The 43,870-nt window shown below is 68.0% G+C and carries 41 protein-coding genes and 1 tRNA gene; 21 read left to right on the top strand and 21 right to left on the bottom strand.

Translation table 11 applies throughout. The features are described from left to right. Nucleotides 1-2,334: SbcC/MukB-like Walker B domain-containing protein (locus ACZYZ3_RS17360; protein ID WP_463965043.1), on the top strand; the 2,334-nt coding region annotated here is incomplete at its 5' end. Nucleotides 2,335-2,469: 135 nt separating this feature from the next. Continuing rightward, complete coding sequence (locus tag ACZYZ3_RS17355; protein WP_463965042.1) at nt 2,470-3,897, top strand: MFS transporter; 1,428 nt, start codon at nt 2,470-2,472, stop codon at nt 3,895-3,897. 192 nt (nt 3,898-4,089) lie between these two features. Here the strand turns inward: ACZYZ3_RS17355 and hpaE are convergent, their stop codons facing one another. Both hpaE and ACZYZ3_RS17345 read right to left on the bottom strand, forming a co-directional pair. After that, nucleotides 4,090-5,595, bottom strand: coding sequence for a 5-carboxymethyl-2-hydroxymuconate semialdehyde dehydrogenase (gene hpaE, locus ACZYZ3_RS17350; RefSeq protein WP_463965041.1), 1,506 nt, complete (start codon nt 5,593-5,595; stop codon nt 4,090-4,092). Between the two features lie 116 nt (nt 5,596-5,711). Continuing rightward, the gene (locus tag ACZYZ3_RS17345; RefSeq protein ID WP_463965040.1) at nt 5,712-6,428 is read right to left on the bottom strand and encodes an IclR family transcriptional regulator; all 717 of its coding nucleotides are present in this window, start codon (nt 6,426-6,428) and stop codon (nt 5,712-5,714) included. 173 nt (nt 6,429-6,601) lie between these two features. Here ACZYZ3_RS17345 and ACZYZ3_RS17340 point away from each other — a divergent pair, with 173 nt between their 5' ends. From ACZYZ3_RS17340 to ACZYZ3_RS17330, 3 genes are all read left to right on the top strand, one after another. Then, nucleotides 6,602-7,138, top strand: a complete 537-nt coding sequence (locus ACZYZ3_RS17340) for a flavin reductase family protein (RefSeq protein ID WP_463965039.1) — start codon at nt 6,602-6,604, stop codon at nt 7,136-7,138. A gap of 36 nt (nt 7,139-7,174) precedes the next feature. Continuing rightward, nucleotides 7,175-8,629, top strand: a complete 1,455-nt coding sequence (hpaB, locus tag ACZYZ3_RS17335) for a 4-hydroxyphenylacetate 3-monooxygenase, oxygenase component (protein WP_463965038.1) — start codon at nt 7,175-7,177, stop codon at nt 8,627-8,629. A 192-nt stretch (nt 8,630-8,821) separates the two neighbouring features. Continuing rightward, a complete protein-coding gene (locus tag ACZYZ3_RS17330) occupies nt 8,822-10,177 on the top strand; it encodes an MFS transporter (RefSeq protein ID WP_463965037.1) in 1,356 nt (451 codons plus the stop codon). Nucleotides 10,178-10,303: 126 nt separating this feature from the next. On the opposite strand, the gene ACZYZ3_RS17325 is transcribed toward ACZYZ3_RS17330, so the two are convergent. Next, nucleotides 10,304-10,843 carry a phosphoribosyltransferase family protein gene (locus ACZYZ3_RS17325; protein WP_463965036.1) on the bottom strand — a complete coding sequence of 180 codons (540 nt, stop codon included), beginning with the start codon at nt 10,841-10,843 and terminating at the stop codon, nt 10,304-10,306. Nucleotides 10,844-11,198: 355 nt separating this feature from the next. On the opposite strand from ACZYZ3_RS17325, the gene ACZYZ3_RS17320 reads away from it, so the two are divergent. Then, nucleotides 11,199-11,717: a hypothetical protein gene (locus tag ACZYZ3_RS17320; RefSeq protein ID WP_463965035.1), complete on the top strand. Its 519-nt coding sequence runs from the start codon at nt 11,199-11,201 to the stop codon at nt 11,715-11,717. A 105-nt stretch (nt 11,718-11,822) separates the two neighbouring features. Here ACZYZ3_RS17320 and ACZYZ3_RS17315 read toward each other — a convergent pair whose 3' ends face one another. The 5 genes from ACZYZ3_RS17315 to ACZYZ3_RS17295 form a co-directional block, all read right to left on the bottom strand. Next, a complete protein-coding gene (locus ACZYZ3_RS17315) occupies nt 11,823-12,650 on the bottom strand; it encodes an alpha/beta fold hydrolase (RefSeq protein WP_463965034.1) in 828 nt (275 codons plus the stop codon). Between the two features lie 4 nt (nt 12,651-12,654). Continuing rightward, on the bottom strand, nt 12,655-12,984 hold the full coding sequence (locus ACZYZ3_RS17310; RefSeq protein WP_056426240.1) for a biotin/lipoyl-containing protein: 330 nt from the start codon (nt 12,982-12,984) through the stop codon (nt 12,655-12,657). After that, nucleotides 12,977-13,960: an alpha-ketoacid dehydrogenase subunit beta gene (locus ACZYZ3_RS17305; RefSeq protein WP_463965049.1), complete on the bottom strand. Its 984-nt coding sequence runs from the start codon at nt 13,958-13,960 to the stop codon at nt 12,977-12,979. The genes ACZYZ3_RS17310 and ACZYZ3_RS17305 overlap by 8 nt, the downstream gene beginning before the upstream one ends. 115 nt (nt 13,961-14,075) lie before the next feature. After that, nucleotides 14,076-15,146: a thiamine pyrophosphate-dependent enzyme gene (locus tag ACZYZ3_RS17300; RefSeq protein WP_463965033.1), complete on the bottom strand. Its 1,071-nt coding sequence runs from the start codon at nt 15,144-15,146 to the stop codon at nt 14,076-14,078. Nucleotides 15,147-15,277: 131 nt separating this feature from the next. Beyond that, nucleotides 15,278-16,690: an amino acid permease gene (locus ACZYZ3_RS17295; RefSeq protein ID WP_463965032.1), complete on the bottom strand. Its 1,413-nt coding sequence runs from the start codon at nt 16,688-16,690 to the stop codon at nt 15,278-15,280. 176 nt (nt 16,691-16,866) lie between these two features. Between ACZYZ3_RS17295 and ACZYZ3_RS17290 the strand changes: the two genes are divergently transcribed. From ACZYZ3_RS17290 to ACZYZ3_RS17265, 6 genes are all read left to right on the top strand, one after another. Continuing rightward, a complete protein-coding gene (locus ACZYZ3_RS17290) occupies nt 16,867-17,340 on the top strand; it encodes an Lrp/AsnC family transcriptional regulator (RefSeq protein WP_463965031.1) in 474 nt (157 codons plus the stop codon). Nucleotides 17,341-17,672: 332 nt separating this feature from the next. Then, nucleotides 17,673-18,383 (top strand): NUDIX hydrolase, encoded by a 711-nt coding sequence (locus ACZYZ3_RS17285; protein ID WP_463965048.1) that lies wholly within the window; start codon nt 17,673-17,675, stop codon nt 18,381-18,383. Then, on the top strand, nt 18,380-19,693 hold the full coding sequence (nadA, locus tag ACZYZ3_RS17280) for a quinolinate synthase NadA (RefSeq protein ID WP_463965030.1): 1,314 nt from the start codon (nt 18,380-18,382) through the stop codon (nt 19,691-19,693). The genes ACZYZ3_RS17285 and nadA overlap by 4 nt, the downstream gene beginning before the upstream one ends. Continuing rightward, nucleotides 19,690-21,543, top strand: a complete 1,854-nt coding sequence (gene nadB / locus ACZYZ3_RS17275) for an L-aspartate oxidase (protein ID WP_463965029.1) — start codon at nt 19,690-19,692, stop codon at nt 21,541-21,543. The genes nadA and nadB overlap by 4 nt, the downstream gene beginning before the upstream one ends. Then, a complete protein-coding gene (nadC, locus tag ACZYZ3_RS17270) occupies nt 21,540-22,541 on the top strand; it encodes a carboxylating nicotinate-nucleotide diphosphorylase (RefSeq protein WP_463965028.1) in 1,002 nt (333 codons plus the stop codon). The genes nadB and nadC overlap by 4 nt, the downstream gene beginning before the upstream one ends. Next, nucleotides 22,538-23,695 carry a cysteine desulfurase family protein gene (locus tag ACZYZ3_RS17265; RefSeq protein WP_463965027.1) on the top strand — a complete coding sequence of 386 codons (1,158 nt, stop codon included), beginning with the start codon at nt 22,538-22,540 and terminating at the stop codon, nt 23,693-23,695. The genes nadC and ACZYZ3_RS17265 overlap by 4 nt, the downstream gene beginning before the upstream one ends. A gap of 113 nt (nt 23,696-23,808) precedes the next feature. On the opposite strand, the gene ACZYZ3_RS17260 is transcribed toward ACZYZ3_RS17265, so the two are convergent. Together ACZYZ3_RS17260 and ACZYZ3_RS17255 are read right to left on the bottom strand one after the other, a co-directional pair. Then, nucleotides 23,809-24,192, bottom strand: a complete 384-nt coding sequence (locus ACZYZ3_RS17260) for a GtrA family protein (RefSeq protein ID WP_463965047.1) — start codon at nt 24,190-24,192, stop codon at nt 23,809-23,811. 114 nt (nt 24,193-24,306) lie between these two features. After that, nucleotides 24,307-24,981: a DUF1684 domain-containing protein gene (locus tag ACZYZ3_RS17255; RefSeq protein WP_463965026.1), complete on the bottom strand. Its 675-nt coding sequence runs from the start codon at nt 24,979-24,981 to the stop codon at nt 24,307-24,309. Nucleotides 24,982-25,236: 255 nt separating this feature from the next. On the opposite strand from ACZYZ3_RS17255, the gene ACZYZ3_RS17250 reads away from it, so the two are divergent. Then, on the top strand, nt 25,237-26,067 hold the full coding sequence (locus tag ACZYZ3_RS17250; RefSeq protein ID WP_463965025.1) for a hypothetical protein: 831 nt from the start codon (nt 25,237-25,239) through the stop codon (nt 26,065-26,067). A 74-nt stretch (nt 26,068-26,141) separates the two neighbouring features. After that, nucleotides 26,142-26,948 carry a transglutaminase-like domain-containing protein gene (locus ACZYZ3_RS17245; RefSeq protein WP_463965024.1) on the top strand — a complete coding sequence of 269 codons (807 nt, stop codon included), beginning with the start codon at nt 26,142-26,144 and terminating at the stop codon, nt 26,946-26,948. On the opposite strand, the gene ACZYZ3_RS17240 is transcribed toward ACZYZ3_RS17245, so the two are convergent. Next, nucleotides 26,935-27,117: a hypothetical protein gene (locus ACZYZ3_RS17240; RefSeq protein WP_463965023.1), complete on the bottom strand. Its 183-nt coding sequence runs from the start codon at nt 27,115-27,117 to the stop codon at nt 26,935-26,937. The two genes, ACZYZ3_RS17245 and ACZYZ3_RS17240, sit on opposite strands and share 14 nt — an antisense overlap. Before the next feature lie 12 nt (nt 27,118-27,129). Between ACZYZ3_RS17240 and ACZYZ3_RS17235 the strand changes: the two genes are divergently transcribed. Together ACZYZ3_RS17235 and ACZYZ3_RS17230 are read left to right on the top strand one after the other, a co-directional pair. Continuing rightward, nucleotides 27,130-27,531, top strand: coding sequence for an MFS transporter (locus tag ACZYZ3_RS17235; protein ID WP_463965022.1), 402 nt, complete (start codon nt 27,130-27,132; stop codon nt 27,529-27,531). A 46-nt stretch (nt 27,532-27,577) separates the two neighbouring features. Then, the gene (locus ACZYZ3_RS17230) at nt 27,578-27,934 is read left to right on the top strand and encodes a cyclophilin-like fold protein (protein ID WP_463965021.1); all 357 of its coding nucleotides are present in this window, start codon (nt 27,578-27,580) and stop codon (nt 27,932-27,934) included. 29 nt (nt 27,935-27,963) lie between these two features. Here ACZYZ3_RS17230 and ACZYZ3_RS17225 read toward each other — a convergent pair whose 3' ends face one another. From ACZYZ3_RS17225 to bcp, 9 genes are all read right to left on the bottom strand, one after another. Then, the gene (locus ACZYZ3_RS17225; RefSeq protein WP_463965020.1) at nt 27,964-28,425 is read right to left on the bottom strand and encodes a MarR family winged helix-turn-helix transcriptional regulator; all 462 of its coding nucleotides are present in this window, start codon (nt 28,423-28,425) and stop codon (nt 27,964-27,966) included. Next, entirely contained in the window at nt 28,425-29,555 is a 1,131-nt protein-coding gene (locus ACZYZ3_RS17220) for an LLM class flavin-dependent oxidoreductase (protein WP_463965046.1), read from the bottom strand. The genes ACZYZ3_RS17225 and ACZYZ3_RS17220 overlap by 1 nt, the downstream gene beginning before the upstream one ends. A gap of 458 nt (nt 29,556-30,013) precedes the next feature. Beyond that, complete coding sequence (locus tag ACZYZ3_RS17215; RefSeq protein ID WP_463965019.1) at nt 30,014-33,271, bottom strand: efflux RND transporter permease subunit; 3,258 nt, start codon at nt 33,269-33,271, stop codon at nt 30,014-30,016. A 70-nt stretch (nt 33,272-33,341) separates the two neighbouring features. After that, on the bottom strand, nt 33,342-34,847 hold the full coding sequence (locus tag ACZYZ3_RS17210; protein WP_463965018.1) for a malate:quinone oxidoreductase: 1,506 nt from the start codon (nt 34,845-34,847) through the stop codon (nt 33,342-33,344). Between the two features lie 79 nt (nt 34,848-34,926). Then, entirely contained in the window at nt 34,927-36,555 is a 1,629-nt protein-coding gene (locus ACZYZ3_RS17205; protein ID WP_463965045.1) for an ABC transporter substrate-binding protein, read from the bottom strand. A gap of 372 nt (nt 36,556-36,927) precedes the next feature. Beyond that, on the bottom strand, nt 36,928-37,602 hold the full coding sequence (locus ACZYZ3_RS17200; RefSeq protein WP_463965017.1) for a fasciclin domain-containing protein: 675 nt from the start codon (nt 37,600-37,602) through the stop codon (nt 36,928-36,930). A gap of 230 nt (nt 37,603-37,832) precedes the next feature. Beyond that, nucleotides 37,833-37,914, bottom strand: a tRNA-Leu gene (locus tag ACZYZ3_RS17195). Nucleotides 37,915-38,045: 131 nt separating this feature from the next. Further along, nucleotides 38,046-38,378 (bottom strand): GAP family protein, encoded by a 333-nt coding sequence (locus ACZYZ3_RS17190; RefSeq protein ID WP_463965016.1) that lies wholly within the window; start codon nt 38,376-38,378, stop codon nt 38,046-38,048. 332 nt (nt 38,379-38,710) lie between these two features. Beyond that, nucleotides 38,711-39,184, bottom strand: a complete 474-nt coding sequence (bcp, locus tag ACZYZ3_RS17185) for a thioredoxin-dependent thiol peroxidase (RefSeq protein WP_463965015.1) — start codon at nt 39,182-39,184, stop codon at nt 38,711-38,713. Between the two features lie 116 nt (nt 39,185-39,300). Here bcp and ACZYZ3_RS17180 point away from each other — a divergent pair, with 116 nt between their 5' ends. The 5 genes from ACZYZ3_RS17180 to ACZYZ3_RS17160 all read left to right on the top strand — a co-directional run bounded on the left by ACZYZ3_RS17180 (nt 39,301) and on the right by ACZYZ3_RS17160 (nt 42,493). Then, the gene (locus ACZYZ3_RS17180; protein WP_463965044.1) at nt 39,301-39,774 is read left to right on the top strand and encodes a MarR family winged helix-turn-helix transcriptional regulator; all 474 of its coding nucleotides are present in this window, start codon (nt 39,301-39,303) and stop codon (nt 39,772-39,774) included. 398 nt (nt 39,775-40,172) lie between these two features. Next, on the top strand, nt 40,173-40,313 hold the full coding sequence (locus ACZYZ3_RS17175) for a hypothetical protein (protein WP_463965014.1): 141 nt from the start codon (nt 40,173-40,175) through the stop codon (nt 40,311-40,313). Between the two features lie 612 nt (nt 40,314-40,925). After that, nucleotides 40,926-41,432, top strand: coding sequence for a DUF805 domain-containing protein (locus ACZYZ3_RS17170; protein ID WP_463965013.1), 507 nt, complete (start codon nt 40,926-40,928; stop codon nt 41,430-41,432). Between the two features lie 189 nt (nt 41,433-41,621). After that, a complete protein-coding gene (locus ACZYZ3_RS17165) occupies nt 41,622-42,263 on the top strand; it encodes a hypothetical protein (RefSeq protein WP_463965012.1) in 642 nt (213 codons plus the stop codon). Next, on the top strand, nt 42,263-42,493 hold the full coding sequence (locus tag ACZYZ3_RS17160; RefSeq protein WP_463965011.1) for a helix-turn-helix domain-containing protein: 231 nt from the start codon (nt 42,263-42,265) through the stop codon (nt 42,491-42,493). Before ACZYZ3_RS17165 ends, ACZYZ3_RS17160 begins: the two co-directional genes overlap by 1 nt. A 71-nt stretch (nt 42,494-42,564) precedes the next feature. Here ACZYZ3_RS17160 and ACZYZ3_RS17155 read toward each other — a convergent pair whose 3' ends face one another. Next, nucleotides 42,565-43,110, bottom strand: a complete 546-nt coding sequence (locus ACZYZ3_RS17155; RefSeq protein ID WP_463965010.1) for a hypothetical protein — start codon at nt 43,108-43,110, stop codon at nt 42,565-42,567. Between the last annotated feature and the right edge of the window lie 760 nt (nt 43,111-43,870).

Here is a 43,870-nt window from a genome sequence, read left to right as displayed (position 1 = left end):
GCCGGCCGCCTGTCCGCCCGGGACACCGCGGCAGCGCGTGCCGCCCGCCAGGCCAAGCTGGCCGCGGCCGAACGCCGGCGCGCCGAGGCTGAGGCCGCCGCGCCCGCAGCCGCTGCCAAGAGCGGACAGTTGAGGCTGCACCGCCAGGCCGAAGTCCTCAGCGGCCAACTGCACGCGGTGGACAGCGCCCGCACGGCCGAGACCCTGGCCGCGGCTGGGATGGCCGCTGCCGCCGAAGACCTGCGCACCGCGGCCCTCACCGACCCTGAACTCGCCGCGCTGCGCAACGGCACCCCGGGTGGCATCGCCGACCTGGAGTCCGGTGACAGCCCTGGCATCGCGGGCAGCGCCGGAAGCTCCACCTGCGGCAGCTCCAGCGAGGACGGCTCCACCTACGATGGGGACGACTTGCGGTCTGCGCTGCGCGGACTGCGCTCACTGCGCGCGGTCCTGGAGGAGCGGCTGCCCGACGAAGCCAGACTCACCGGACTTCTCAACCGCACCACCCAGTTGCGCCTGAGTCTGGCGCAGCTGGAAGCGGGCCGGACCTCCGGGGCTGCTGCCCTGGCCGCCCGGCGCCGGGAATCCGAGGCACTGACCGCCGGGTTGCGTCCGCTCGAAGAACTCGCCGCCGAGGTGCAGCTGCGGACGAAAGAGGCCGCCGCCGCGGAGGAGCTGCTGGTCCTGGTGCGGCGCTACGCCGCGGCCGGGAACGAGTGTGGCGCCGTCGCCGAACGCCACGGCCGCGCCCGGGAGGACTACCAGGACCGCCGCCAGCGCTGGCTCGATCTCCGCGAGGAACGGCTGGCCAACGCTGCCGCGGAACTCGCGTCCCAGCTGAAGCCGGGCGTCCCCTGTGCTGTGTGCGGCAGCCCCGAACACCCGGCACCTGCCCCGGCCGCGGCCTCCGCCCTGACCGTGGCCGAGGCCGAGGAGACCGCTCAGCAGGCCTGCGAGGCGGCGGAAGCCGCGCTGGGGGCGCTCGGCCGCGACCTCTCCGAGGCCCAGCAGTCCGTCGCCGTGCTGGCGGCCCAGGGAGGCAACACCGAACCCGAGGACGCCACCCTGGAGGCCAGCCTGGCAAAGGAACGTGCCGCCGAGGCGCGCCGCGCGGCGTCGGAGCTTGCCGCCAGCCGCGTGCGGCACGCCGAACTGAACGAGGAGATCACCGCCGCAGAGCAGGACCAGGCGGCCGCGGCGGCAGGCATCGCGCAGACCGAATCCACCCTCACGGAAGTCCGGGACCAGGCCGAGGCCCTCGAACTGGCGCTCGACAAACTCCGGGCGGGCCACCCTGTCCTGGCTAAGCGCATCGCGGCGCTGGATGGCAGCGCCGCCGTGCTGGAACGCGCCGATGCGGCGCGGACCCGGCTGGAACAGGCCACGGCCCGTTCCGCTGAAGCCCGGTTGCAGCTGGAGCTGGCGCTTCCGGGCACCGGCTTCGAGTCCGCGGACGCGGCCCGGGCGGTGCTGCTCCCGGCCTCGGACGCCGAGGCACTGGAAGCCGCCGTCCGTGCCGGCCAGGACGAAGCGGCCCGGATCGAGGAACTCTTCGCCAGTGAGGAACTTGTGCTGGCCTCGCGCGAGCTGGAAATAGAGGGACCACTCGTCGAGGGGCTTGTGGAACAGCTCCGCGCAGACGCCGCTGCGGCGGACCGCTCAGCCCGGGACGCGGACCTCGCAGCCGGCCTGGCGGAAAAATCCGTACAGGCCCTGGGCACCATCGCCGCCGACTACGCGCAGCTTGCCGAGTCCGGACGGGAACCGCGCGGACGGGCGCAGCTGCTGACCGCCGTCGCCGACACGGCCCGCGGCACGGGAGACAACAACTACCGCATGAGCCTGAACAGTTATGTGCTCGCCGCGAGGCTCGAACAGGTGGCAGTGGCGGCCTCGGAACGGCTGATCGGGATGAGCGACGGCCGCTACACCCTGCAGCACACGGACGCCAAGGCCGCCCGCGGTGCGAAGTCCGGCCTCGGCCTGGAGGTGGTGGACGAGTGGACCGGGCAGCGGCGCGACACCGCAACACTGTCCGGCGGCGAGTCCTTTATGGCCTCGCTCGCGCTGGCCCTCGGACTCGCGGATGTGGTGCAGCAGGAATCCGGCGGTGTGGACATCGAGACGCTGTTCGTGGACGAGGGCTTCGGCAGCCTCGACGAACAGGCCCTCGAGCAGGTCATGGACGCCCTGGAGGGGCTCCGGGACGGCGGGCGCGTCGTCGGTCTGGTGAGCCATGTTGGGGAAATGAAACAGCGCATCAGCACCCAGCTCCAGGTGGTCAAGGGACGCAACGGTTCCACCCTGCATATATCCGCCGACGCGCCGGTCTGATCCGTGCGTCCGGGCCCGGCCGCAACGGCCGCCTGGCCTGCGCAATCAGGCACACCAGCGGATACAATTGCTGAGTTACCGGGTCGCGCGCATCGGGAGGAGGGACGATGCGCACCCTTGAACGAACCCGGAATCATGACTCTTTCAACGCCCTCCGAGGCGCCCGCTTCCGCGGCGCCCCACCGTCCTGACAATGGCGCTGCCCTTCCAGGGTCCGCCCCCGCGCCGCCGGAACCGCGCGCACCCGGGCGGTACGCCCGGCTGCCGCTGCTGGCCGGCCGAAGCTTCATCCCCATTGGCCTCTTTGCCCGCCTGCCGCTCGCAATGCTCACCGTCGGAGCCCTCACCCTGGTCACCGCCGTCACCGGCTCCTACGCAGTCGGCGGCATGTCCGCCGGCGCCGTCGGCATCGGCTCGGCGCTCGGCGCCCCCATCCTCGGCGCGCTGGCGGACCGCCGGGGCCAACGCCCCGTGCTGGTGTTCGCCGCCGTCTCTAACACCGTCGCCGTCATCGCACTGATCCTCGCCGCCTACCGGATCCCCGGCGGGCAGGACCTCGCGGCCGCCGTTCCGGTCCTGGTGGCCGCCTTCGTGGCCGGTGTCAGCTGCCCGCAGGTGGGACCGCTTGCCCGGGTCCGCTGGATGGCCCTGACCTCCCGCAAAGGGCGCAATGCCGACCACGCGGACCCGGGCAAGGCGCGCGGCGGGCGCAATGCCGACCATGCGGACCTGGACACGGCGCTGTCCTACGAAAGCACCGCCGACGAACTGACCTTCGTCCTGGGCCCGGCGCTGGTGGGAATCCTGGCCAGCCTGGTCGCGCCGTGGCTGCCGCTCGCCCTCGCCGCGGCCCTGACCATTACGCTCGTACCGGCCTTCGCCGTGCACCCCACACATCAGGCGGTGGTCCGGACGCCCGCACGGACAGCGGTCGGGGCCGCCCGGGAGAAACAGCGCCGGGCGTCCCAGCCGGCCGGCCAGCGCGCGGGCGCCGTCGCCGCCGTCGCCCTTCCCGTGCTGGCCATGGTCTGCATGGGCACGTTCTTCGGCTCCACCCAGACGTCGCTGAGTTCTTTTTCGGCCAGCTTCGCGACCTCAGAACTGGCCGGCCTGCTCTACGCGGTGATGGGCCTGAGCTCCGCCGCGGCGGCCCTGTCGGTCCCGTATTGGCCGCAACGGCTCACCGCCAACGCCCGCTGGCTGGCCTGCGCGGCGCTGATGGCCGGACTGGCGCTGCTGCTGTTGCTGCCCTCGACGGCGCTTCCCATGATCCTTGTGCTCCTGGCCCTGGGCCTCCCGGTGGGACCGCTGATGGTCACCGTCTTCGCGATCGGCGGACTCGTCGCCCCGGCGGGAAAACTCGGCACGGTCATGACCGCGCTGGCCAGCGGCATCGTGGCTGGCACCGCGATCGGCTCGTCCATCGCGGGGCAGTTGACGCAGCACCAGGGCTACTCCACGGCATTCCTCGTGCCGGTGTGCGCCGCCACAGCCCTGTTCCTGCTGGGAGCGGCGCACACCGTCGTCCTCCACCGCCGGAGCAGGACGGCGGCGGGCGGCTGACCCCCGGCGGGCCCGCGGATGCCCTGTCACTTGGAGTTGCTATGAGCGCCTGAGAAGGACCGAAAGTGATAGGGCAACCGGGGCTCGAGCTGAGTGCCGAGCTTGACGCCGCGCTCCTCTCCGGGTCGACGTCGGAGAAGAGCCCGTAGGGAAGCCCAGCGGGACCTCCACCCGGACGGCATCGCTGATGCGCTACTGCGCCGCCGCGGTACCGAACTTCGGGGTGTGCACGGCGCCGAGGGTGATGTGGACGGCCTGCTGGTCGGTGTAGAAGTCGATGGAGCGGTAGCCGCCCTCGTGGCCCAGACCGGAGGATTTGACCCCGCCGAAGGGGGTGCGGAGGTCCCGGACGTTGTGGCTGTTGAGCCAGACCATGCCGGCCTCGAGGTTCTGCGAGAAGTTGTGCGCCCGGGTCAGGTCGTTGGTCCAGACATAGCCGGCCAGCCCGTACCGGGTGTTGTTCGCCAGGGCCAGCGCCTCGGCGTCGTCCGCGAACGGGGTGATCGCGACGACGGGACCGAAGATCTCCTCCTGGAAGATCCGCGCATCCGGGGCGACGTCGGCGAAGACGGTCGGCGCGATGTAGTTGCCCGTTGGGAGCCCCTCGGGCCGGCCGCCGCCGGCCAGCAGCCGGCCCTCGGTCTTGCCGATCTCCACGTAGCGGGCCACCTTGGCATAGTGTTCCGGGTGGACCAGGGCGCCGACTTCGGTCTTCGGGTCGTGCGGGTCACCGACCACGATGTTCTTCGCGCGGGCGGCGTACTTCTCGCAGAATTCCTCGTAGATGTCCAGATGGACGAGGATGCGGGAGCCGGCGGTGCAGCGCTCGCCGTTGAGCGAGAAGACGCCGAACAGGGTGGAGTCGATCGCGGCGTCGAGGTCGGCGTCGGCGAACACGACGCACGGTGACTTGCCGCCGAGCTCCATGGACAGGCCCTTGAGGTTCTCCGCGGCGTTGCGGAAGATCGTCTTGCCGGTGGTGGTCTCCCCGGTGAAGGAGATCAGCGGCACGTCCGGGTGTTTGACCAGGGCGTCGCCGGCTTCCTCGCCGAGGCCGTTGACCAGGTTGAACACCCCGTCGGGGAGTCCGGCGTCCTTGAAGATCTGCGCCCAGAGCGAGGCGGAGAGCGGCGTGAATTCGGCCGGTTTGAGGACCACGGTGTTGCCGGTGGCCAGCGCGGGCGCCAGCTTCCAGGACTCCAGCATGAATGGGGTGTTCCACGGGGTGATGAGGCCGGCGACGCCAATCGGCTTGCGGTTCACGTAGTTGATCTGCGCGCCGGGGACCTTCATGGCGTCGTCGAACTGCGCCACGATCAGGTCCGCGAAGAACCGGAAGTTCTCCGCGGCGCGGAGGGCCTGTCCCTTGGCCTGGGTGATCGGCAGGCCGGTGTCGAAGGTCTCCAGCTGGGCCAGCCGGGTCTCCTGGGCCTCGACGGCGTCGGCGATCCGGTTCAGGACGCGGGCGCGTTCGCGCGGTTTCATCTTCGGCCACGGGCCGGTGGTGAAGGCCTTACGGGCAGCGGCGACGGCGAGGTCGATGTCCTCTTTCTGGCCGGCGGCGGCGGTGGCGTAATTGGTGTTGGACACAGGGTCGAGGACATCGAAGGTCCTGCCGCTGACGGAATCAACGAATTCGCCGTCGATGTAGTGGCGGATCCGCGTCGGTAGGTCGTCTGGAATGTAGTGCTCGGCCATCACATCTCCTCATTGAGTATTAAATCGTATACGATACAAACTGCCCGAGACAGGGCTGCTTGTCAAGCATTCCCGGACCGGGCAGCCCCGGCCGGAGGGGGAGTGCCCCGCGATTGTCAGCCCAGCTGGCTCTCGATGCGACGGGCGCTGGCGGCCAGGGCCGCGGCGACCTCACCGGGGTCCTGCGCAGCGCGGATGTACACGACGGCGAGAGCCGCCGGACGCCCGCCCGGAACCCGGACCGGTACGGCCAGCGAGGAAACGCCGGAGATGACCTCGTCGTGGCTGGCGGCATAACCCCGGCGGCGCGCCTCGGCCGCTTCGGCCCGGTAGGGAATGCCGGGGGCGGCCGCGGCCCATTCCTCTTCGGACAACGCCGACTGGATCGCGATCCCGGGGGCGCCGGCGCTGATCGGATGCCGGGAGCCTGGATGCTGGACCACGGTGGCACCGGTGTGGCGTGGATCCACGGTGACCAGCGTGACGCATTCCGCGTGGTCCCAGACGGCAACGAAGGCGCTCATCATCAGCGTGTTGGCTAGCTGGGTGAGCTCCGGCAGTGCCGCCGTCTGCAGGTTCCGCGAAACGCCGCGGGCCAGGACGGCCAGGCCGGGGCCGGGCTGGACCCGGCCGCCGTCGTCGCGCACCAGCAGGGAGTGGTCTTCAAGGGTGCGGAGGATGCGGTAGGCCACGGAGCGGTGCACTCCCATGGCGTCGGCCAGTTCGGCGATGGTGAGCGGGTGCTGGGCGTCGGCCAGGATTTCGAGGGCGCGGATGCCGCGCGACAACGTCTGGGACGGGGAGGCCTGGGCGCTGCCGGCGGTCGGGGTCATTTGTCCATCCTAGGTGCGGGCGGCGGGGAGGCCCTGGATGCGCCATCCGGCCCTTGTGCTCCGCCTCACAGTGCGTTAGCGTTCTATATGGGAACTATCCGTTCGATTATAGAACTTTTATCGATGAGGCGCACCCCCAGCGACCAGCCGTCACGCACCGCAAGGGATCACTGATGATTGCCAAGCCCCGCACCGGGCCTGTCCCGGTTGATCCGGGCCGCACGCCCGGCGCGCGGGCCCACCACTTCCGCGGCAGCCTGGGCCGGTTCGCCACCGGAGTGGCGATTGTGACCTTTGACGGCGCCACGAAGCGTCATGGCATCACCGTCAATTCCTTCACGTCCGTGTCCATGGAGCCGCCGCTGGTGCTCGTGAGCATCGCCCGCACAGCGAAGGCCCACGACGAGCTCGCCGGCCGGCCGTTCACGGTCAACATCCTGGGCGCGGAGCAGCGGCACCTCGCGATGCACTTTGCCGGCCGTCCCGGACCAGAGCCGCTCTGGGTGGAGGGCGGAACGGCGCCGCGGCTCTCCCATGTGCTTGCCTATTTCGTGTGCCAGCCCTGGGCGGCGTACGACGGCGGCGACCACACGCTATACCTCGGTGAGGTCGTGGACTTCAACTACCGCAACGGCGATGCGCTGGCCTACGCGAACAGTACGTTCACCACCATCCCCGAGAGCCAGCTGGGCATGGAAGACCTGCTCTGATTTCGATTCAGCTCGACGCCGACTGGAGGAACAACCATGGGTATCCGTACCGGACAGCAGTACCTGGACAAACTCAACGCCATGACGCCCCACGTGGTGATCGACGGCGAGGTGGTCAGCGACAAGGTCGCCGAGCACCCCGCGTTCCGCAACGTGGCGCGCTCCTTTGCCAGGCTCTTCGACATGCAGCACGACCCGGCATACCAGGATGCGCTGACCTACACCTCGCCCACCAGTGGCGACCGCGTCAACGCCTCCTTCCTGGTGCCGAGGACCGTTGAGGACCTTGAGCGCCGCCGCCGTGCCATTTCGACCTGGGCCGAGTCCTCCAATGGCTTCCTGGGCCGCTCGGGCGACTACATGAACTCCTCGCTTACCGCCCTCAGCACGGCGGGGAAGTGGTTTTCGCAGGCCGATCCCAAGTTCGGCGAGAACGTCCGCAACTACTACGAGTGGGCCCGGGAAAACGACGTCCTCGCCACGCACACGCTGATCCCGCCGCAGGCCAACCGCTCCGTCTCCGGCTCCGAGCAGCTCGGCGGCCAACTCTCGGCCCGGATTGTCGAGGAGCGCGAGGACGGCATCGTCATCCAGGGCGCCCGGATGCTGGCCACCATCGCCCCGATCGCGGACGAGCTGCTTGTCTTCCCCTCCACGGTGCTCCGCGGCACGCCGGAGGACGCCCCGTACTCCTACGCCTTCGCCATCCCCAACGACACGCCGGGCCTGCGCTACCTCTGCCGCACGTCGCTGTACAACGGCGGCAGCATCCACGACGAGCCGCTCGCGTCCCGCTATGAGGAAATGGACGCCGTGGCGGTCTTCGACCACGTCTTCGTCCCCAACGAGCGCATCTTCATGCTTGGCAACCCGCAGCTGTGCAACGGCTTCTACTCCGAAACCGGCGCCGGCGCCCTCATGACCCACCAGGTGGTCACCCGTACCATCGCCAAGAGCGAGTTCTTCCTGGGCCTGGCCTCCGAACTCGCCGACTCGATCGGCATCGAGGGCTTCCAGCACATCCAGGAGGACATCGCGGAACTGATTGTCGACGTCGAAATCGGCCGGGCGCTGGTCCGGGCCTCCGAGGCGGATGCGGCGCTCAACGATGCCGGCGTCATGCTGCCAAAGTGGTCCACGCTGAACGCCGCCCGCAACTGGTACCCGAAGGTCGCCCAGCGCTTCCCGCAGATCATCCGCAAATTCTCCGCGTCCGGCCTGATGGCGCTCCCCGGCGAGGCGGACGTCAACAGCGACGCCCGGGCCGACATTGAGATGTACCTGCAGGGCAAGTCACTGACCGGCCCGGAGCGGGTGCGGCTGTTCAAGCTCGCCTTCGACGCCTCGGTCTCCGGCTTTTCCGGCCGGCAGTCGCTCTACGAGTACTTCTTCTTCGGGGATCCGGTCCGGATGGCCGGCGCCATGGTGAACAGCTACGACCGCGGGCCCGTCCGGGCCCGGGTGCGGGAGTTCCTGAACCGCACAGACTGACCCCGCAGAAAGGCTTTCCCGTCACTTTTCGGCGGCGGAAAAGCTTTTTTCCAGGGATGTGTGCCCTGTCACACATTTCATAGTAGTATTCTGAATACTAACTGACCGTTCGATCAGTAAATGCTAGAGGCATTCAGTTATTCGCACCGCACCCACCCGGGCAGAACCTCTGCCCCCAGCAACGGAGTTCCAATGACCGCAACTTCACGTGTCGATTCTGAGGCGGGCCCCAGCAGCAAGCATGAGGAACGCAAGGTCCTCGCGGGCACCCTGGTCGGGACCACCATCGAGTGGTACGACTTCTTCATCTTCGCCCAACTGACAGCCACACTGCTCTCGCCGCTGTTCCTGGCGCCCCTGAACGCCTCCAACCCGGGCCTGGCGCAGATCCTGTCCTTTGCCCTTATCGGCATCAGCTTCCTGTTCCGCCCGCTCGGCGCCATCGTCGCCGGCCACCTGGGTGACCGCCTCGGCCGCAAGGCCATGCTGGTCTTCACCCTGATCATGATGGGTGCCGCCACGGCGCTGATCGGCATGCTGCCGACCTACGCCCAGATCGGCGTCTGGGCTCCGATCCTGCTGATCCTGCTCCGCATTATCCAGGGCTTCTCCGCCGGCGGGGAATGGGGCGGCGCCGCCCTGATGGCCGTCGAGCACGCTCCCAAGAGCAAGCGCGGTCTGTTCGGGGCGTACCCGCAGATCGGTGTTCCGGTCGGCATGATCCTCGCCACCGGCCTGCTGTACTTCCTCAACACGTCCATGTCCAAGGAAGACTTCGCCTCCTGGGGCTGGCGTGTGCCGTTCCTGCTGTCCATCGTGCTGATCATCGTCGGCTACCTGATCCGCCGCGCCGTGGCCGAGAGCCCCGTCTTCAAGGAGATGCAGGACCGCAAGGAAGAGAGCAAGGCTCCGCTCGGAGAGCTCATCCGCAAGCACAAGAAGGCCGTTCTCTACTCGACGATGATCTTCATCGGCAACAACGCTGCCGGCTACCTGCTGATCGCCTTCTTCATCTCCTACGCCACCAAGTCCCTGAAGATGCCCGTCGCGCAGATCCTGCTGGCCACCACGCTGGCGTCGTTCGGCTGGCTGATCTTCACCCTGGTCGGCGGCTGGCTGTCGGACAAGATCGGCCGTGTCAAGACCTTCCTGATCGGCTACGGCATCGTCTTCACCTGGATGATCCCGATGTTCGCCCTGATCGACACCAAGAACATCGTGCTTTACGGCGTCGCGCTGTTCGTCCTGACCATCGGCCTGGGCCTGTCCTACGGCCCGATGTCCGCGATGTACGCCGAGATGTTCCCGGCGAACGTGCGCTACTCGGGCATTTCGATTGGCTACGCCTTCGGCGCCATCCTGGGCGGTGCGTTCGCGGCCACCATCGCGGAGGCCCTGCTGCAGGGCACCGGGTGGACCGGTTCCATCGGCATCTACATCATGATCCTCTGCGTCATCTCCGCCGCCGGCGTCCTGCTGGCCGGGGAAACCAAGGGCCGCCCGCTCGGCGTCAGCCACGGCGCAACGGATGAAGCGGCAAGGCACTAGCAACAAGCAAGCAAGACAGGACGGGCACGGGCCGCAAGGTCTGTGCCCTCCTTTTTAACCAACGCGGGGTCACATCGCGCCCATAAAGCGGCCCCGCATGGGCCGTATCTGACCCCGCGTTGCTGTTCAGGCCGGCCGGGCACCCAGCAGCCGGACGACGTCCGCGTCCCGCACCTGCCGGAAGGTGCGGTAATAGCTGCCGACGGCGCGGAACTGGCCGGGAATGAAGAGGCTTACGACGGCGTCGGTGATCTGCTGCAGGGACGCCTGTGCCTCCAGCGAGGCAACCGGAACCCCGACGACGACGGTTGCCACACCGGCCGCCCGCACCGCCTCGACGGCCGCCCGCATCGTCGCTCCCGTGGCCATCCCGTCGTCGGCCACGATCACGGTTCTGCCTGCCAGCGGCAGCCGCGGCCCCGGATACGCTCCTGCGCGGCGCTCCAGTTCCGCCTGCTCGATCCTCACCACCTCATCGAGGGCCGACTGTGGGATGCCCAGCTCAAGCAGCTCGTCTACAAAAGGCCGGTTCAGGACCCGCACCACCCGGCCGCCGACCGCGGCCAGCGCACCGAAGGCGGTTTCCCCGTGCCCCGGGAATCCCCAGCTTCCGGACCGGAAGCACGTCCCAGTCCAGCCGGAGCGCTGCGGCGGCCTCGGCGGCAACCGGGACACCGCCGCGGGAGAGGCCCAGCACCACGGTGCCCGGGCGTCCGCGGAACTGGGGGAGGGCGGCGGCCAGGAGCCTGCCTGCCTGCCCGCGGTCAGTAAAGCGCATGCCCATGGAGACCTTTTCCGGTTACACACCCCGCTGCCGCCAGCCTACGTCCGGCGGGGTAGCTGCGCGAGGCCGGTGCCGGGATTCGTCCTCGGGCAATTCCATCCATCCAGGGAATGGAAAAACGGCTGTAGCATGTCCGGGGTGCGGTCGGCCGCCCCGGCGGAAGAATCTCCGCGATGACCCTGCCCGGAACCGGGAGGCCCGCACGGAGACCGCACGCACGATCTTTGGGAGCCGAAATTGAACGTCATTAAGCTGCTCGCCCGGCTGCCTGCAGTCGTTGCCGTCACCTGCCTGGCGGCCGCACTGGCGGCCTGTGCCCCACCTGCCGCCGAACCGCTGAGCCCCAACATGGATCTTGACACCGCGAAACAGTCCACCCGCAGCCAGCAGGACGAACTGCTGTCGGTGGTCCCGCCGGCAGCCGTGTCGACGACGAGACAGACCGCCACGTCCCGCGCCCTCTTTGAGTGCGAGACCGGCGGCTACTACTGGCCGGGGACGATGAATGTTGTCCTCAGCGCGAACGCCGAGGGCCCGGCCTTGCTGGAGCAGATCAAGGCCGAATGGTCGGCCAAGAGCGGCTGGACCGTCAGGGACAAGACGAGCGTCAACGGCGACCCGGAACTGGTGATCGTGAGTGAGGAAGGCTACCGGCACTCGATCGAGTTTAACCCGGAGCGGCACGCGCTCCACGTTTTGTCCTCCTCCGCATGCTTCCAGATGGCCGGGACTCCCGAACCGGGCGTCGACTACTAGACCCCGGACCCAGGTCCCCGAAACCAACGCGGGGTCACTTCACGCCCATCCGCCTCGTTCGGATGGGCCGGAAGTGACCCCGCGTTGGTGTGAGGCTGGGGGAGATCAGACGCCCAGGAAGCTGATGGCCCCCTGCTTGAACGCACGGCTAGTGATGGCGTTGGTGTGGTTCCGGCCCGGCAGGACCAGCTGCTCGACCAGGGCGCCCGCCTTGGCGCCCAGCGCCGCGAGTTCCGGCATTGACGCGGCACGGTCGTCCTTTTCCCCGGCCACCAGCAGCATCGGCACATGCGGCACGGCCTCGGCGGGGTCGAACGGCTCGCTTTTGACGGCTTCCACGAGGGACAGCAGCGAGAAGATGTTGTTGCTCGGCAGCATCTGGGCCAGCTTCAGCAGTCCGGCGGTGGACGCGTCGGCGATCGGAGTGCCGTCGGCCAGGTAGCGCTGCGCGGCAACGAGGTCGAAGTCGGCCAGCGGATCGGAGACGTTGGGTCCGCCCAGGACCAGCCGGTGCACCAGCTCGTGCTGGGTGGCGCCGAACTCCCAGGCGAGCCGGGAGCCGAGCGAGTAGCCGATCAGGTCCAGCCCGCTGGACGGGTCGCCCTCGCGCAGGGGCCGGACTCCGGCGTCGAACGCGATCTGCAGCAGATCGGCGCGGATCCTGCTGGGCGTATAGGAGTCCATGTCCTCGGGGGCGCCGCTGCGGCCGTGGCCGGGCAGATCCACCGTGATGACGCGGCGGCCGGCCTCCAGCAGCGCCGCGAGCCAGCCGGTGTCCTCCCAGTTGAGCTTGGAGGAGGAGGAGAAGCCGTGCAGCAGCAGCACCGGGCGGAGCCCGGCGTCGGTTCCGGGCTCGTGCACTCCGACGTACAGCTGGGGGTCGGTACCCTCGACGGTGTGGGAATGCTGTTCGCCGGTGTGTCTGCCGCTCATGGTGTCAGTCCTCATCAAGTACGGCGCTCAGGCGGACCCGGCGCTTCGGTGCCTCTTCCTTCGGGACCGTGCCCACAATGCCGGCGGTGTTGTCCGGCACCTCAAACACAATCAGGGGCTCGCCGACATTGATCTTGTCGCCGGGCCCGCCGTGGATACGCACCACTTTACCTGCCTGCGGACTGGGCAATTCAACGGCTGATTTGGTGGTTTCGACCTCGACGAGGGGCTGGTTGCGCTCGACCTGGTCGCCCGGGGCCACCAGCCATTCCAGCACGGTTGCCTCGATCAAGCCCTCGCCGAGGTCCGGGAGCGGGAAGGAAATTTCAGCCACGTTTGTACTCCAATACTCGCTGGATCCCGAAGAGGATCCGGTCAATGTTCGGGATGTATTCGTCCTCCAGGTCTCCCGAAGGGTACGGGACATCGAAGCCGGTGACCCGTTCCACCGGGGCCCTGAGCGTGTCGAAGCAGCTCTGGGTGATCAGCTGGGCCACCTCGGCGCCCAGGCCTGAGGTGAGCGGCGCTTCATGGACGACGACGGCGCGGCGCGTCTTGCGTACGGAGGCGGCCAGTGCCGCGGCGTCGATCGGCTTGAGCCAGCGCAGGTCCAGGACCTCGATGTCGATCCCGTCCTCGGCGGCGAGCTCGGCCACCTGGAGGCAGCGGGCCACCATGGCGCCCCACGCGACGAGGGTCAGGTGCCGGCCTTCGCGCATGACCTTCGCCCCGGTGGGGGAGCCGCCGGCGGCATCGTGGCTGGCGACGTCCACCTCGCCCTTCTGCCAGTACCGCGACTTCGGCTCCATGAAGATCACCGGGTCCGGCCGCGTCGCGGCGTACTTGAGCAGGTGGTATGCCTCGTGCGGGTTCGACGGCGAAACCACCTTGAGGCCGGGGACGTGCGCGAAGAGCGACTCTAGGCTTTCGCCGTGGTGTTCGGGGGCCCGGATGCCGCCGAAGCTGGGAACCCGCAGGGTGATAGGCATCGGCAGGGTGCCGCGGCTGCGGTAGTTCATCCGGGCGATCTGGCAAACGATCTGGTTGATCGCCGGGTAGGCGAAGCCGTCGAACTGGACCTCCGGGATGGGGTGGAATCCGGCCATTGCCAGGCCCACGGACATGCCGAGGATGCCGGATTCAGCCAGCGGCGTGTCGAAAACGCGCTGTTCGCCGTGTTTGGCCTGCAGGCCGTCGGTGATGCGGAAGACACCGCCGAGCCGGCCGCAGTCCTCGCCGAAGATCAGGGTCTTCGGGTTTTCCGCGAGCACCTCATCGAGGGCCCGGTTGAGGGCCTGCTGCATGGACATCACGGTGGTGAGGGCCGCCGGTGTTACTGCGCTCGTGGCGGTGTTGTCGGCGGTGTTGTCGGCAGTGCTTTCGGCAGTGCTCTCGCCTGCTGCGTCTCTGCCTTCAAGAATCGAGTTAGACATGTTCGGACTCCTCGCGCCAGTTGGCGGCCTGGGCCTGCAGGGCAGGGGTGGTTTCCTGGAAGACCAGGTCAAACATTTCGGTGCCGGGGCGGGAGCCGAGCGCCTGGATGCCGGTGCGGATCTGTTCCTCCTCGGCCTTGGCCGCGGCGAGGGCCTCGGCGAAGAAGGCATCATCGGCGATGCCGTCGGCGAGCAGCCGCTGCCGGAAGCGCTCCAGCGGGTCGGTGCCGGCGCCGTCGCGCTCCTCATCGAGCGAGCGGTAGCGTCCCGGATCATCCGAGGTCGAATGCGGGCCGCGGCGGTAGGTCATGGCCTCGATCAGCACCGGGCCGTTCCCGGCCCGGGCGTGCGCGAAGGCGCGGCGGGTGGCCTCGACCACGGCGACGACGTCGTCGCCGTCGATCTGCAGCGCCGGCATGCCGTAGCCGGCGGCGCGGGCGGCGACGGAGCCGCCGGCCACCTGTCGTTCGGTGGGGACCGAGATCGCCCAGCCGTTGTTCTGGACGAAGAACACCACGGGGGCCTTCATCACCGCGGCGAAGTTCAGGGCCTCGTGAACATCGCCCTGGGAGGAGGCGCCGTCGCCGAAGTAGGTCAGCGCGACGCCGAGTTTGCCATCGGTGTGGGCAGCGTGGGTCCCGGCGGTGCCGGCGGACAGCGTCTGGCCGTGGGCCCAGCCGACGGCGTGCAGCACGGAGCCGGCGACGACGGCCTGGATCGGGGCGAGCCGGGACTCCAGGGGGTCGTACAGGCCGCCGTGCCAGGTGGCCTTGTGGGTGGACATGTACGCCACCATGTCAACGCCCATGGTGCGGGCCACGCCCATCTCGCGATAGGTGGGGAAGACGAAGTCCCGGGTGGTGTCCACGGCGTAGCCGCTGCCCACCTGGGCCGCCTCCTGGCCGAGTTCGGGCGCGTAGCCGGGGATGATGCCCTGGCGCTGCCAGGCGATGGCCGAGGTATCGAGGTGGCGGACCGCCACCATCAGCGAATAGAGCTCGCGGAGCTGGGCGGGAGTGAGCGGTTCGGCGGCATTGCCGGAAACCACGGGAAGTGTGTCCATCCCTGTGACCCTAGTCACCCGGCCATTGCTGTGCAATCAGCCGCCAAATCACTGACCAGACTGCACAAGAGTGCCAGCCGTGCCAGCGTCCGGCATTGCAGTTTGTGCAGTCTGGTCGGTTGTGCGGCCTGTTACTTCCCGGTGTCGGCGTGCCCGGTCTGCTCGGCCGGTGCCGTGCCGCGGTTGCGGGTGAGCCGGGCGCCGGTCCAGCAGGCCGCCGCGATGCCGGCGACCAGGATGATGGTGCTGACGAGCTGCTTGCTGCTGTCCGGGCTGCTGAAACCGACGGCGAAGATCAGGGCCAGGAGCACCAGGCCGAAGATCGTCAAGCCCGGGAAACCCTTCATCCGCAGCGGCAGGACGGTGCCGTCGCGGTCTGCCCGGCGGCGCAGGATCAGCTGGGACACCAGCGCGGAGCCCCAGACCATCAGGCAGGTCGAGCCGACCAGCTGGAACAGCGCCGGGAGGATCTTCTCCGGGAAGAGCAGCTCCAGCACGGCGGCCAGGAAGCCGAACGCCACGGAGACGCCGACGGCGAGCATCGGCACCCGTGCCTTATTGATCCGCGACAGGAAGCGGGGTGCCTCGCCGCGTTCGGACAGCGAGAAGACCATCCGGGATGCGCCGTAGAGGTTCGCGTTCAGGGCCGAGAGGAGCGCGACGACGGCCACCAGCGTGATGGCTGCCCCGGCGCCGGGGATGCCTGCGATGTCCAGAACGCCGGCGAATGGCGAGGCGAGGGCTTCGGAGGTGGAGGGAAGAACCGCGGCGATGACGAACACCGAGCCGATGTAGAAGACCAGGATCCGCCACACGACGGTGCGGATCGCCTGGCCCACGCTGTGCTGGGGGTTCTCGGTCTCGGCGGCGGCCACACTGACAATCTCGGTGCCACCGAACGCGAAGATCACCACGAAGAGCGCGGAAGCGATGCCGCCCAGGCCGGCGGGGGCGAAGTCGGCGGTGAAGTTGCTGAGGCCGGGGGACGCGACGTCCGGCAGCCAGCCCAGCAGCAGGGCCGTGCCGATGCCCAGGAACAGCAGGATGGCGGCCACCTTGAGGATGGCGAACCAGAACTCGAACTCGCCGAAGTTCTTCACCCCGGCGAGGTTGATCACCGTGAACACGGCCATGAAGATCAGCGACAGGGCCCAGACGGGAATAACCGGCCAGACCGTGAAGAGCAGGGCAGCGGCACCCAGGGCCTCGGCTGCGATCACCACCACCAGCTGCAGCCACCAGAGCCAGCCCACGGTGGCTCCCGCGGTCCTGCCCATGGCCTTGGCGGCATAGACGGAAAACGCGCCGCTGTTGGGGTTGGCCGCGGCCATTTCGCCCAAAGCCCACATCACGAGGATGATCAGCGTGCCGGCGACGAGGTAGGAGATGAGGACGGCGGGGCCGGCGGCCTGGACTCCGGCCCCCGAACCCAGGAACAGGCCGGCGCCGATGGCGCTGCCGAGTCCCATCATGGTGAGTTGGCGTGGCTTCATGCTGTGGCCGAGTTTCAGGCCTGGGCGCTCCGCGGTGGACTTCATTGTCATGCTTGCGAACCTTCGTGTGGTTTGGATCTCTCGGTCCTTATGGGACCTATTGAATTTACCGCTCCGGAGCGGGGTCGGGGCGCGCCGGCTGTGAGAGCATGGTGACAGTTTGTTGGTCCGGAACGAAGTTTCAGCAGCGTTTTGTGATGCCGGTGCGTCGGTAGGAGGAATATTCGATGGACATTGATGTTCTGGATGCGAAGATTGTCCGATTCTTCACCGATTCACCCCGGGCCTCCGTGCTGGAGGCCTCCCGCGTGCTGAAGGTGGCCCGCGCCACCGTGCAGTCACGGCTGGACCGGATGCAGGACAGCGGGGTCATCGGCTCGTGGGTGCCGCAGCCGGACCCGGCCCACTTCGGGTTTCCCGTCGTCGCGTTCTGCTCCCTGACGATCAACCAGGACCTGGGCCACGACGCGGTGGTCGAGGCCCTCGCGGCGATCCCGGAACTGATCGAAATCCACACCGTCTCCGGCAGTTCGGACCTGATGGCCCGCATCGCTGCCCGCTCCAACCCGGACCTGCAGCGCGTGCTGGATGCCATGATCGCCACCCGGACGGTCCTTCGCTCGTCCTCGGTGATTGTGCTCAACACCCACTTCCAGGGCCGCACCCTGCCGCTGCTGGAAGCCGCCGCCGCGGGACGGTGATCCCGGCACCCCCAGCCGTCACCCCCAGCCGTCACCCCCAGCCGTCACCCCCAGCCGTCACCCCCAGCCGTCACCCCCAGCCGTCACCCCCAGCCGTCACCCCCGGCCGGTGCACCGGCACCCCCCAGTCGGTGCACCCCTGGCCGGTGCACCCCCCGGACCGGGCACCCGGACGCGCGGGCGAATGGTGGGCTGCAACATTTTGCGCCGGGCGTGCGGAGTCGTAGAATTAGTTCTAGTCAATTTGACTATAACTGTGACGGCGGTCGGGCCGGACGGTCCGGGCAGTCCCAGGGGACCGCCCGGAGCCTAAGAATGCGGGGTGAATTGCCATCTACACCACAGCTGCCAACGTCGCCGAGCGCCAGCTCGCGCCGCCGACGCTGGCCATCTCCACGGTGATCTTCGCCCTCCGCCCGAGTGCGCGTTCCGGACGCCCCACTCTCTGGATCCCGCTGGTGTGCCGGATCCGCGAACCCTTCAAGGGACTGTGGGCCCTGCCCGGGGGTCCGCTGACCCACGCCGAGTCCCTGCAGGACGCCGCCTCGCGGAACCTGCAGGAGACCACCGGCCTGGCGCCCAGCTACCTCGAACAGCTCTACGCTTTCGGCGGCCTGCACCGCTCGCCCACCCAGCGCGTCGTCTCGATCGTGTACTGGGCACTCGTGCAGCCCACCGAGGCCGCGCTCGCGGACGAATCCGAAAACGTCCGGTGGTTCCGCGCGGACCGGCTCGGCGATCTTGCCTTCGACCACAACGCGATCATCGACTACGCGCTCTGGCGGCTGCGCAACAAGATGGCCTACGGCTCCATCGCCTACCACCTGCTCGGCGAGTACTTCACCCTGGCCCAGGTCCGGGAGGTCTACGAGGCCGTCCTGGACCGCGAACTGGACCCGGCCAACTTCCGCCGGCAGGTCAAGGCCACGCCCGAAATCGAAGAAACCGACCAGTACCTCCAGGGCGGCAAACACCGCCCGCCGCGCCTCTACCGCTTCACCGGCCGCCCAGGCCTTGACCCAGACAACAGGAGCACACCATGAGCAGCGTCAACACGGCCATCCAGCTGATCACGCGCGAACAGGCCGCCAGCAGCAGGGCCAAAGGCAGGGCAACAGCCTCCACCTGCAGCCAGGCGCTCGCCCGCGGCCCCTGGGACTATGACCTCGCCGAGGCCCTTGCCGGTGTGCCCGCCTACGGCCCCGGCGCCTCCGTCGCGGACGTCGCCCCGGCGTCGACCCCCCGGCAGGGCCAGCTGCCGGAGGAGTACAAGCGGGCGAGCGACGGCGAACTCGACGCGCGGATCCGGGCCGCCAAGGCAACGCTGGGGGACCGCGCCGTGGTGCTGGGTCACTTCTACCAGCGCGACGAGGTCGTGGCATACGCCGACTTCGTGGGCGACTCCTTCCAGCTGGCCAATGCTGCCCTCACACGGCCGGACGCCGAGGCCATCATCTTCTGCGGTGTGCACTTCATGGCCGAGACCGCGGACATCCTGTCCCGGCCGGAGCAGGCCGTGATCCTGCCCAACCTCGCCGCGGGCTGTTCGATGGCGGACATGGCGGACATCGACTCCGTGACCGAGTGCTGGGAACAGCTTGAGGAACTGTTCGGCACCGAGCCCGACGCCGACGGCCGGGTCCCGGTCATCCCGGTCACCTACATGAACTCCTCCGCCGCCCTCAAGGGCTTCTGCGGCGAGCACGGCGGCATCGTGTGCACCTCCTCCAACGCCGCCACGGTGCTGGAGTGGGCCTTCGAGCGCGGCCAGCGCGTGCTGTTCTTCCCGGACCAGCACCTGGGCCGCAACACCGCCAAGGCCATGGGCGTGCCGCTGGAGCAGATGCCGATGTGGAACCCGCGCAAGGACCTCGGCGGCAACGACGAGCAGGCGCTGCAGGACTCCCGCGTGATCCTGTGGCACGGCTTCTGCTCGGTCCACAAGCGCTTCAACGTCGGCCAGATCGAAAAGGCCCGCGCCGAATTCCCGGGCGTGCAGGTGATTGTGCACCCGGAATGCCCGATGGAGGTGGTGGACGCCGCCGATTCCGCCGGATCCACCGACTTCATCCGCAAGGCCATTGCCGCCGCGACCGAGCCCACCACGTTCGCCGTCGGCACCGAGGTCAACCTCGTCAACCGGCTCGCCGCGGAGAATCCGCAGCACACCATCTTCTGCCTGGACCCGGTGATCTGCCCGTGCTCCACGATGTACCGCATCCACCCCGGCTACCTCGCCTGGGTCCTGGAGGCGCTGGTCCGGGGCGAGGTGGTCAACCGCATCACGGTGGAGGACGCCGTCGCCGCCCCGGCAAGGGTCGCCCTCGAGCGGATGCTGGCGGCGCGGCCGTGACCAGGCCCCCGCGTTTAGTGGTGGTGGGCAGCGGCATTGCCGGGCTGTACGCCGCGCTGCTCGCCTCCGACGCGCTCCTGGACGGCGGGCCGGCCAGCGAGGTGGTGCTGCTGACCAAGGGAAGCCTCGAGCAGAGCAACACCTTCTATGCCCAGGGCGGCGTCTCGGCCGTGCTCACACCGGGCGAGGCGGCGCCGGGGGATACCGTGGCGGCCCACATCGCCGACACCCTCGCCGCCGGCGCCGGCCTCAGCGACCCGGAGGCCGCCCGGGTCCTGTGCGCCGAAGCCGTCCGGGACATCGCCGGCCTGCGCCGCTACGGTGTGCACTTCGACGCCGGACCCGGCGGAGGCCCGGCGCTCGGCCTCGAGGCGGCACACTCCGCCGCCCGCATCCTGCACGCCGGCGGGGACGCAACAGGTGCCTGCATCGCCCGCGCCCTCGTCGCCGCCGTCCTGGGCCGCGCCGCCCAGGGCCGGGTGCGGGTCGAGACCGGCGCCTTCGTCACGGACCTGCTCACCGAACACCCCCGCCGGGGCCAGGACGGCGGCTCTCGCGCCACCGGCGTCACGGACCTGCTCACCGAACACCCCCGCCGGGGCCCGGGCCGCCCCGCACGGGTCACCGGCGTCGCCTACCTGGCCAACGGACAGCCCCGGCAGCTGGACGCCGACGCGGTGCTCCTGGCCACCGGCGGTGCCGGACGGCTCTTCGCCCGGACCAGCAACCCCGGCGTCGCCACTGCCGACGGCCTGGCCCTGGCCTGGCGGGCGGGGGCCGCCGTCCGGGACCTGGAATTCTTCCAGTTCCACCCCACCACACTCGCGGGGGACGAGATCCCCGGGGGTCCGCCGGCGCTGCTCATTTCCGAGGCGGTCCGCGGTGAAGGCGCCGTCCTGCTCGACGCGGCCGGCTACCGCTTCATGCCGGACTACCACCCGGACGCCGAGCTGGCCCCGCGCGACGTCGTCTCCCGCAGTATTGCCCTGCACCTCGCCGCGGCCGGCGCGTCGGCGGACAGCCCCGTCTTCCTGGATGCCCGGGGAATCGAAGCCGTCCGCGGCCCCGGATTCCTGGCCCGGCGCTTCCCCACCATCACCGCGGCCACCCGCGCCGCCGGGTACGACTGGACCACGCAGACACTCCCGGTCTCCCCGGCGGCCCACTACTGGATGGGAGGCGTGTCCACCGACCTCTGGGGGCGGACCTCGGTGCCGGGACTGTACGCGGCCGGTGAAGTCGCGTGCACCGGCGCCCAGGGCGCCAACCGGCTGGCGAGCAATTCGCTTCTGGAAGGGCTGGTCTTCGGCCGCCGCGTGGTGGAGGCCTTCCTTGGCGGGGTGGACCCTGGACCGTCTCCGTCGGCCTCAGCCGCCGGTGCCAGGGACGAGCTTCCCGCTGCCGAGACGGGCCAGCGAAGTGTCCCGTTCAGCCGGGACGCCCTGCGGAGCCTCATGACCGGTGCGGCCGGGGTGATGCGCACCGGGGCCGAACTCGACGCCGCCGCCGTCCGGCTCGCGGTGTGGGCTGCGGCCGTCACCGCGGCCCCCGGTGTTCGGGACCGGGGGGAGGGCCTTGACCAGTCCGGCCACGAGGACCGGAACCTGCTGCTGGCCGCCCGGCTGCTCGTGGCAGCGGCGCGGAGGCGGACCGGGTCGGTGGGCGCCCACTACCGCGCAGATTTTAGCCCGGCCGAGCCTGACCCCGCCGAGCTTGTCCCGGCCGGCGCGGACCCCGCTGCCGCCCGCCCTGCCCTGCTCGCGGCCCCCGCCCGCTCCACCCCGCCGGCCGGCGCGCACGGCCACCGCCATGCCACCGCATCCCGTCCGAAACAAAGGATCCCGTCATGACAGCACCCGCCGCGGCCCGCCAGGGCGCCCTTCCGGCGTCGGCGCTCGCCGGCACCCTGCCCGCCGCCGCCGTCGACGCCGTGCTGCGGGCGGCCCTCGACGAGGATGCACCGTACGGTGACATCACCTCCCAGACGCTGATCCCGGCGGATGCGCGTGCGACGGCGGTCCTGGCCGCCCGGGTGCCCGGCGTGCTCAGCGGCGGGGAGGTGTTCGCGGCAGCGATGAAGCTCACGGACCCGGACGCCGCCGTCGAACTCCTGGTGGCCGACGGTGCCGCCTTTGCCGCCGGCACGGCGCTTGCGAGGGTCAGCGGGAACGCCCGGGCCGTGCTGCTCGCCGAACGGGTCGCCCTGAACCTGGTCCAGCGGATGAGCGCCATCGCCACCAGGACAGCGGAGTTCGTCGCCCTCGTGGACGGCACCCGGGCGCGCATCACCGACACCCGCAAAACGACGCCGGGGCTGCGGGTGCTGGAGCGGTACGCCGTCCGCTGCGGCGGCGGAGCCAACCACCGCTTTGGTCTCTCGGACGCGGTGCTGGCCAAGGACAACCACCTGGCCGTCCTGACCGGGGGAGACCCGTCGAAGCTCACCGCGGTGCTGCGGGAGGCCCGGGCCCGGCTCGGGCACACGACGCACTTCGAAGTGGAGGTGGACAGCATGGACCAGATCGGACCGGTGCTGGCCGCCGGGGTGGACACCATCATGCTGGACAACTTCAGCCTGCCCGAGCTGGCCGCCGGGGTGGCGCTGGTGGCCGGCCGCGCCCGGGTCGAGGCCAGCGGCAACGTCAACCTCGCCACCGTGGCGGGCATCGCCGGCACCGGGGTGGACGTCATCTCGATCGGCGGACTCACCCACAGCGTCGCCGCCCTGGACCTGGGGCTCGATATTGAGCTGGGGTTCGGTTCCGGGCCCGGGCTCGGCGCCGGACAGGGCCGTGCACCCGGGACCGGGCAGGCCAGCGAACCGCCGGCCGGCCAGGCGGCGCCATGATCTTCCTCGACGCAGCGGCCACCACCCCGGTCCGCCGCGAGGTGCTCGAAGCGATGTGGCCGTTCCTCTCCGGGGAGTTCGGGAACCCCTCGAGCCACCATTCGCTCGGCGACGCGGCCGCCACGGCGCTCGCCGGGGCCCGGGCAGCAACGGCCCGGGCCCTGGGCTGCCGCCCGGGCGAGGTGGTGTTCACCTCCGGGGGCACGGAGGCGGACAACCTCGCCGTCAAAGGCATCGCCCTGGCCCGCCGGTCAGCGGACCCGCGGCTGGACCGGGTGGTGATCAGCGCCGTCGAACATCCCGCCGTGGAGGAGTCGGCCCGCTACCTGGAGCGCGTGCACGGCTTTGCCGTCGACGTGGTGCCGGTGGATGCCTGCGGCCGCGTCACCGGAGAAGCCCTCGCCGCCGCGCTCCGGCCCGAGACCGCCCTGGTCAGCATCATGTACGCCAACAATGAGGTGGGCACGGTGCAGCCGATTGCCCGGCTGGCCGCGCTGGCCCGCGCGCAGCGAATCCCGTTCCACACCGACGCTGTCCAGGCCGCCGGCTGGCTCCCGCTCGACACCGCAACACTGGGCGTAGATGCCCTGAGCATCTCCGGACACAAACTGGGGGCGCCCAAAGGCAGCGGGGCCCTGTTCGTGCGCAGCCGGACCCGGCTGGAGCCCGTGATCCACGGCGGCGGGCAGGAACGCGGCCGCCGGTCGGGGACCGAGAACGTGGCCGGGGCCGTAGCCCTCGCGACGGCACTCGCCCTCGCCCGGAACTCCCAGGGGGACCGCGCGGCACACGTCGCCGCCCTGCGCGATGACTTCATCCGCTCCGTACAGGCCCAGGTTCCGGGTGCGGTCCTCACCGGCCATCCGGCCGAACGGCTGCCCTCGGTCGCCTCGTTCTGCTTCCCGGGGACCAGCGGCGAATCCGTGCTGCTGGAGCTCGAACGGCTGGGAGTCCTCTGCTCCAGCGGCTCGGCCTGCGCGGCGGGTTCGGACGAGCCGTCCCCGGTGCTGCGGGCGATGGGCATCGAGCCGGAGATTGCCCAGACCGCGGTCCGCTTCAGCTTCGACTCCACCATCACGGCGGCGGAACTGGAGGAGGCGGCGGCCGCGGTCCGCACCGCCGTCGGCAGCGTCCAGGCGCTCGGCGCCCCCTGACCGCGGCGCCCCCTGCCCCCGTTGCCCTGTCACTTAATGCTGTTCCGGGGCCCTCCAGGGCACGTTATCTGATAGCGCAAACGGGGGTATCGGAGGGGCGGGGTGCGGAAGGCCTAGCGGTGCCGGGCGCGGCGGAAGATCCAGTGCCGCAGCAGGGTGAAGCGCACGGCCGTGGCGGCGAAGCCGGAGAGTGTGGTGGTCCACAGCTCGTCGGCGACCGTGGCAGCGGGGTTGATCCAGTGCAGGACGCCGAGGCTTCCACCGGTGATCAGCAGCGCCACCAGGATCACGATCAGGCCGTTGAGATGGTCGCGCTTCATCCGGTGGCGTTCGGTGACCTTGAAAGTCAGCCGCCGGTTCAGGGCCGTGTTCATCAGCGACGTGAGGATCAGGGCCGTCGCGTTGGCCGGCTGTGAGCCGAGGTGCGGCCGCAGGAAGGCATAGAGCGCCAGCGATGTGGCCGTGCAGACGATGCCGACGGCGGTGAACCGCAGCAGCNGCGGGCAGGCGGCACACCATGAGCAGTGGCAGTGGCAGTGGCAGTGGCAGTGGCAGTGGCAGTGGAAGGAGCGGGGGCAGGGGTGTGCTGCTCGAGCTGGGCATCCATCCGCTCAGTACAGCTCGCCTACAGGGATCTCCACGGCCAGGCGGTTGGAGGGGCCGGGTAGAGGGCATGCCCACGCCTCGTTGTAGGCGCAGGACGGGTTGTAGGCGAAGTTGAAGTCCACAACGAACTCGGCCTCCGGGCCGGACCCCTGCACGCCGTGGAAGGCGCCCTTGATCGTGTCCAGCAGGTAGCGGCCCGCGCCGTAGCTGCCGCCGGGCTGCCCGGCGGTGGCATCACGGAACGGCACGAAGATGCCGCCGCCGTAGCCATGGAGCTTCCACACGCCGAGCTGGCCAAGTTCCGGCAGGTCGAAGGTGCCCAGCCGGACAAACCGGACCACGCCGTCGGTGCCGGTCTCGACGTTCATTTCCCGCCCGGCGCCCTGGCTCGTCAGTGGGATGTGGAAGCGGTAGATCGGATCGTAGTCGGCCGTCTTCAGCCCGGCGAAGCTGGACTTGGCGGCCGCCGTGAGCGGCGACGCGGGGTGCGTGCCGAACATCCGGTCCCGCTCCTGGCGCCAGTAGGAATGCGCCTCGGCCGGATCCTCGGCCGCGATCTTCCGCACGTTGGCGTACAGCGCAAAGGTCCTGAGCCGCCAGTCCGCGATGTCGACGGTGGAAATGTCCGCCTCGCCGCCCAGGGCACCGAAATCCGTCGAGCCTAAATTCTGATCCGCCATGTCCCCAGCGTAACCCGCTTTCCCTGTGGCGAACCGCGCTTCCCGCGGCGGGTCCCCGGCCCCGTCCGGCCCGGACTCCGCCGCCGTTTTCCCGGGCACGACGACGGCACCTGCCTGCGGGGCCGCGGCACCCGGACGACAGGGAGCCGGCTGGTCGCCGTCACGGAGGCAGCGGAAACCCTGCCGGGAACGGGGCTTCTACGAAACGCTGATCCGGGAACTCCGGGCGGCCCGAAGTCCCGTTACGCTGGCACCATGACTGGGACGGATACCTTCCGGCGGACTTCGGCCCGCGGCGTCAGCATCGCTGCGACCCTCGCGTTCGCCGTCGCCGCACTCTCCGGCTGCAGCACCGAAGGCAGGGACGCCCCTGCCTGGACGGCCGGCGGCACCCCGAGCGCCAGCGCCGGCGGGACAGGGGCCCCGGCCGATCCGTCCGCGGGCAGCACGGCGCCGGGTTCGTCCCCGGGGTCCACCGCGTCCGGCGCGGCGGAACCCGGCTCGACGGCGGCGGCCTGGAAGGTGTACACCGACCCGGCGAAGACCGTCAGTTTCGAGCTCCCGCAGGAGTGGATCGCCCAGTCGGTGATCCCGGAGCCGGGAACCCTGCCCGGCGCCCTCAAGATCGAGGTCAAGGACGCCAAGGGCGGCTACCTCGCCACCCTGCAGACCGGACTTCCGCCCAGGCCCGCCCCGGCGTGTTCGGACGAGACCGCGAAACCCTACGTCGTCGTCAGTAGTGTCCCGATGGACCTGCCGCACCGCAGCGCCGACGGCACCATCGACCCGCGGGCGGTGTACCGGGTGATCCAGGGGTACAAGTACTTCGGCTCCTACGGCATCACCAACGTTGTTGGCGGCGCGGCAGGAAAGTCCTGCGTGCTGCAGAACCTGGTCCGCGGTCCCGAGGGCAAGGGGGACTACTCGTTCGCTGACCTGATGGAGCTGAAGGCGTTTGCCCCGGATGAGAAGGTCGCGCCCGCCCAGGCCTTTGACACCCTCGACCAGGCGGCCAAATACGTCAACGAAGGCTCGGAATTCGCCAACGTCCAGCGGATGCTAATGTCTCTGGAGATCAAAAACTAGTCCCGCACCGCCCGCACACACCCGGGCCGGGAGCGGTGACGTCACCCGCCGTTACCCTCACACCCCGGAGAGACATGGAACGCTCTGTAGCCGCCCGCATGGCCTTCAAGACCGTGGCCGACACAAAGGTTGCCCTTGCGGTTTCCGTGGCACGCAATCCCGGCTACAGCGGGTTCGTGGAGTCCCTGTCCGTGACCTCCGGCGGCGAGGATGTCCCGCTCACCGAACTCTCTGACCACCACGGCGGGCGCTTCCACTACATGGAGTTCGCTGACCCCACCGAAGTGCTCGTGGAGTACACGGCCACCGTCACCGGCCTCGCGCTGCCGGAGGAACCCCGGCTGATGGAACTCATCCGCTACGTCCGGCCGAGCCGTTATGCCGAGTCAGACCGGCTCCTGCCGACGGCCTACGCGGAATTCGGCGGCCTGCAGGGCACCGAGCTGGTGCACGCGGTGCGCAACTGGGTGTTCAGCGAGCTGCGCTACATCAGCGGATCCTCGCGGGGGACCGACGGGGCCGTCGAGACCTTGCTGCACCGCCGCGGGGTCTGCCGCGACTTCGCCCACCTGGCGGTCTCGCTGCTGCGCGCCAAGGACGTTCCCGCCCGGCTGGCTGCGGTGTACGCCCCGGGACTGAGCCCCATGGACTTCCACGCGGTGGCCGAGGCCCACATCAACGGTGCCTGGTACATAATCGACCCCACGGGCCTGGCGCCGCGCGAGAGCATGCTGCGGATCACTGCGGGCCGGGATTCCTCGGACACCGCGTTCCTGTCGACCGTGGGTGGCAGCCTGTCGCTGACGCAGTTCAGCGTCACCGCCATCGTCGACGGCGACCTGCCGGCGGAGGACCCGGAGAAGCTGGTCACCCTGCAGTAGGGATACTGCCGGGGACCGGGTTGGCGGGTTCCTCTTTTGCCTGGGTCGCGGCCCAGCTGGCGAGCAGCCGAAGGCCATCCTCGGACCGGGAGCCGGGCTCGTCGCTGTAGGTCATGACGGTCAGACCGGGTGCCGCCGGGAGCTCCAGCGCGTCGTAGTGCACCTCCAAGTTGCCGACAATATGGTGCCTGGCGTACTGCTGGCCGGCGTCGTGATGTGCATGATCGGTGCCGGGGGCCTCCTCGCCACAGGCTTACTGCAGCTGCCCCTGACCGCCATGATCGCCTCCCTGCTCACGATGGTGAGCGGGGTCGCCGTGACCACACCACCGGCAACATCACTCGCGATGGCAGACTACCCGCACCTGGCTGGCACCGCGTCGTCGCTGCTGGGCCAGGCCCGCTTTGCTTTTGGCGGCCTCGCCGCACCCCTGGTGGGTCTCGGCGGCCCTGGCACCGCATTCCCACTCGGCGTCGTCACTTTCGCCGCCTGCCTCGCAGCCGGGCTTACCTACATGGCAACGATGCGACGCCGGGGCCCGAAGCCGCCGAGGCAGCCCATCAGCGCACCACAGGGAAGTTGACTAACGTGCCCGGACGCCGCATCCTTTCGCGGACGGAACTTCCGACATGCGGATTCACATCATTGCCGGCGAGACGGTCCTGCTGGCCACCCTCCCCGACACTCAAACAGCGCGCGATTTTGTTTCGCTCATGCCTCTCACCCTGACCCTCACCGACTACGCAGGGACAGAGAAAGTCAGCGATCTGCCCCGCCGGCTGGCGACTGCAGACGCGCCCCCAGGCACCGATCCGGCCGCCGGAGACATCACCTACTACGCGCCGTGGGGCAATCTGGCGATCTTCTACAACGACTTCGGATACTCCCCGGGACTGGTACATCTCGGACGCATCGACTCCGGTGTGCGGGAACTCAGCAGCCTAGCCAACAACCGCGAGGTGACCATCGAAATCGCGGGCGATTGACGGACCGCCGCAAAAAACCCCGCGGGTTGTCAGCGCGCTGCCACCGACGCCCGCAGCTTCTCTGTCAGACGCAGCAGCTCCCGCTGCTCGGCGGCCGTCAGTGCCGGAACCACCAGGGCGGCGATGTCGCGGACGTGCTCCCGGCCGATCTGTTTCTGGAGCTCCCAGCCAGCCTCGGTGAGCTTGACCAAGACGCCGCGGCCGTCGTCAGGAGCTGGCATGCGCTCCACCAGGCCGCGCTTTTCGAGGCGCTCCACCAGCCGGCTGAGGCTGGACTGGCTCAGCAGCACATGGTCGTTGAGCTCGTTCTGGCGCAACCAGCCGGAGGGACAGCGCGAGAGCGTAAACAGCACATCGTACTCGTTGATAGCGAGGCCCTTGAAGGCGGGACCTGCCTGCAGCCGGCGCATGACCGCCACCTGGGCGCGGAACAGGGATTCCCAGGTTTCCGCGGCCAGGCGCACCGGCGACTCGGATGTTTTCGTCGACATCACACGCCCTGGGTGCCGGTGTGGCTCGCGGCGTCGCTGGAGGACTGACCGGCGGATGCCAAGGAGGCGGCGACGCGGCCGGCGTGGGTGGGCGGTTCCGGGATATGGGCGGGGGTCTTGTCGGCGTATTCCTTGCGCAGGACCGGCAGAACCTCTTCGCCGAACAGGTCCAGCTGTTCCAGCACGGTCTTCAGCGGCAGGCCGGCGTGGTCGATGAGGAAGAGCTGACGCTGGTAGTCGCCAAAGTACTCACGGAAGGTCAGCGTCCTTTCGATAACTTCCTGCGGGCTGCCGACGGTCAGCGGCGTCTGCGAGGTGAAGTCCTCGAGCGAGGGGCCGTGGCCGTAGACCGGGGCGTTGTCGAAGTAGGGGCGGAACTCCTTGACGGCGTCCTGCGAGTTCTTCCGCATGAAGAACTGTCCGCCGAGGCCCACGATCGCCTGGTCGGCCGTGCCATGGCCGTAGTGCTCGTAGCGTTCGCGGTAGAGGCCGATCAGCTGCTGGTAGTGCTCCTTCGGCCAGAAGATGTTATTCGCGAAAAAACCGTCGCCATAGTAGGCCGCGACTTCCGCGATCTGCGGCGTGCGGATCGAACCATGCCATACGAAGGGGGCGACGCCGTCGAGCGGACGCGGCGTAGAGGTGAAGTTCTGCAGCGGCGTGCGGTGCTTGCCGGACCAGTTGACGGCGTCCTCGTCCCAGAGGCGGCGCAGTAGGCTGTAGTTCTCGATCGCGAGTTCGATCCCGTCCTGAATGTTCTTGCCGAACCAGGGATAGACGGGGGCAGTGTTCCCGCGGCCCAGGACCAGATCCACGCGCCCGTCGGCCAGGTGCTGGAGCATGGCGTAGTCCTCGGCGATCTTCACCGGGTCGTTGGTGGTGATGAGCGTGGTGGCCGTGGACAGGATGATGCGCTCCGTCCGGGCGGCGATGTAAGCCAGGGTGGTCGTGGGGGAGGAGGAGAAGAACGGCCGGTTGTGGTGCTCGCCCAGGGCGAACACATCCATGCCTATTTCCTCAACCTTTTGGGCGATCGCCACGGACGCCTTGATACGTTCGTGCTCCGTGGGCGTGCGGCCCGTGGTGGGGTCGGTGGTGATATCGCTGACGCTGAATACGCCGATCTGCATGATGTGCCCTTCCATGGCCGGAGTCTTCCGGGACCTGGTTCCACTGTAATCGATATACATGCATTTGCATCTATCGCCGGATACAACGTCGGCCGCGTCGGTGTATTCCCCGAGCTGGGCTGCCATCGGGAACCATGGCCTCGGACGGTCTCAACATGATGAACGCCGACTCCACGAACACCTCATCCCGGCTTTGACGTGTCAGCGTCGCCGGCCGCAACTTCCGGGCCAACGACATCACCGTCCCGATTGGCGCCCGCGCGGGGGAAGACCTGCCTTCCCGGCACTATGGTGATGGTTCCGGTCGCCGGCCCCTCTCCCCAGCGGGCCACTCACCCGGGCATTAACGGCAGCGGCCGGCAGGCCCGTGCCGCCTGCGAGGTCGGCCCAGACAGCACCCACGCCCCGCGCCGCCGCAGGGCGGCGAGGATCTGACGGGTGCCGCGGACCCGCGGACGCTAGCGCGAGCCCGAGGGGACCCGTGCGTCGTCGGGTACGTCATCCGGAAAGTCGTCGGGGACGGCCCCGGGGGCAGCCCGGCGGCCACGGGAACGGGCGACGCCCGCATCAGCGTCGGCATCGTTTCCGGAACCGGCAACCGGACCGGCCTTGGCCAGGGCTTTCCGCTCGCGCCGTCCTTCCACGAGGCGGTAAAGCACCGGTACCAGGACCAGGGTGAGGGCGGTGGAGGAAATCAGGCCGCCGATCACCACGATGGCGAGTGGCTGCGAGATGAAGCCCCCGCCGCCGGTCAGCCCCAAGGCCATCGGCGTCAGCGCGAAGACGGTGGCCAGCGCGGTCATCAGGATCGGCCGGAGGCGCTGGCGGGCGCCATGGGTGATCGCGTCCGCCACGCTCATTCCGGGTTCTCCGTTCTGCGGCTGGCGGTACTGGTTGATGAGGTCGATGAGCACGATCGCGTTCGTCACCACGATGCCCACCAGCATCAGCATGCCAATCAGTGAGGGCAGGCCCAGCGGCACGCCGGTGATGAGCAGCAGCCCGATGGCCCCGGTGGCCGCGAACGGCACCGAGACGAGCAGGATGAGCGGCTGGATCAGCGACTTGAACGCGGCCACCATGATGACATAGACAATCGCGATGGCGGCGAGCAGGGCGAGGCCGAGCTGGGAAAAGGATTCGGCCTGCTGGGTCGTGGCGCCACCGATCGCTGCCGTGACGCCGGGCGGCAGCTGGACTGTCTGGAGCCGGGCCTGCACTTCGGTGCTGACCGCGCCGAGGTTGGCGCCCGACGGCGTGATGGACACGCGGGCGGTCCGCTGGCCGTTGCTGGCGGTGATGGAGACGGGGACGTCGACCTGCTCCACGGAGGCGATGCTCGCCAGCGGCACGGGACCCGCCGCCGTCGGCAGCAGGGTCTGGCGGACAGCGTCGATGCTGGTGTAGCGGGTGCCTTCGCCGATACGGACCGGGTAGTCGTTGGTGTCGATCCGCACGGTTCCGGCCGGAATGGGGCTGAGGGTCGAGGCGAGCACCCCGGCCACCTGTTCCTCGCTCAGGCCCGCGGCGACGGCTTTGGCCCGGTCCACCCTGACCTGCACCACCGGCTGGTTGGCGGCCAGGTTGGTGGCCACCTCGGAGGAGCCGGGGACGCCCTCCATGGCCTGGACCATGGCATCGCTCGCGGTCCGGAGATCGGATGTGGTGGCAGCTTTGAGGGTGATGTCCACGGTCGAGGACGTGCCGAAGCCGCCCTGCTGCGAGCCAACCGTGAGCTTGCCGGCATCAGGGATGCCGGCAAGCTTGCTGCGGACGGTGTCCTTGAGTTTGCCCTGGTTCGCCTTTTCCTCCGTCACGACGGTGAAGCTGGAGTTCGAGGCCCCGGCCGACAGCAGTGCGGAGAAACCGGTCTGGGCGTTGCCGGTGGTGACCTGCACGTCCTTGACGCCGTCGATCTCCCGCAGGACTTCCTCGACCTTGACGGCTGAGGCATTGGCCTCGGCCAGGCTGGTGCCGGCGGGGAGCGCCTGCCGGACGGTCATGCTGTTTTCGCCGGAGTTGCCCAGCAGATCGGTGGCCAGCAGCGGGGTCATGGCGGCGGTGCCGCCCAGGACCAGCACGGCCGCGATCAGGGTCACCACCGGGTGCTTCTGCGTCTTGGTCAGGATCGGGAGGTAGCCGCGCTGCAGGAGGGTGCGCTGCTCCGCCTCATGGGCCCTCGCCGCAATTTCCCGGGCTGAGGTCTGCTGTGCTGTGGCGTCCCGGGCTTCGCCCGCCTTGTCGGCGGGGTTCCGCAGAAACCAGTACGCCAGTACCGGCACGATGGTCAGGGAGACCAGCAGCGAGGACAGCAGTGCGATGGTGACGGTCAGGGCGAACGGCCGGAACAGCTCACCGGCCAGTCCGGCCACGAAGGCGATCGGCAGGAAGACGGCCACGGTGGTGAGGGTCGAGGCCGTGATGGCACCGGCGACCTCCCGGATGGAGGTCTGGATCGCGGTGATCTTCGCCTCGCCATAGCTCAGGTGCCGCTTGATGTTCTCGATCACCACAATCGAGTCGTCCACCACGCGGCCGATCGCGATGGTCAGCGCGCCCAGGGTCAGAATGTTCAGCGAGTAGCCGGTGGCCGAGAGCCCGATGAAGGTGATCAGCAGGGACAGCGGGATCGAGACGGCTGTGACCAGCGTCGCGCGGACGGACATCAGGAAGACCAGGATCACCGCGACGGCGAAGCCCAGCCCCAGCAGGCCCTCCGTGGTGAGGTCCTTGATGGACTTCTCGATGAACGGTGCCTGGTCGAAGATCGGTGTGAACCGGGCATTGGAACCGAGCTCGGCCTCCAATTCGGGGATGGAGTCCTTCACCGCGTTGGAGGTGCCCACGGTGTCACCTTCGGGCTTCTTGGTGACGGACAGGGCCAGGGTTTCCGCACCGTTGGTCCGGGTGATTGAAGTGCGCGCGTCCTCGGTGATGCTGACGTCGGCCACGCTGCCAATGGTCGCGGCGGTCCTGGTCCCGCCCAGTGGCAGCGCCTTGATGGCGTCGAGCGAATCGACCGGGCTGCCGATCTGCAGCGACAACGTCTTGCCCTGCTCCTCGATGGTGCCGGCCGGAACCAGTGCACCGTTGTTGCTGAGGGCCTGGCTGATCGACTGGATACTCGCACCGGAGGCCGCCATGGCCTCGGGGCGGGGAAGGATCCTGATGTGCTGCGTGGCGCCGCCGGTCACTTCGGCGCCGCGGACGCCGTCGAGCTTCTGCAGCCGCGGGACAGTGAGGCGGGCCAGATCGGCGTTCAGTTCACTGAGCGGCTTGTCCGAGGAGACGGCGAGGAACACGATCGGGAAATCGCTGATGCTACCGGCGATCGCCTGGGGCTGGACGTCGTCCGGCAGCGACCGTTTGGCATTTGAGATGGCACGGTCGATCTGGTTCCGGGCACGGTCCAGGTTCGAACCATAGGTGAACACCATGCTGATCTGGGAGACGCCGTTGCGCGAGGTGGACGACGTTGACTCCAGCCCTTCCACGCCCTTGAGCGCCGTCTCCAGCGGGCTGCTGATCTGCTTGTCCACGACTTCGGGGGAGGCGCCCGGCATCGATGTAAGGACCGTGATCTGCGGGAACTCGATGGAAGGGATGAGCTCCTGCTTGAGCGAGGACATCGTGATCACGCCGAAGACCGACGCGAAGACGGTCACCAGCGCGATCAGGGCCCGGTTGGCCAGTGACAGCTTTGCGAGCCGGAACATCTCAAGGTCTCCTGATGGGTTGACGGACGTGCTTGCAAGGGATCAAACCGGCCGCAACCTGGAGCGGGCGTCAGTCGCGCTTGGCGCTGACCGGTTCCAGCCGCAGTGCCTTGGCCGTGTCGGCTTCGAGCTGGGCGGCGAGGTCCGGGTTCTCGTTGAGCTTGATGCCATAGCCGGGCATCATCTCCTTGAACCGGGGCTGCCAGCCCTTGAACTGCTTCGGGAAGGACTTCTGGAGCAGCTCAATCATGATCGGCACCGCCGTGGACGCGCCGGGGGAGGCGCCGAGCAGGGCGCCGATGGATCCGTCGCGGCCGGCGATGACTTCGGTGCCGAATTGGAGCACGCCGCCCTTCTTCGGGTCCTTCTTGATGATCTGTACACGCTGGCCGGCGGTGATGAGTTCCCAGTCGCCGTCCTGCGCGGCGGGGTAGTATTCGCGCAGGGCCTCGACCTTGGCGCCGTGCCGCTTGGCGACTTCCTTGATCAGGTAGGCGGTGAGGTCCATGTTGTCCTTGCCCACGGCCAGCATCGGGATGATGTTGGAAGGCCGGATGGAACGCGGCAGGTCCAGGTAGGAGCCGTTCTTCAGGAAATTTGTGGAGAAGCCGGCGTAGGGGCCGAACAGCAGGGACCGCTTGCCGTTGACGAAGCGGGTGTCCAGGTGGGGGACTGACATGGGCGGGGCCCCAACGGAGGCCTGGCCGTAGACTTTGGCGCTGTGCTGGACCGCGAGTGTCTCGTCGGTGCAGCGGAAGAACTGGCCCGAGACCGGGAAACCGCCGTAGCCCTTGCTTTCCGGAATCCCGGAAGCCTGCAGCAGGTGCAGGGCTCCGCCGCCGGCGCCCACAAAGACGAACTTCGCGTGGATGGAGCCGTGCTCGCCGGACTGGGGGTGCTTGAGCGAAAGATCCCAGCCGCCGTCGGCCGCGCGCTTGATCCCGGCGACGTTGTGGCCGTAGTTGACCTCCACACCGTTGTTCCCGAGGTAGCTGGTCAGCTCCCGGGTCAGGGCACCGAAGTCGACGTCGGTGCCCTCCGCGGCACGGGTGGCGGCGATCCGCTGCTTAGGGTCGCGGCCCTTGACGATCAGCGGGGCCCACTTGGCGATCTGGGCGTGGTCCTCGGAGTATTCCATCGAGCGGAACAGCGGGTTCGGCTTGAGCGCCTCATAGCGGGCGCGCAGGAACTTGGTGTTGTCCTCGCCGATCACAAAGCTCATGTGCGGAACGGTGTTGATGAAGCCCTTGGGGGAGCCGATCATGCCGTTCGTCACAAGGTGGGACCAGAACTGGCGGGACAGCTGGAACTGCTCGTTGATGAGGATTGCCTTGGCGGGGTCCACCGAGCCGTCTTTGGCTGCGGGGGAGTAATTAAGCTCGCACAGTGCGGCGTGTCCGGTGCCGGCGTTGTTCCAGGGACCGGAGCTCTCCAGACCCGGCTCGTCGAGCTTCTCGAACAGGGAAATCGTCCAGTTCGGCTCAAGCTGCTTCAGGAATGCGCCGAGCGTGGCGCTCATGATGCCGCCGCCAATCAGGACGACGTCGGCATGTTGGGTCTTGGAAATGAAAGTCACAATCAGTCTCCGATAGCAGCGGGTCTGGCTGTCACAGAATATCCCCGGACCACCCTCTTACTGAAATTGGCTCCGTCCGTCAAGGCTTTAGCTCGACCTTCGTGAAAACTTCATTCAGAACGGGCGACGCCGGGTACTTCAGCACACGGTCCGAAAAGGCAAGGGCCGAGATGGGGAAGGCGATCGGCACGGCGGGGACCGTGGCGGCGATCTGTGCGTTGATGGTCTGGTACTGCTCCGTCCGATCCTTGCCGTCCGGGAGGCCGCGTGCCCGGGCGATCTTGGAAAAGACCTGCGGGTCCTGGTAGCCGAACTCGCCGGTGTTCTCGCCGAAGAGCGGCCCGACGAAATTGTCCGGGTCGGCGTAGGAGCCGTTCCAGCCCAGCAGATGGAGGGCGTGGTCGCCGGGGGAGGTGACCTGCTGGAGGTAGCCTTCGGACCATTCGACCGGCACCGGCTTGATGTTCAGCCCGACGGCGGTCAGCTGCTTGCTGACTTCCGCGTAGACCTTTTCCGGCGTCGGGAGGTAGGGCCGGGTGACGTTGAGCGGATAGTAGAACTTCAGCTCCTCGCCCTGGTAGCCGGCCTCGGTGAGCAGTTCCTTGGCCTTGGCGGGGTTGTGGCCCAGGGACGGGGCATTGTTGTTGAAACCGCTGAGCTTGGGCGGGACGAACTGCGTCGCCTGTGCGGTGTTGTCAATGAAGAACCTGCGGATCAGGGTGTCCTTGTCCAGTGCCATTTCGATGGCCTGGCGGACCTTGAGGTTCTGCAGGATGGGCACTTCCTGGTTCATGCCCAGGTACATGACGGAGAAGGGATCCCGCTGGATGATCTGCTGGCCGCGCTTCACGAGCTGGTCGAAGTTGCCAACGGTCACCGTGTCATAGGCGTCGATCTTGCCGTCGAGGAGGGCCTGCATCCGGGTCTGGGTGTGGTCGTAGGTGACGAAGTTGATCGTGCCGATCTGGCCCTTGTCACCCCAGTAGTCCTTGTTGCTGGCGAGTGTGATGCTGTCCGGGTTCCAGGCGCTGAAAACGTAGGGGCCGGTTCCCACCGGGTGGAGCCCGTAGGCGGAGACAGGCTGGCCGTCGCGGGTCTGGTCCAGCTGGTCGGCGTTCCGGGACGAGAGGGCCTGGGGTGAGGAAATGGCGAAGGCAGGCAGGGTGAGGGCCTGCAGGAACCCGGTGAAGGGCTGGGTCAGGTCGATCCTGACGTTGTCCGGGGCCAGGGCGGTGCAGCTTTTGTAGATGGAGAGGGACGCCTGGTCGGCGTGGGCCTTGAAGACGCCCTTGAACGTTGTTCCCGGCGCCTGCTGCCGCAGCGTGTCGGGGAAGTTGAACCAGCGGTTGAAGTTGCTGCAGACGGCCGCGGCGTCGAAGGCGGTGCCGTCCTGGAAAGCCACCTGCTCCCGGAGCTTGAAGGTGTAGGCGCGGCCATCGTCACTGGACGCCCACTCGGTGGCCAGCAGCGGCGTGGGCGCTCCGGTGGTCTGGTCGACACCGACGAGTCCCTCCAGGACCTGGCGGGTGATCCGGTAGGACTCGGTGTCCGAAACGACGGCGGGATCCAGCCCGAGCGGCTGCGAGGCGGTGCCGAAGGTGAAGACGGCGCTGGGGGCGGCGTCGGTAGAGCCGGCCGGGGCATTAGTGGAACTGGCCGAGCCGGGGCCCGGTCCGGGGGCGCCGGTGCAGGCGGCGAGCGGGAGCATCAGGAGCACAGCACCGAATCCGGCTGCGATGCGGCGCACTGCACGCGTCCGCGGTCCGTTGGCCCGCGCTGGGCTGGCGTCGCTGGGGCGCGCGGTACGGCTGGACACTGTACGTTTGGGCACTCGGGTATCACCTCGGGGAACTGGATGGACCGCCGGCTGCGGAACAGGGCCATTGTAGTTGACCTGCCCGGACGCCCGCTGTGAGCCAGCCCGGGCCCGGACGCAGGCCCGCCGCGGCAATACGCAGGCCAAGCGGCCGGCACCCCGAAGGGGACAAAACGAAGGCCCGCACCACCGGTGCGGGCCTTCGATTCTCCCAATTGGTCCAGTGAGTCAGGCTGGAACCGCAGCAGGAGCGCTTGTTGCTGACTACTTGGGCATCAGGACGGAGTCGACCATGTAGACAGTGGCGTTGGCGGTCATGACGCCGCCGCAGACGACGTTGGCGTCGTCGACCTTGAGGGCGTCCTTGGTGCCGGTGACCGTGACGGAACCACCCTGGACCGTGGCGTGTGTGCCGACGATCTTGTCCGGGCTGATCTTGCCCGGGACAACGTGGTAGGTCAGGATCTTGCTGAGCAGGGCATCGTCCGTCTTCAGCGTTTCGATCGTGGCGGCATCGATCTTGGCGAAAGCGTCATCCGTCGGCGCGAAGACCGTGAACTCGCTGCCGTTCAGGGTGTCCACCAGGTCAACCTTGGGGTTGAGCTTGCCGGACACCGCGGCGGTCAGGGTGGTGAGGATCGGGTTGTTGGACGCCGCGACCGCTACCGGGTCGAGCGCCATTCCGGAGACGGAGCCGGCGCCGCTGGGGACCTGGGCGGCGTAGCCTGCACAGCCTGCCCCGACGAGGTTGGCGGCCGGGTCCATGGCTGCTGCCGAACTGGTGGACGGCGACGGTGCCATGCTCGATGCCATCGGCGTGGCGGCGGGAGCCGAGGAGGCGGGTGACGTGGTGGCTGCTCCGCCACAGGCCGTGAGGCTGAGCATGGCTGCAGCAGCGATTCCTGCAACGGAAAGAGTCGTGCGCTTGATGGTCTGCATTTCGATTTCTCCTTTGTTGTGCCGATCGTTGCCAGTGGCGAACTGTTTCCGCTTTGGCCCTTTTCCGACTTGTTTGGGCACCGACCCTTGGTTGGTGTCTCAATGGGTATTCGGGGGGTCCGGAGAAACGGATGGGTGCAGGATGAAGTTTCTTTTTGGGCGCATGAATTGCCGCAGATGGGGCAGGTTAACAGGGAGAGCCCCGGTCCGAAGACCGGGGCTCTCTAGTGTGCGCAAGGGGGGACTTGAACCCCCACGCCCGAAGGCACAGGAACCTAAATCCTGCGTGTCTGCCAATTCCACCACTCGCGCGGGACACCGTCATCTGTCGGGTCCTAAGACCGTCGAGGGCGGATGCCAGCCTTCATTGTACATTTCGCAGGACAGGGAACGTCCGCCCGTGCATCACGAAGAGCGGGAGTCCACCCGGAAATGAACGACAGCTAGAGGCCTGCGAGGCCTTTGCCGATCATGACGGCGCCAATGATTGCGAGCACTGCCGCCGTGATGATGTTGTAGTGCCGAATCAGCCAGGTCCGGACGGGTTCCAGTACCGCGCGCACGGGGGCGCCGATGATGAGATATGCCGTCACGGGCATGACGACGGTGGTCGTGGCGATCGCCGTATAGGTGAGCAGAAATCCTGTCCGCAGGGCCCGGGCGGGCGGCATGCCGTCCAGGGCCCGCATCCAGCCGGGCGTTTCCGTTTCGGCGCCGTCTTTAGGCCGCGAACGGAGCTTGGAGAGTGCCAGGAGGACAAGAACGACGCCAAGCACGAGGCGGACGGCTGACCCATGCGCGTGCCGCCTGCCCCCTGGGTGGCGAATTCGGACAGACCCGCCATCGCACCCACCGTCGCCAGGACCGCGAGGACCCGGCCCACGGCAAAGCCAATGCTTCTGTCCCGGCCATCCGGGGAAAGGATCTTCAGTAACACCGCGATCAGCGGGAGCGGACTGGCCGCCATACCAACAGCCTGCGGCACCAGCTCCGCGACGAGTTCAAGCGCCGTACTCTATTCCGCGACGCCAGAGGGACCCGGACCTTCCGTGAATGTATGACTGCTGAAACCCTGCACGCATCACCCACGGCGGGTGAACGAATGCGACTACACGTCGATTTTGAGGTCCCGGCGGAGTTTGGCGACATGCCCGGTGGCCCGGACGTTGTATTGCGCGACGGCGACCCGGCCGTCGGGGTCGACCACGACCGTGGACCGGATCAGGCCTTGGTAGGTCTTGCCGTAGTTTTTCTTCTCACCCCAGGCCCCGTAGGCCTCGGCGACGGTGTGGTCCGGGTCTGACAGCAGGGGGAAGCTGAGCCCTTCCGCGGCTGCGAATTTGGCGAGCTTGTCGACGGGGTCGGGGGAAATGCCCACCACCTCGTAGCCGGCCAGCTGCAGCGACGCCAGGGAATCCCGGAAATCGCAGGCCTGCTTCGTGCACCCCGGGGTGGACGCAGCCGGGTAGAAGTAGACGACGGTGCTGCGGCCGCGGAAGTCCTTAAGGGAGACGTCCTGCCTTTCCGGGTTCTGCAGCGTGAATGCCGGCGCCGTATCACCGGGGATGAGTCGTTCAGACAAGTTGTGCTCCTTCTCGGGGTGGACTCCGCTGGTCCCAGGGTGGCGAAATACCAGCCTAATGAGCGTCGGTGGCAGCGCCGAATCCCACGCTCGCTATACTCTTGGGTATGCCTGATATGGATCGCTGGCCCACTGGGCGCCTATTGTCCACGGCAGCACGCCTTGTTGAACACTCCTGGAACGAAAAATTGGGGGCCATTGGCCTGACGCATGCAGGGGTCATCGCCATGGAAGTGCTGTCCGTCAACGGACCCATGACCCAGGCACAACTTGCCCAATTGGTGCGCGTGCAGGCGCAGACCATGGGAAAGACCCTCAGCCGGCTGGAAGCCCACGGCCACATCTCCCGGCAGCGGAGCACCTCCGACCGCCGCAGCCATGTCGTGTCCCTGACAGACCGGGGCCGCGAGGCAGTTGCTGAAGCCGCGGACATGGAGCGATCCGTCCTCGCCGCCGCCTCCATCGACCCCGATGTCTTGCGGCAGGAACTCCAGGCAGTCGTCAGGGAACTGGCAACCAGGATTTCCTCAACTGACGTGAAGACGATTGTCACCGCAGGGGAACCCGGCCTGCCGGTCGAGGCCAACTAGGTAGAGGCTCCAGCCAACGCGAGACCTGCCCGGGACCCCTCACTGACTTGTGGTCCTCTGACCCAAGTAGTCGAGCCCGGGAAACAAGTACAGGCTACTGGTTTCGCGCGGGGAAGGCCGGAGGAGTATAGGCCCATGACTAGCTACGTACTTGAAGCCAGGTCCTTGGAGCATCGCTGCCAGTGCTGCGGTGAATTTGCCGATACTGTCTTCTGCCAGGACTGCAACCAACACCCGGCAGAACCTACGGCATCAGCGCAACCGGCGGCTGGATCACCCCAGCACACGGCCCGGGAACAGTCCCGACCCCGTCGCAGACACTGAGTCTGAGGTCCTCTGATCCGGGACGTCCCGTGTCCCTCGACGGACCGGACGCCGCCTGCACATAGGCTCGAGGGATGGACACACAACTGACTGCTGAACTGCAAGGGCAGACCTCGATCAACGAGCTGCTCGACGAGCCGGTCGGTGCCTCGCCGGTGCAACTGGCACTGCCCATCCACTTCCAGCAGGCTCTGGCTGTCCGGCGTGAATCCTGAGCGGTCGGGCGGGCCCCAGTGCGGGTTCCAGGATGCCCCTGTCGGGACCGGGTATATCCCCACTAGTCGCAGCCCTCGCCGCCGCCGTTTCCTCCTGAGCTAACGGCCCTGTCACCGAAGGTGTTGCCCTGGTTCGCGGAACTCCGCCTCCTGGGCGTAAGGCCGCCGAAGAGAGGCGCACCTGCGGCGTTTGGGTCCACCTCCAGCTGCAGCAAAATGCGGCTCGCCGACCGCGTCCGAGGAGCCAGGGAAGCCATCAGCGCGGTGCGTAGAATATTCATGGTTTTCCCCAAAAGCGTCCAGCATGTCCTTGCTGGCATTCGAAGCGGCATGACCTCGGCCCGTTCGGCGCCTTCATGCCGGAAAGTCCCCGGCGCTTAGCCTTGCCCCACGGACACTCCCAGGAGCGGAGTCGCTGCCGGGCCGGATTGCCCCTCGTTTGTGTTCTACAGCACGGAAGGTCGAAGCGAACTTCGTCCGTGAGAACACTGAAGTGACCCGGCCTGAGCTTACGATGAGGTCGTTACGTCACTCTAAAGTCGTTAAGTCACTCTAAAGTCAATGGCGTCACTCTAGAGCCATTACGTCACTCTAATTCCATGGGGGAACCTCTTGAGCTATCCGCAATACTCGCCGCCGCAGACGCCGCAGCAGACGCAGCCGCAAACCTGGCAGAGCGGGGAACCGCCCCTTTGGGCCCCGTATTACGGTGCGCCATTCCCGGCTGCCGCCAAGCGCTTCTTCGCGAAGTACGCTACTTTCTCCGGGCGGGCCAGCAGGAGCGAATACTGGTGGTGGGCGCTGGTTTCCTTCATCGTGTCAATGGTGCTGAACGGCATCATGCTGGTGGGTGGGTCTGCCGGCGCGACAATCGGTCGCGATGGCACCAGCGTTCCGGGCCCCGGCATGGCCATCGGGCTTATCCTGGCCGTTGTCTGGTTCGCGGCGGTCATCGTCCCGTCCCTGGCCTTGACGGTCAGGCGGCTCCACGATGCGAACCTCAGCGGCTGGATGTACCTGCTCGTGCTGGTCCCGTTCGTTGGCGGCATCATCTTGCTCGTCTTCACTGTCTTGGAGCCGAAGCCGGAGGGCCAGCGGTTTGACCAGCCCGGTATGTAAGGCGGCACGCCGAGATAAGCACTGAACCGGCACGAACCACCAATGAGAAGGCCCCGCTGTCAGTAACGGCGGGGCCTTCGCATCTCTGCGCGAGCCCCGTCGGCAGGACCAGCCAGACTGGACCGATGGCTGCTGAGAGGGTAGATTATCGACAGTCGTTAATAACGACTATCGATAAACACTGGAGGAATGATGAAGCTGACGAACGCTGTCATCCGGCCACAGAGCGGCCGGAAGAAGTTCGTTTCCAAAGCGGACGCCGTCGCGCTCATGATCGCCTCCGGGGCCGCGGCTGCCGCCACGACTGTGATGACTGTTTCCGGCCTTATCGGCTACACCCGGGGGCCTGTAACCCTGACACTTCCCGTAGCCACAACACAGCACACCGCCACGGGCCTCATGCCCGGGATAACCGGACACTTCACTGCCGTGGACGCAACCCTCCCGGCGCTGCCACCCGGACCTGGAGCACTCCTGGCCTGGGCCGCCACTCTGAACCAGGTCGGCTTCCTGGCCGTCCTGGCACTCGTGTTCCTGCTGGCTCACCGGCTGCGGAGCGAGAACCTGTTCACGCCCGGATCCGCATGGATCGTCGGTGCCTGCGGCGCCGTCCTCGCCTCGTTTGGGACCGTAGGACAGATACTTGACGCCATTGCACGCGGCAGGCTGGCAGAGATTATCGGCGCCAACGCGCGCACCCCGGGGGAGTCCCATAGCTTCTCGGCCGACTTCAATATCGCCCCGTTAGCGCTGGGGTTAGTCCTGATGCTTGTCGCCGGCGTCTTCCAGTACGGCCGGCGTCTTCAAAAAGACACGGAAGGCCTGGTCTGATGCCGGCGGACGATTCCTCCGACATTCACTGCCGCCTCGATGAACTCCTGGAGGCGCGTGGCCTGACCCTGACGGAACTAAGCAAGCAGGTCGGGGTGAGTCTGGTGAACCTGTCCGTGCTCAAGAACGACCGGGCGAAGGCGATCAGGTTCTCCACGCTGACGGCGGTCTGCGCGGCGCTGGATTGCCAGGTCGGAGACCTGCTGGTGACCGCGCGTATTCCGGCGTGATGGCATCCAGCGGCGCCAATCCAAGTGCATTGGCGCGGATCGTCTGAGGGACGGCTGCGGAGTCGTCGGCCTCACTGGACGGTGATTACGATTCCGGCGACGGCCCCGGTCCAGGCGCCGGTCGGCTCGCGGCGGGTCACGTGGGCGCCAACGTACCCCTTCTGCAGTTGGACGATCTGCGTGTGGGCTCCCGAGCAATCGACTTCGAGCACAGTGTGCTCGGTTCCGCTCTTGGTGTCTTGGGTCAGGAATATCTGGGTTTGAGGCGTGCCCACGCACGCCGCGGTGACGGTGTGAGGCCCGGCCGTCATCACGGCTGCCGTTTTGCGGAAGCCGACCCCAGGACCGTCAGCCGGGCCGGCGTCGGTCAAGAGCACGGACCCGGGTGCCTCCGCCAGGCGCTGGTGCAGCTCGGCGTAGTTGCGCGCTTCCACCCCCAGAACTCCAGGGTCCTTCGCAGGGGCGGTGGATGCAGATCGGCGGCCTTGCCCGGCCGCCGCTGGTTGCGGGTCGCCGTCGCCATCGTAGGCGCAGGCGGCCGGGCCGCCGGCCAGCAGGATGACAACAATGAGTGCCGCCGCACGGCGGACTGTTCGTGTTCCCCCGGGACCAGACATGGGCCGAGTCTACGTTCCGTTAAACAGAGCCCGAAACCCCAGCCGGCAATCCGGACAAAACCGATTGATTCCTCGAAGCAACCCCCGGCGGACATCTTGCCATGATTCCTCGGGGTACATTTCCATATTTGAGTTTCTCGTCTGTCTTTCCTCGCGGAGAAAGGGCTGTCATGGACTCTGCGGCTTGCCTCCCGGGTGTCAGCGGCACAGCACCCAGAATCCCGTTTCCCCTGAACGCGCAGCCGCCTGGCAACTCCGCTTTGGCTGGTGCGCCGGCTCTGGACGTTGCCAACGGCGCGGCGTGCGGTTCCAGTATCAGGACAAAAGCGCCGCAACTCAACGAATGTCGGCACCGTTTTTTGCCGACCGAGTACACCGTTGAAGAACGGCTCGTAGTTCCCGAGTAGGCCGCCCCGAAGACCCAAGTAGAGGTATGGGAGTCTCGCGCCGGAGGGATCCAACAACCAAGTGTTTGCCACTCGTGACACAACTTTGGGTGAACTTTAGGCTCAAGGCAAAGCCACCGTTAGTGGTCGCTGGGGTTCGGGGGCAAATAATTTCGACGGACGTCTTTGAATTCGTCCGCCAGGTTCTCATTCGCTAAGGGCCACGCCTTTGGCGTCCTAAATTTCATGAAGTGGTGAGGCTTTTGTCTATTTCAAATCTGGTCCCGAATTCGTCGTCCGAGCGAGTTTCCGCCTCACCGAGGGCTTCGGTGAGCGTGGTTATTCCGACGCTTAATGAGGAAATGAATTTGCCC

The sequence above is a fragment of the Pseudarthrobacter linnaei genome (assembly GCF_055412825.1).
The sequence above is the reverse complement of the archived record's forward strand: the minus strand, read 5'-3'. Positions and strand labels throughout refer to the sequence as shown.

Bases quoted from the DNA above. Each gene is read 5' to 3' on its own strand.
- ACZYZ3_RS17355 (WP_463965042.1), top strand. From the start codon at position 2,470: ATGACTCTTTCAACGCCCTCCGAGGCGCCCGCTTCCGCGGCGCCCCAC.
- hpaE (WP_463965041.1), bottom strand. From the start codon at position 5,595: ATGGCCGAGCACTACATTCCAGACGACCTACCGACGCGGATCCGCCAC.
- ACZYZ3_RS17345 (WP_463965040.1), bottom strand. From the start codon at position 6,428: ATGACCCCGACCGCCGGCAGCGCCCAGGCCTCCCCGTCCCAGACGTTG.
- ACZYZ3_RS17340 (WP_463965039.1), top strand. From the start codon at position 6,602: ATGATTGCCAAGCCCCGCACCGGGCCTGTCCCGGTTGATCCGGGCCGC.
- hpaB (WP_463965038.1), top strand. From the start codon at position 7,175: ATGGGTATCCGTACCGGACAGCAGTACCTGGACAAACTCAACGCCATG.
- ACZYZ3_RS17330 (WP_463965037.1), top strand. From the start codon at position 8,822: ATGACCGCAACTTCACGTGTCGATTCTGAGGCGGGCCCCAGCAGCAAG.
- ACZYZ3_RS17315 (WP_463965034.1), bottom strand. From the start codon at position 12,650: ATGAGCGGCAGACACACCGGCGAACAGCATTCCCACACCGTCGAGGGT.
- ACZYZ3_RS17305 (WP_463965049.1), bottom strand. From the start codon at position 13,960: ATGTCCATGCAGCAGGCCCTCAACCGGGCCCTCGATGAGGTGCTCGCG.
- ACZYZ3_RS17300 (WP_463965033.1), bottom strand. From the start codon at position 15,146: ATGGACACACTTCCCGTGGTTTCCGGCAATGCCGCCGAACCGCTCACT.
- ACZYZ3_RS17295 (WP_463965032.1), bottom strand. From the start codon at position 16,690: ATGACAATGAAGTCCACCGCGGAGCGCCCAGGCCTGAAACTCGGCCAC.
- ACZYZ3_RS17290 (WP_463965031.1), top strand. From the start codon at position 16,867: ATGGACATTGATGTTCTGGATGCGAAGATTGTCCGATTCTTCACCGAT.
- nadA (WP_463965030.1), top strand. From the start codon at position 18,380: ATGAGCAGCGTCAACACGGCCATCCAGCTGATCACGCGCGAACAGGCC.
- nadC (WP_463965028.1), top strand. From the start codon at position 21,540: ATGACAGCACCCGCCGCGGCCCGCCAGGGCGCCCTTCCGGCGTCGGCG.
- ACZYZ3_RS17265 (WP_463965027.1), top strand. From the start codon at position 22,538: ATGATCTTCCTCGACGCAGCGGCCACCACCCCGGTCCGCCGCGAGGTG.
- ACZYZ3_RS17255 (WP_463965026.1), bottom strand. From the start codon at position 24,981: ATGGCGGATCAGAATTTAGGCTCGACGGATTTCGGTGCCCTGGGCGGC.
- ACZYZ3_RS17250 (WP_463965025.1), top strand. From the start codon at position 25,237: ATGACTGGGACGGATACCTTCCGGCGGACTTCGGCCCGCGGCGTCAGC.
- ACZYZ3_RS17245 (WP_463965024.1), top strand. From the start codon at position 26,142: ATGGAACGCTCTGTAGCCGCCCGCATGGCCTTCAAGACCGTGGCCGAC.
- ACZYZ3_RS17235 (WP_463965022.1), top strand. From the start codon at position 27,130: ATGGTGCCTGGCGTACTGCTGGCCGGCGTCGTGATGTGCATGATCGGT.
- ACZYZ3_RS17230 (WP_463965021.1), top strand. From the start codon at position 27,578: ATGCGGATTCACATCATTGCCGGCGAGACGGTCCTGCTGGCCACCCTC.
- ACZYZ3_RS17225 (WP_463965020.1), bottom strand. From the start codon at position 28,425: ATGTCGACGAAAACATCCGAGTCGCCGGTGCGCCTGGCCGCGGAAACC.
- ACZYZ3_RS17220 (WP_463965046.1), bottom strand. From the start codon at position 29,555: ATGCAGATCGGCGTATTCAGCGTCAGCGATATCACCACCGACCCCACC.
- ACZYZ3_RS17215 (WP_463965019.1), bottom strand. From the start codon at position 33,271: ATGTTCCGGCTCGCAAAGCTGTCACTGGCCAACCGGGCCCTGATCGCG.
- ACZYZ3_RS17205 (WP_463965045.1), bottom strand. From the start codon at position 36,555: ATGCTCCCGCTCGCCGCCTGCACCGGCGCCCCCGGACCGGGCCCCGGC.
- ACZYZ3_RS17200 (WP_463965017.1), bottom strand. From the start codon at position 37,602: ATGCAGACCATCAAGCGCACGACTCTTTCCGTTGCAGGAATCGCTGCT.
- ACZYZ3_RS17180 (WP_463965044.1), top strand. From the start codon at position 39,301: ATGGATCGCTGGCCCACTGGGCGCCTATTGTCCACGGCAGCACGCCTT.
- ACZYZ3_RS17175 (WP_463965014.1), top strand. From the start codon at position 40,173: ATGGACACACAACTGACTGCTGAACTGCAAGGGCAGACCTCGATCAAC.
- ACZYZ3_RS17165 (WP_463965012.1), top strand. From the start codon at position 41,622: ATGATGAAGCTGACGAACGCTGTCATCCGGCCACAGAGCGGCCGGAAG.
- ACZYZ3_RS17160 (WP_463965011.1), top strand. From the start codon at position 42,263: ATGCCGGCGGACGATTCCTCCGACATTCACTGCCGCCTCGATGAACTC.
- ACZYZ3_RS17155 (WP_463965010.1), bottom strand. From the start codon at position 43,110: ATGTCTGGTCCCGGGGGAACACGAACAGTCCGCCGTGCGGCGGCACTC.